Origin of the sequence: Pseudoduganella flava, assembly GCF_007830495.1 — a bacterium.
Lineage (GTDB): Bacteria > Pseudomonadota > Gammaproteobacteria > Burkholderiales > Burkholderiaceae_D > Rugamonas > Rugamonas flava.
This window is the reverse complement of the sequence record NZ_VLKW01000002.1, coordinates 146,270-203,940: the sequence shown is the minus strand read 5'-3', so window position 1 is coordinate 203,940 and position 57,671 is coordinate 146,270. Positions and strand designations below refer to the sequence as shown.

43 protein-coding genes and 1 tRNA gene (1 of these 44 cut by a window edge) are annotated in these 57,671 nt (G+C 67.7%); 18 read left to right on the top strand and 26 right to left on the bottom strand.

The features are described 5' to 3' along the window. From IP92_RS30375 to IP92_RS05240, 3 genes are all read left to right on the top strand, one after another. A protein-coding gene (locus IP92_RS30375) for a matrixin family metalloprotease (protein ID WP_145873491.1) crosses the window boundary here: on the top strand, positions 1-125 show its final stretch. It extends 916 nt beyond the left edge of the window; the window shows 125 of its 1,041 coding nt (coding positions 917-1,041); its start codon lies beyond the left edge, outside the window; it ends in the stop codon at positions 123-125. A gap of 116 nt (positions 126-241) precedes the next feature. Further along, positions 242-700, top strand: a complete 459-nt coding sequence (locus tag IP92_RS05245; RefSeq protein WP_145873490.1) for a response regulator — start codon at positions 242-244, stop codon at positions 698-700. 102 nt (positions 701-802) lie between these two features. Next, entirely contained in the window at positions 803-1,897 is a 1,095-nt protein-coding gene (locus IP92_RS05240; RefSeq protein WP_145873489.1) for a DUF4214 domain-containing protein, read from the top strand. 15 nt (positions 1,898-1,912) lie between these two features. On the opposite strand, the gene IP92_RS05235 is transcribed toward IP92_RS05240, so the two are convergent. The 9 genes from IP92_RS05235 to IP92_RS05195 form a co-directional block, all read right to left on the bottom strand. Beyond that, positions 1,913-2,677, bottom strand: coding sequence for a ThuA domain-containing protein (locus IP92_RS05235; RefSeq protein WP_145873488.1), 765 nt, complete (start codon positions 2,675-2,677; stop codon positions 1,913-1,915). A gap of 234 nt (positions 2,678-2,911) precedes the next feature. Beyond that, the gene (locus IP92_RS05230) at positions 2,912-5,071 is read right to left on the bottom strand and encodes a beta-glucosidase family protein (RefSeq protein ID WP_145873487.1); all 2,160 of its coding nucleotides are present in this window, start codon (positions 5,069-5,071) and stop codon (positions 2,912-2,914) included. Positions 5,072-5,079: 8 nt separating this feature from the next. After that, a complete protein-coding gene (locus IP92_RS05225; RefSeq protein ID WP_229418638.1) occupies positions 5,080-7,968 on the bottom strand; it encodes a glycoside hydrolase family 31 protein in 2,889 nt (962 codons plus the stop codon). Continuing rightward, positions 7,965-9,605, bottom strand: coding sequence for a GH35 family beta-galactosidase (locus IP92_RS05220; protein ID WP_145873486.1), 1,641 nt, complete (start codon positions 9,603-9,605; stop codon positions 7,965-7,967). Before IP92_RS05220 ends, IP92_RS05225 begins: the two co-directional genes overlap by 4 nt. Before the next feature lie 2 nt (positions 9,606-9,607). Then, positions 9,608-12,619 carry a TonB-dependent receptor gene (locus IP92_RS05215; RefSeq protein WP_145873485.1) on the bottom strand — a complete coding sequence of 1,004 codons (3,012 nt, stop codon included), beginning with the start codon at positions 12,617-12,619 and terminating at the stop codon, positions 9,608-9,610. Between the two features lie 78 nt (positions 12,620-12,697). After that, complete coding sequence (locus IP92_RS05210) at positions 12,698-15,067, bottom strand: glycoside hydrolase family 95 protein (protein WP_145873484.1); 2,370 nt, start codon at positions 15,065-15,067, stop codon at positions 12,698-12,700. After that, entirely contained in the window at positions 15,064-18,405 is a 3,342-nt protein-coding gene (locus tag IP92_RS05205; protein WP_145873483.1) for a GDSL-type esterase/lipase family protein, read from the bottom strand. The genes IP92_RS05210 and IP92_RS05205 overlap by 4 nt, the downstream gene beginning before the upstream one ends. 90 nt (positions 18,406-18,495) lie before the next feature. Continuing rightward, positions 18,496-19,545 (bottom strand): aldose epimerase family protein, encoded by a 1,050-nt coding sequence (locus tag IP92_RS05200; RefSeq protein WP_145873482.1) that lies wholly within the window; start codon positions 19,543-19,545, stop codon positions 18,496-18,498. Continuing rightward, positions 19,542-20,738, bottom strand: a complete 1,197-nt coding sequence (locus tag IP92_RS05195; RefSeq protein ID WP_145873481.1) for a XylR family transcriptional regulator — start codon at positions 20,736-20,738, stop codon at positions 19,542-19,544. The genes IP92_RS05200 and IP92_RS05195 overlap by 4 nt, the downstream gene beginning before the upstream one ends. Positions 20,739-20,975: 237 nt before the next feature. Between IP92_RS05195 and IP92_RS05190 the strand changes: the two genes are divergently transcribed. Both IP92_RS05190 and arfB read left to right on the top strand, forming a co-directional pair. Next, positions 20,976-21,959, top strand: coding sequence for an alpha/beta hydrolase (locus IP92_RS05190; protein ID WP_145873480.1), 984 nt, complete (start codon positions 20,976-20,978; stop codon positions 21,957-21,959). Continuing rightward, positions 21,950-22,348, top strand: coding sequence for an alternative ribosome rescue aminoacyl-tRNA hydrolase ArfB (gene arfB, locus IP92_RS05185; protein ID WP_145873479.1), 399 nt, complete (start codon positions 21,950-21,952; stop codon positions 22,346-22,348). Before IP92_RS05190 ends, arfB begins: the two co-directional genes overlap by 10 nt. 9 nt (positions 22,349-22,357) lie before the next feature. On the opposite strand, the gene hisN is transcribed toward arfB, so the two are convergent. Beyond that, the gene (hisN, locus tag IP92_RS05180) at positions 22,358-23,134 is read right to left on the bottom strand and encodes a histidinol-phosphatase (RefSeq protein WP_145873478.1); all 777 of its coding nucleotides are present in this window, start codon (positions 23,132-23,134) and stop codon (positions 22,358-22,360) included. 150 nt (positions 23,135-23,284) lie between these two features. Here hisN and IP92_RS05175 point away from each other — a divergent pair, with 150 nt between their 5' ends. The 3 genes from IP92_RS05175 to IP92_RS05165 all read left to right on the top strand — a co-directional run bounded on the left by IP92_RS05175 (position 23,285) and on the right by IP92_RS05165 (position 26,170). Next, positions 23,285-24,688 (top strand): glycoside hydrolase family 28 protein, encoded by a 1,404-nt coding sequence (locus IP92_RS05175; protein WP_229418637.1) that lies wholly within the window; start codon positions 23,285-23,287, stop codon positions 24,686-24,688. Between the two features lie 73 nt (positions 24,689-24,761). After that, positions 24,762-25,313 carry an NADPH-dependent FMN reductase gene (locus tag IP92_RS05170; protein WP_145873476.1) on the top strand — a complete coding sequence of 184 codons (552 nt, stop codon included), beginning with the start codon at positions 24,762-24,764 and terminating at the stop codon, positions 25,311-25,313. After that, positions 25,310-26,170 (top strand): arylamine N-acetyltransferase family protein, encoded by an 861-nt coding sequence (locus IP92_RS05165; protein ID WP_145873475.1) that lies wholly within the window; start codon positions 25,310-25,312, stop codon positions 26,168-26,170. The genes IP92_RS05170 and IP92_RS05165 overlap by 4 nt, the downstream gene beginning before the upstream one ends. Before the next feature lie 357 nt (positions 26,171-26,527). Here the strand turns inward: IP92_RS05165 and IP92_RS05160 are convergent, their stop codons facing one another. Next, positions 26,528-29,521, bottom strand: a complete 2,994-nt coding sequence (locus tag IP92_RS05160; RefSeq protein ID WP_158206692.1) for a TonB-dependent receptor — start codon at positions 29,519-29,521, stop codon at positions 26,528-26,530. Positions 29,522-29,786: 265 nt separating this feature from the next. Between IP92_RS05160 and IP92_RS05155 the strand changes: the two genes are divergently transcribed. Then, positions 29,787-31,058: an SGNH/GDSL hydrolase family protein gene (locus IP92_RS05155; RefSeq protein ID WP_229418636.1), complete on the top strand. Its 1,272-nt coding sequence runs from the start codon at positions 29,787-29,789 to the stop codon at positions 31,056-31,058. A gap of 16 nt (positions 31,059-31,074) precedes the next feature. On the opposite strand, the gene IP92_RS05150 is transcribed toward IP92_RS05155, so the two are convergent. From IP92_RS05150 to IP92_RS05135, 4 genes are all read right to left on the bottom strand, one after another. After that, positions 31,075-31,263, bottom strand: coding sequence for a hypothetical protein (locus tag IP92_RS05150; RefSeq protein WP_145873472.1), 189 nt, complete (start codon positions 31,261-31,263; stop codon positions 31,075-31,077). Between the two features lie 144 nt (positions 31,264-31,407). Next, a complete protein-coding gene (dmeF, locus tag IP92_RS05145; RefSeq protein WP_145873471.1) occupies positions 31,408-32,376 on the bottom strand; it encodes a CDF family Co(II)/Ni(II) efflux transporter DmeF in 969 nt (322 codons plus the stop codon). A 71-nt stretch (positions 32,377-32,447) separates the two neighbouring features. Beyond that, positions 32,448-32,723, bottom strand: a complete 276-nt coding sequence (locus IP92_RS05140; protein ID WP_145873470.1) for a metal/formaldehyde-sensitive transcriptional repressor — start codon at positions 32,721-32,723, stop codon at positions 32,448-32,450. Positions 32,724-32,954: 231 nt separating this feature from the next. Next, positions 32,955-33,731 (bottom strand): nuclear transport factor 2 family protein, encoded by a 777-nt coding sequence (locus IP92_RS05135; protein ID WP_158206693.1) that lies wholly within the window; start codon positions 33,729-33,731, stop codon positions 32,955-32,957. Positions 33,732-33,900: 169 nt separating this feature from the next. Here IP92_RS05135 and arsH point away from each other — a divergent pair, with 169 nt between their 5' ends. After that, a complete protein-coding gene (arsH, locus tag IP92_RS05130; protein ID WP_145873468.1) occupies positions 33,901-34,617 on the top strand; it encodes an arsenical resistance protein ArsH in 717 nt (238 codons plus the stop codon). A 13-nt stretch (positions 34,618-34,630) separates the two neighbouring features. Here arsH and IP92_RS05125 read toward each other — a convergent pair whose 3' ends face one another. The 3 genes from IP92_RS05125 to IP92_RS05115 all read right to left on the bottom strand — a co-directional run bounded on the left by IP92_RS05125 (position 34,631) and on the right by IP92_RS05115 (position 41,514). Then, a complete protein-coding gene (locus IP92_RS05125) occupies positions 34,631-38,395 on the bottom strand; it encodes a beta-galactosidase (RefSeq protein ID WP_145873467.1) in 3,765 nt (1,254 codons plus the stop codon). A gap of 102 nt (positions 38,396-38,497) precedes the next feature. After that, positions 38,498-39,139: a glutathione S-transferase family protein gene (locus IP92_RS05120; protein ID WP_229418635.1), complete on the bottom strand. Its 642-nt coding sequence runs from the start codon at positions 39,137-39,139 to the stop codon at positions 38,498-38,500. 38 nt (positions 39,140-39,177) lie between these two features. Further along, positions 39,178-41,514 (bottom strand): pectinesterase family protein, encoded by a 2,337-nt coding sequence (locus IP92_RS05115; RefSeq protein WP_145873465.1) that lies wholly within the window; start codon positions 41,512-41,514, stop codon positions 39,178-39,180. A 216-nt stretch (positions 41,515-41,730) separates the two neighbouring features. On the opposite strand from IP92_RS05115, the gene IP92_RS05110 reads away from it, so the two are divergent. The 4 genes from IP92_RS05110 to IP92_RS30120 are packed head-to-tail and all read left to right on the top strand — an operon-like array spanning position 41,731 to position 48,134. Further along, entirely contained in the window at positions 41,731-44,538 is a 2,808-nt protein-coding gene (locus IP92_RS05110) for a TonB-dependent receptor domain-containing protein (protein WP_145873464.1), read from the top strand. Positions 44,539-44,545: 7 nt separating this feature from the next. Continuing rightward, positions 44,546-46,150 (top strand): glycoside hydrolase family 43 protein, encoded by a 1,605-nt coding sequence (locus IP92_RS05105; RefSeq protein WP_145873463.1) that lies wholly within the window; start codon positions 44,546-44,548, stop codon positions 46,148-46,150. Next, complete coding sequence (locus IP92_RS05100) at positions 46,147-47,655, top strand: GDSL-type esterase/lipase family protein (protein WP_199271907.1); 1,509 nt, start codon at positions 46,147-46,149, stop codon at positions 47,653-47,655. The genes IP92_RS05105 and IP92_RS05100 overlap by 4 nt, the downstream gene beginning before the upstream one ends. Then, on the top strand, positions 47,652-48,134 hold the full coding sequence (locus IP92_RS30120; protein WP_199750453.1) for a hypothetical protein: 483 nt from the start codon (positions 47,652-47,654) through the stop codon (positions 48,132-48,134). The genes IP92_RS05100 and IP92_RS30120 overlap by 4 nt, the downstream gene beginning before the upstream one ends. A 3-nt stretch (positions 48,135-48,137) precedes the next feature. On the opposite strand, the gene IP92_RS05095 is transcribed toward IP92_RS30120, so the two are convergent. Further along, positions 48,138-50,804 (bottom strand): glycoside hydrolase family 3 C-terminal domain-containing protein, encoded by a 2,667-nt coding sequence (locus IP92_RS05095; protein WP_145873462.1) that lies wholly within the window; start codon positions 50,802-50,804, stop codon positions 48,138-48,140. A 165-nt stretch (positions 50,805-50,969) separates the two neighbouring features. Between IP92_RS05095 and IP92_RS05090 the strand changes: the two genes are divergently transcribed. After that, the gene (locus IP92_RS05090) at positions 50,970-51,671 is read left to right on the top strand and encodes a hypothetical protein (RefSeq protein ID WP_145873461.1); all 702 of its coding nucleotides are present in this window, start codon (positions 50,970-50,972) and stop codon (positions 51,669-51,671) included. Positions 51,672-51,684: 13 nt separating this feature from the next. On the opposite strand, the gene IP92_RS05085 is transcribed toward IP92_RS05090, so the two are convergent. The 5 genes from IP92_RS05085 to IP92_RS05065 all read right to left on the bottom strand — a co-directional run bounded on the left by IP92_RS05085 (position 51,685) and on the right by IP92_RS05065 (position 54,616). Then, positions 51,685-51,954, bottom strand: a complete 270-nt coding sequence (locus tag IP92_RS05085) for a DUF5985 family protein (RefSeq protein WP_229418634.1) — start codon at positions 51,952-51,954, stop codon at positions 51,685-51,687. Beyond that, on the bottom strand, positions 51,951-52,208 hold the full coding sequence (locus IP92_RS05080) for a DUF5985 family protein (RefSeq protein WP_145873460.1): 258 nt from the start codon (positions 52,206-52,208) through the stop codon (positions 51,951-51,953). Before IP92_RS05080 ends, IP92_RS05085 begins: the two co-directional genes overlap by 4 nt. Further along, a complete protein-coding gene (locus IP92_RS05075) occupies positions 52,209-52,583 on the bottom strand; it encodes an IclR family transcriptional regulator (RefSeq protein ID WP_145873459.1) in 375 nt (124 codons plus the stop codon). It lies immediately after the preceding gene. Between the two features lie 42 nt (positions 52,584-52,625). After that, the gene (locus tag IP92_RS05070) at positions 52,626-53,942 is read right to left on the bottom strand and encodes a chloride channel protein (protein WP_145873458.1); all 1,317 of its coding nucleotides are present in this window, start codon (positions 53,940-53,942) and stop codon (positions 52,626-52,628) included. Positions 53,943-54,070: 128 nt separating this feature from the next. Then, positions 54,071-54,616, bottom strand: a complete 546-nt coding sequence (locus tag IP92_RS05065; protein ID WP_145873457.1) for a DUF4256 domain-containing protein — start codon at positions 54,614-54,616, stop codon at positions 54,071-54,073. Positions 54,617-54,821: 205 nt separating this feature from the next. On the opposite strand from IP92_RS05065, the gene IP92_RS05060 reads away from it, so the two are divergent. Both IP92_RS05060 and IP92_RS05055 read left to right on the top strand, forming a co-directional pair. Continuing rightward, positions 54,822-55,160 carry a YciI family protein gene (locus tag IP92_RS05060; RefSeq protein ID WP_145873456.1) on the top strand — a complete coding sequence of 113 codons (339 nt, stop codon included), beginning with the start codon at positions 54,822-54,824 and terminating at the stop codon, positions 55,158-55,160. Between the two features lie 72 nt (positions 55,161-55,232). Beyond that, on the top strand, positions 55,233-56,450 hold the full coding sequence (locus tag IP92_RS05055; RefSeq protein ID WP_145873455.1) for a YeeE/YedE family protein: 1,218 nt from the start codon (positions 55,233-55,235) through the stop codon (positions 56,448-56,450). Positions 56,451-56,468: 18 nt separating this feature from the next. Here IP92_RS05055 and IP92_RS05050 read toward each other — a convergent pair whose 3' ends face one another. Further along, positions 56,469-56,720, bottom strand: a complete 252-nt coding sequence (locus IP92_RS05050; protein ID WP_145873454.1) for a hypothetical protein — start codon at positions 56,718-56,720, stop codon at positions 56,469-56,471. Between the two features lie 220 nt (positions 56,721-56,940). Between IP92_RS05050 and IP92_RS05045 the strand changes: the two genes are divergently transcribed. Continuing rightward, the gene (locus tag IP92_RS05045; protein ID WP_145873453.1) at positions 56,941-57,498 is read left to right on the top strand and encodes a PEP-CTERM sorting domain-containing protein; all 558 of its coding nucleotides are present in this window, start codon (positions 56,941-56,943) and stop codon (positions 57,496-57,498) included. 97 nt (positions 57,499-57,595) lie between these two features. On the opposite strand, the gene IP92_RS05040 is transcribed toward IP92_RS05045, so the two are convergent. Beyond that, positions 57,596-57,671: transfer RNA gene (locus IP92_RS05040), tRNA-Gly, on the bottom strand.

Below are 57,671 nucleotides of genomic sequence, written 5' to 3'. Positions count from 1 at the left end.
TGCTGCGCTTTGCCGACACGACGCTGACGCTGGCCACTTCCGCGCCCCAGTCTCAATACCTGGCGGTGGCGCACGACGACATGCACGTGCGCCTGATCGGCCAGGCGCACGCGGAATTCGCCTGACGGCCGGCGACGGGGATGACTTGTTGTATGAAAGCGTCACCCCCGTTAGGCCGGGCCGTATGGATGACCTATAATCCGCGGCCCAGCCCTCGCCCCGCCTCCCCGGCGCCATGTCGATGTTGAAACCCATCCTGCTTGTCGAAGACAACCCCTACGACCAGGAGCTGGCCCTGGTCGCCCTCGAGCGCGCGCAGCTCGCGAACGAAACGATTGTCGTCGACGACGGTGTCGCGGCACTCGACTACCTGCTGCGCCGCGGCCAGTACGCCGGTCGGACGCCCGGCAATCCGGCCTGCGTGCTGCTCGACATGAAGCTGCCGAAGCTCGACGGGGCCGACGTGCTGAAAACGATCCGCACCACGCCCGCCATCGCCCAGGTGCCGGTCGTGATGCTGACCGGCTCGCGCGAGGAGCAGGACGTCGCGCGCAGCTATGCCCTCGGCGTGAACGCCTACATCGTGAAGCCGATGGAATTCTCTGAACTCGTCAAGGCGGTGGCGGACATCGGCGCGTTCTGGGCCATCCTCAACGTGCCGCCGCCCGGCTCCATCCGCTGCCTTACGCCGGCTGTCTGACGGCGCCATTGCAACAAAGTGTAATCGGCACCGCACGCGCCCGTCCCGCCGGATTAAGCTGTCGCAAACAACCCCGGATACATCAACACGAGGACTTGCGCGATGGCTTACTACGAGACGCTTCCCTACCTGCCGCTGCTGGACTACGCCGACATGGATGACGCGGCGCACCTGACATTCCGGCCCCGCTTTGCCGGCGACGCCTACGAGAACCAGGCGGGCTACGCCAGCAGCGATCCGGCCGCCGGCAACCACCCCGTGTTCAGCTTTACCGCCGTTGCCGGCGCGCTGTACACGGTCACGTCCGACAGCTATGACGATCCGTACAACCTGGTGCTGTACGACGATGACGGCTACCCGATCGCCGAGGACGACGGCTGGGGTGCGATCGGCCAGGACGGCCTCGCCTTCATCGCGCCGTATTCAGGTACCTACTACGTGGACGCGTCGTGGCACCAGGGCGGCTGGGCGCCGTACAGCGACGTGAGCCTGGACATTCTGGAAGACCTCGACACGATCGGCGTGCAGGTGGGCGCCGGCACGGCCGCGGCGGACGCGATCACGGGCACGTCCGCGCATGACGCGCTGTACGGCTACGGCGGCGACGACCTGCTGTACGGCGGCGGCGGCGACGACATGCTCGACGGCGGCAGCGGCGTCGACACGGTGCAGTACGACGGCAAACTGGCCGACTACGACGTGGACGTGTTCGGCCACCGCCTCACCGTTACCGACTACGTGGGACTGGACGGCGTCGACACGCTGGTCGACGTCGAGCGCGTGGAGTTTGCCGACCTCGGCGTCGCTTTCGATACCGAGGGCGCCGCCGGCCAGGCGTACCGGCTGTACCAAGCCGCATTCGACCGTGCGCCCGACCTGCCGGGCCTGGGCTTGTGGATCGCGCAGCTGGATCGCGGCATGAGCCTTGGCACCGTCGCCAACTACTTCGTCGCCTCGCCGGAATTCCAGGCGCTGTACGGCACGCGCATCGATTACGCCACCTTTGTCACGGGGCTGTACGAGAACGTGCTGCATCGCGCGCCGGACGCCGCCGGCTTCGCGCACTGGATGGACAGGCTGACCTCGGGCAGCGATACGCCGGCCGCCGTGCTGGTCGGCTTCTCCGAGAGCGCCGAGAACTACGCGCAGCTGATCGGCACGATGGAGCATGGAATGGTGTATCAGCCGCTGGTCTGATACGCCATCACGCGCTCAGCGCGCCTTGAAGCCCCGCCCCGTCGCGGTCCACCAGATGCCGCCATACAGGTGGTGGCGGAAGGCGGGATCCGTCCACGTGGCGGGCAGGTGGCCGAGCGCCGTGTAGAACGCGCGCCCACCGTCGTACTGCTGGTACCAGCTGACCGGGTGGAAGGCACCCATGCCCTTGCCTTCCTTGTCGGCCCACTTGGTCGCAGGCGCGTAAGTGGATTCGTCGACGGACAGCAGGTAGTGCAGCTTCGGTTGGTCCACTTCGGCCGGGCCGAACTCGTACCACTCCTCCGTCACAAGGTCGCGCGGCGCGAAGCGCTCCATGCCGGGGAAGTTCGCGTCCTCGACCTTCAGCACGGCGCTCTGCACGGCCGGGTGCACGTGGAACATGCGGCCGACGAGCTGGCGGTACCACGGCCAGCCGTACTCGGTATCGGACGCGCTGTGCACGCCGACAAACCCGCCGCCCGCGCGGATATAGCGCTCGAACGCCAGCTGCTGGTCCGCATCGAGCACGTTACCCGTCGTCGACAGGAAAACGACGGCCTGGTACTTGGCCAGTTCACGGTCATTGAAGACGCGCGCCGCATCCTCGGTCCAGAACACAGTGAAGTCATGCAGCCGCCCCAGCTCGCGCAGCGCCGTCACGCCCTCATGGATCGACTCGTGATGCCAGCCGGCCGTCTTTGAAAACACGAGCACATTGAACTGCGCCGCCCACAGTGGCGCCGCCACGACACACCCCGCCGCAAACAGGATCGCTTTCATCAAAAACCCAACAAGAAAAGTTGCCCAAATCCGGGGACTGTCCCTCAATCCCGGAAACATTTCCCCTCGCGCACCATGCTAGCCTTATCGGCTCCGCATCGATATCAGCATTTCGGCGATTTGGCGAATAAAGGCATGCTCCGCAGCCAGATAATTTCCAAAATCGAGGGACAGTCCCCGAATTTTGGAAATGTTTCTCAAAATCGGGGTCAGACCCCGATTTTGAGAAATGTTTTAGTTGGGTAGCGCGAGGGTCGTGCGGGCCGTGATTGCGTCGGAGGCGCCGCCGAGGGTGAACTCGTAGTCGCCGGCGGTGCGGCGCCAGCCGCGGGTTTGCGGGTCCCAGATCGACAGCACGCGCGGGTCGACCGTCACGCTGACGGTCTTGCGCTCGCCCGGCTGCAGTGCGACCTTGTCCCAGCCGGCCAGGCGGCGCGGGGCTTCCCAGCCGCCCGCTTTGGGGCTCACGTACACCTGCGACACGGCCTGGCCGGGGCGCTTGCCGGTGTTGGCCACCGTGAACGACACCGTCACCTTGCCGCCTTCATGCCGCGCCTTCAGGTCGCGGTACTCGTACGTGGTGTACGACAGCCCGTGGCCGAACGCGAACAGCGGCTTGATGCCCCGCTTGTCGAACCACTTGTAGCCGACGGCCGCGCCTTCGATGTTGTAGTCGGTCGTGAAACGGCCGTCGCGGCTCGTCGGGTCGCCGTCGATCTTCGGGCGCGGCAGCTGGGCTTCCGATGCGGGGAACGTCGCGGCCAGGCGGCCCGACGGGTTAACCTCGCCCGCCAGCACGCGCGCGATCGCCTCGCCGCCCGCCGAGCCGGGGAACCATGCGGCCAGCACGGCGTTCACGTTGCCCAGCCACGGCATCGTGACCGGGCCGCCCGTTTCCAGCACGACGACGGTGCGCTTGTTCGCGCCGGCGACAGCGGCGATCAGCGCATCCTGGTTGTCCGGCAGAGATAACGATGGCGCATCCAGGCTCTCAGCCATCCACTGCGTCGCGAAGACGATCGCGACGTCGGCCGCGGCGGCGGCTTTCGCGGCGGCTGCCGGGTCCTTGCCGTCGTGGTACGTCACGCGGGCCTGCGTGCGCGCCGCCAGCGACTTCAACGGCGACGACGGCAGGTAGATGATCGGCCCCGGGAAGTGCTTCGGCCCTTCACCCTTGACGGGACTGCCGCCGACGGGATGCACCTGCGCCGCGCCGCCGCCGGAGATCACGCCCTTGTCCGCATGCCCGCCGATGACGGCGATCGTCTTCACGCCGTTCAGCGCGAGCGGCAGCACGCCGTCGTTCTTCAGCAGCACCATGCCCTCTTCCGCCGCGCGCTGCGTCACCTTCGCGTGCGCCGCGAAATCGATCTTGTCCGGTTCCACCTTGGCCGGCGGCGCATCCATCACGCCGGCCGCGTACATCGCGCGCACGATGCGCCGCGCCATGTCGTCCAGCCGCGCCGGGGGTACGTGGCCATTGTCGACGGCCTCCTTCAGCGCCGGGCCGAAGTACATCGACTTGTCGAACGGCCAGCCGGACTGCTGGTCCAGTCCCGCGTTCGCGGCGGCCACCGTCGAATGCGTGGCGCCCCAGTCGGACATCACGAAGCCCTTGTAGCCCCAGTCCTTCTTCAGCACCTGGTTGAGCAGCCAGTCGCTCTCGCACGCGTAGACACCGTTGACGAGGTTGTACGAGCACATCACCGAGCCCGGGTCGCCCCGCTCGATCGCGATCTGCAGCGCCAGCAGGTCGGACATGCGCCCGGCCGCCTCGTCGATCTTCACATCGATCGTGTTGCGGTTCGTTTCCTGGTCGTTGAACGCGAAATGCTTGACGGTGGCGACGATATGGTTCGACTGGTTGCCGCGAATCTGCTCGCCGGTGATGACGCCGGCCAGCAGCGGGTCCTCGCCCGCGTACTCGAAGTTGCGGCCGTTGCGCGGCTCGCGCATCAGGTTCACGGCGCCGCCCAGGATCACGTTGTGTCCGGACAGCCGGGCCTCGCGGCCGATCATCGCGCCCGCATCGAACGCCAGCTGCGTGTTCCAGCTGGACGCCGTGGCGAGGCCCGACGGCAGCGCGGTGCGCTCGCGCGGCTGCGGCGAAGGCTGCGTCGCCACGCCCAGGCCCGCATCCGTCTGCCATTGCGGCGGCACGTTCAGCCGCGGCACGCCGGGGATGTAGCCGGCCGTGTACGGAATCGCATCCTTCGGCGGCTTCACGCCGGCAAACTCCGCGCCGAAGTAGCCGAACACGAGGCTGAGCTTTTCCGCCTGCGTCATCCGCGCCACCGTATCCTGGGCGCGCCGGTCCGCATCCGGCGCGGCCGTCGCATGCGCCACCACCATCATCGCCCCCAATACGGCGGCCGCCACCATCGTCTTTCTCATCGGTCCTCTCACAGTTTCACCGTCACGGCCTTGCCGTCATACGTCACTTCCTTGTCCGCCGCATCGAACGTGTCGGCCGACGATACCCCGGGCTTGACGAACTGCACACGGAACGTACGCTTGCCCACCATGCCGCGATAGCCCTTGCCTTCGCGCGCGCCGATCGTCAGCGTGCCGGTGCGCTCGTTCCACGCCAGCGGAATGCGCGAGTAGGCACCACGCTGGTAGTCCTCGCTGACACCATCGTCCTCGTACAGCCCGAACGTGCCATCCGCGCCCGTGTACACCTTCAAGGTCAGCGGCGCATCGGGCTTCTCGTCCACGTACTGCGTCACGGGGCCCATCGGCACGATCGCACCGGCCTTCACGTACAGCGGCATGCGCTGTTCCGGTGCCTGCGCCGTCACCTTGCGGCCACCCTGCAGGCGCTCTCCCGTGTAGTAGTCGTACCACTGCGCGCCGGCCGGCAGATACACGCCACGCTCGCGCGCGCCATACTCGTGCACCGGCGCCACCAGGAACGCATGGCCGAACAGGTACTGGTCGCGCACGTCCTTCGCACCCGGGTCGTTCGGGAAGTCCATCACGAGGCCGCGCATGATGGAACCCGCATCGAAGTACGTGCTCGACGCCGTCGCGTAAATGTACGGCATCAGGCGGTAGCGCAGCTTCAGGTACCACACCATCGAGTCGCGCATCGGCGAGTTCTCCGGCGCCAGCATGTGGATCTCGCGCTTGACGACTTCGCCGTGCGAGCGGAACAGCGGCGTGAACGCGCCGAACTGCCACCAGCGCAGGTTCAGCTCACGCCATTCCTTCAGGTCTTCCGCCTTCACCTGCGCGTTGCCCAGGCCGCGGTTTTCCTGCGCCGAACCCAGCTCGCCGCTCTGGAAGCGGGTCTCCTGCGCATAGCCGCCGATATCGTGCGTCCAGTTCGGAATGCCGGACATCGAGGCCGACACGCCCGCCGAGATCTGGTCGTACAGGTTGTTCCAGCGCCCCACCGTGTCGCCGCTCCAGATCGCCGCGTAGTTGCGCTGGATGCCGGGGAAGCCGGAGCGGGACAGCAGGAACTGCCGCTTGTTCGGCTGGTCGCGTTTCAGGCCGTCGTACACGGCCTGCGTCTGCAGCAGGCTGTACGAGTTGAACGTGATCTCGCCGGGGCCGTAGATCGTCGGGCCGATCAGCTGCTTGAAGTCCGCCAGCCGCGTGTTGGACAGCACGTCCGGCTCCGTGTTGTCGAGCCACCAGGCGTCGAAGCCCAGGTCGACGAGCTTCGTCTTCATCTGGCGGTAGTAGATGTCGCGCGCTTCCGCCGCGTACGGCGAATAGTGGCTGTTCTTGTAGCCGGGGCCGACCCAGTCCAACGCGCCATCCTCGACGTTCTTCGTCCACATATGGCCCTTCGCCGCCAGCTCCTTGTAGTTGTCCGTGTTCGCGTAGAACTTGCCCCATACGGACAGCATGATCTTCGCGTTCAGCCGGTGTACCTCGTCCACCATGCCTTTCGGATCGGGGAAGCGGGCCTTGTCCCAGTCGTGCGAACCCCAGCCGTTCTCCGGCCAGTAGAACCAGTCCTGCACGATGTTATCCAGCGGCCAGCCGTTCTTGCGGTAGGTGCGCACCGTATCGAGCAACTGCTCCTGCGTCTCGTAGCGCTGGCGCGATTGCCAGAAGCCGTACGCCCACTTCGGCATCAGCGGCTGCGCGCCCGTCAACAGACGGTAGCCGCCGATCACGTTGTCGATCGACGTGCCGCGCACCACGTAGTAGTTCAGACCTTCGGCGATCTCGGACGACAGTTGCAGCGAATGCCGCTCCGGCTGCGGCAGCGGGTCGTTGTGCGCCACGTAGACCATGCCGCCTTCCGGCTTCCATTCCAGCTTGAAGTCGACCGGCTTGCCCGGTGCGAACGAGACCTCGAAGTTGTGATACCACGGGTTCCAGCCCTGGCGCCACACGTCCATCACCTGCTTGCCGTTCACTGTCAAGGTCGCATAGTCGGACGAATACAGCTTCATCTTGTGCACGCCCGGCTTGTCGCTGGCAAGCTTGCCTTCCCAGACGACCTTCACGTCCTTCAGTTCCTTCAGGGGTTTCAGCTCCTTCGGCCAGAACTCCGCCACGTCCTTCAGGTACTGGTAGTTGATGCGTTCTTCGCGGCGCGTCAGCGCCAGCTTGCCGCCGATGTAGTAGCGGGCCGTCAGCGCGCCAGGCTTGCCGTCCGCATCCGTCAGCTTCAGGTCGCGGTCGATCGGGCCGTATGGGCGGGCGTCCCCGAAGCGGCTGATGCCGTTGTTATCCCACAGGATGCCGTAGTTCTTGTCGGAGACCACGAACGGGATCGCGATGTCCATATTGTGCTGCAGCAGGTCGACGTCTTCGCCGTTCAGGTTCATCTGGCCGTTCTGGTGCTGGCCGGTGCCGTAGAACGCATCCTTCGTGCCGTGGTTGAAGCCCTGCTTGACGGCCAGGTAAGGCTTGCCGCCCACGGTCACGGGCTGGATGTCTTCCGCGTCCTGCTTCAGGAACACGGCACCGCCCTTGTCGGCGAATTGCACGCGGCCGTCCTTCAGCGACACCGTGGCCACCATCCGCGCCGTCGTCAACGCCACCGCGTCGCCGCTCCTCTTCACGTCAAAACGGCAGGCGCACGGTTTCGCGATCGTCATCAGCGAAGGCGTCAGCTGCTTGCCCGCCTGGTCCACCTTGACGACGTGGACGATGTTGTCCGCCATGACTTCCAGCCGCACTTCTTTTGCGGCGCCAGTGTCGGGAGCCACCGTGATACCGCTGGCCGTTTGCTGGTACGTTCCCGCCAAGGCAAGGGTGGGCAACGTCGCGCCGGTCAGCAGCAGGCAGGCGATATTAATTGCCCTGATTTTCATCTCGATCATTTGTAGGTTCCGATTTTCACTTTGAGCACCGTCGGCTGCGCGCCGAAATTGAGGCCGTAGTCCGTCTGGTCGCCGTTCCACACGCGCTCCATCACCCAGTTGCCTTTGCCGTCGTAGCGTCCTTCTTCCACGCGCGCATACAGCATCGGCTTGCCGGCATTGCGGCCGGACGTGTCGAACTTGATGCGGGCCCGCTGGCCGACGACGACGAATTCGTTGTCCGCCACCTGGGCAATCGCCAGGCCACCATTGGGCTTGTCCGTCCCCTCCATCGGGTCCTTCGCTGCCTGGTCGGCGAACTGGCGCTCGCGGTACGACACCGTCGCGCTCCAGTCCTTCATGGCAATCTTCTGCGCCGCGCGGTCGTCCCCTTCGAACACGCCGTAGGTGCGGCCTTCGAAGGCCCACTTCGCCCACTCGCGCATCATCGGGCGGAATGCGCCGTACACCTGGGCGAACGGCTCGACCATCGTCTTGTCGGTGGCCTTCGCGCCCAGCGGGTAGTTCGAGAACGGGAAATAATCGAGGCCGAACGGCGCGAAGCCGATGCCACCGCGGCCGAACACGGCGTACGCCACGCGGGCGAAGTCCGCCGAGTTGCCGATCTCCGGCACGAACAGCGCGTTGTCGCGGCTCTGGAACTGCTCCAGCGTCTTCTGCACCTTGTTCGATTCGTGCAGGTAGATGTCCGGCGCCGCCACGTCGATGTGCGGCGCGGCCGCCTTGTAGATGCCGATCACGTCATAGGTCGGGCCGCCGCTGGCGAAGTTGCTCCGCCATGGCGCCAGCGGTTCGACCGGGTCGCGCAGCGAATTGTTGACGTACATCGGCAGGTCGTACACTGCCCTTCCCGCCTTGGCGATCTCCTCGATGTAACGGGCCACGGCCCACGTATGGAAGTACTGCTCCGCGTAAGGGCCGTACACTTCCTGCCACGTGCCGCTGCTTTTTCCTGCAACGGGAGCCTTCTGCTTCGCCAGCACGGCGGCCGGCACCGGGCCGTTGAACGCCTTCTGTGCGGCGCTGCCGTAGTCGCGCACGAGGCCATAGGTACCGACCTCGTTCTCGACCTGCACCATGATGACAGTCTGCTTGTCGCCGTCGATGCGCTTGATGTGCTTCATCAGTTCAACGAACGCGCGGCGGTCGGCGTCCAGCGTCTCTTCGCCGAACGGCGTGTGGCAGTAGCTGTCCTTGCCCTTCTCGTCGACCATGCGCGGGAAGCGCTTGTTGTCGAACTTGACCCACTCGGGCAGGTAGCCCGGCCCGGTATTCTTCCACGTGCCGAACCACAGCAGCACGAGGCGCACGTTCCGCTCGCGCGCCTCGTTGACGAGTGTATCGACGAAGCTGAAGTCGAACTTGCCTTCGACAGGTTCGACCTGCTCCCAGGCGACGGGAATCTCCAGCGTATTGGCCTGCGCATCCGCGACGGCGGCCCACACCTGCGCCAGCGCCTTCGGGTAGTTGCTGGAGTTGTGGGCCTGCGCGCCGAGCATCAGGTACGGCGCGCCGTCGACGATCAGCGCATGACGGCCATCCTTGGCCACGATGCGCGGCAGGTCGGCGGCGGAGGTGGACGCCACCACCGCCGCGCACGCGCACGCCAGCAAGGTTTGTTGGAGGAGTGCGCGCATGGTCAGAACGCGTAGCGCAGCTGGGCCGAGTAACGGCGGCCGGACACGAACCACGCGCGGCCCATCAGGCCGATCCCCTGCTGCATCAGCTGCTTGTACTTCGCGTCCGTCAGGTTCTGGCCGTCGACGACGACCTGCATCTTGTCGGTGACCTGGTACGAGACGGAAGCGTCCAGTTGGCCGTACGCGTCCGCCCACGTCGGCAATGCCCAGCCGACGTTGGTCGCACCCTTGTCCGGGCTGTTCGGGTTCGTGTTGGTACCGTCGCTGCCGCGCGTACCGTTCACGTTGATGCCCTGCAGGTTCTTCGAACGCCAGCTCCATGCCGCGCGAGCCGACCACTTGCCGTAGTCGTACAACAGCGCGAGGTTATACGAATTCTTCGACAGGTATTGCAGCGGCAGGTTGCCGAACGAGCGGCCATCCGTATCGCAGCCGTTCTGGTTCAGGTTGATGTTGTCCGGACCCGTGCCGCCGCTGCAGTACGTGGTGAACGCATCCTTGTACAGCTTCGTGCTGCTGTCAACGTACGTGTAGTTGGCCTGCACGCCGAGGCCGGACAACGCGCCCGGCAGCTTGTCGAAGTACTGCTGGTAGGCGATCTCGATACCGGTGGCACGGCCCTTGGCGCCGTTGACGGGGCCCGTCACGCTGAAGTTGTACATGGTGCCGTTGACGTCCGCCAGCGGGTAGTTGTACGTCTGGTTGACGATCACGTCCTTCAGGCGCTTGTGGAACAGCGCCACCGTCAGCGAGCTGGAACGGCCGAAGTACCATTCGCCCGTCAGGTCGAACTGGTCCGACTGGATCGGTTTCAGCAGCGGGTTGCCCTTCGCTTCGCCATTCTGCGTCAGGCTGTTGACGATGTGCGTCTGCGTGCCGTGGTTCGTCGTCACGTCGGCATCCTGCGTTACCGTCGCATAGCCTTGCAGGTCCTTGAAGTCGGGCCGCGAGATCGCGCGCGCCGCCGCGAAGCGGAATTGCAGGTTGTCGCGTGCCTTCATCCGCAGGTTCAGGCTGGGCAGCACGTTGTGGTACGAATTCTCGTAGTCCTGCGCGGAGTTGGATGCCGGGATGTTCGGAATGGCCGGGCCGACCACCGTGTAACCCGGCACCAGCGTCGGCGCCTTGTTGTTGAACACCGTGTAGCCATGCGCTTCCATGTCCGTCTTCACGTAGCGCACGCCCACGTTGCCGTCGATCGGGTACTTCACGTCGTCCCAGCCGAAGCGCAGCTGCGTGTAGAACGCACCCGTCTTCTCGGACTGCTCGTTGATGCCGGCCGGGTCGCCGCCGAACTTGGCGGGGGTCCACGCCGCGCAGTTGGCCGGTTGGCCCTTCGCCGCGTAGTACTCGGCGCACAGGATGTCGTGGTACTTGTGCAGCGCTTCATACGACGCCGGATAGCCCTCGGCCAGCGACACGTTCGGGAACACGACGGACGGCACGCTCTGCTTGCCGTTGAAGAAGTTGTTGAACGTGCCCAGGTGGGTATTGCCGGCGAAGCGCGGGTCGGACAGGTAAGCCAGGTGGCTGATGTCGCCCATCCACGTGGCCGTGATCGCGGACCAGTTGTAGTCCGGGTTCGACAGCTCGTTGGTGGAGTCGCGCTTCGTGAAGCGCAGGCCGAAGCGCAGGTCGCGCAGCACCGGATGGTCGAACGTGTACTTGGCGTCGCCCTTCCACGCCTTCGACTCGGCGACGGAGCGGTCCATGTGCTCCATCGTGAAGTTCCAGTAGTAGTGGGCCGGGTCGGCGATGTAGGCGCGCTGCGCGTCGTTGAAGATCAGGCGCGGCAGGCTGCCCGTCAGGTCCAGCTGCTGCTCGGGCAGCTGCACGCCGGTGGCCACGGTGGAGTCGAGGCTGTGCGTCTTGGCCTTGATGCGCTGCAGGTCGGACGTGAACGTCCAGCGGTCGTTGGCGCGCCATTCGATGTTCCAGGCGATGTCCGTCGTATCGGACTTGCGGTTGGAGATGCGGGTGTCGTCGCCGAAGTTGATGCCGCCGTCCGATGGCGACGTCAGCGTGCCGGTCAGGAAGCGTCCGTCCGGACCGTAGGTGGCGTCCGGGCTCACGCGGATGTTGTAAGGGCTCGATGACGCGAAGATCGCCTGTTCGTCCCACTGCATCTCGTACTTCGACTTGAAGTACGTGACGTGCGAACGCAGGTTCGCATCCTTCTTCCATTGCAGCGCGCCATAGAAGCCTTCGCGCTCGCGGTTGAAGTTCAGCGTGCGCCACTGCGCGCCCTTCGGCACCCACACGGTCTTGCCGTTGACGATGTCGCTGCGCGGGTAGTACGGCTCGACCTGGAACGCGTCCGTGCGCGTGCCGGATTCCGCGTGAGCGATGTCGATCAGCGCGCCGATCTCGCCGATGCCCGTCTTCCAGCGATTCGACGCGAGGATCGAGCCGGCCGGCGACCACTTGCCCTTCTTCAGTTCCGAATACGTCGACGCGATCGATGCCGACACCTTCGCGCCCTTGAAGTCGAACGGCAGCGCGGTACGCAGGTTGACCAGGCCGCCGATGGCGCCTTCGATCTGCTCGGCGGACGGGTTCTTGTAGATGTCCACGCCGGCCATCAGCTCGGGGGGCACGTCCTCGAAGTTCAGCGAGCGGCCGCCGTTGGCGGAGAACGAGTCGCGGCCGTTCAGTTCCGAACGTACGTAGGACAGGCCCCGGATCGACACGCCGGAACCCTCGACGGAATAGTGCTCCGGGTCGCCACGCGACATCGTGCGGTCGATCGTCACGCCGACGACGCGCTGCAGCACCTCGGTCACCGATTTATCGGGCAGCTTACCGATGTCCTCGGCGACAATCGAATCGACGATCTCGTCGGCGTTCTGCTTGATCTTCTGCGCGTTTTCCAGCGAAGCGCGCTGCCCCGTCACGACGACGGTCGCGGTGGCCGTGTCGTTGCCCTGGGCCGTCTGCGCATTGGCGGCGCCCGCCATGAACGCGATCTGCGCGGCAGCCAGCGCAATCGCGGTGAGTTTGAATTGGTTCAAATCTCGTCTCCTTTTAAGTGTGATTCCTGATCCCCGCACCGGCCCCCAGCTGGACCGGCGTTTTTCTTGACTACGTCGTCAGCGCAGGTCGGCAGCCGACAGGCTTGCCTGCCCCCGCACCAGTTTTACCGCCACTGTCTTCTCCCCCGCACGCACGCGCACCGTGCCGGCGCCGCTGCCCGGTTGCGCCGTCACACGCGCGGCCGTCACCTGCCCGTCGCGCCACGTCACGTCCACTGCATAGCCGCCCCGCGCCCGCAGCCCGGAGACGGAACCGTCGCGCCAGGCCGCAGGCAACGCCGGCAGCAGGTGCAGCACGCCGTCGTGCGATTGCAGCAGCATTTCGCAGATCGCGGCCGTGATGCCGAAATTGCCGTCGATCTGGAATGGCGGATGCGCGTCCAGCAGGTTCGGGTACATGCCGCCCGCGTTGTTTTCCTCGCTGCCCGGCTGTTTGCCCGCGGCCCGTGCGCCCGGCGTGGCCACCACGCCGCGCAGCATCGTATGGGCCTGGTCGCCATCGCGCAAGCGCGCCCAGAACGCCGCCTTCCATGCCATCGACCAGCCCGTGCCCGCATCGCCCCGCGCCGCCAGCGACTTGCGTGCCGCCGCGGCCAGCGCGGGCGTGCGTTCCGGCGTGATCTGCCGGCCCGGGAACACGGCGAACAGGTGCGACACGTGGCGGTGCGTGTCGTGCGGCGTATCGAGCACCGGGTCGTGCTTCTCTTCCATCCATTCGAGCAGCTGGGCCCAGCTGCCGACCTTGGGCGCGGCCAGCCGGTCGCGCGCCGCCGCCACCTGGCGGGCGAACGCCGCATCGGTGCCCAGCTCGCGCGCCGCGTCGATGGTGTTCTGGAACAGGTCCCACACCAGCTGCTGGTCGTACGCCACGCCATCCTCGACGGGGCCGTGCTCCGGCGACCAGCCGTTCGGCGCCACCAGCAAACCCTCGGGCGTGACCTTCAGGTAGTCGAGCCAGAACTGGCTCACTTCCTTCAGCAGCGGGTACGCGACGTTCTTCAGGTAGACCTTGTCGCGCGTGAACGCGTAGTGTTCCCAGAAGTGCTGGGCGTACCACGCGTTGGCCGTCTTGTTCCACTTCCACTGCATGTAGCCGAACGGGTTGGTTTCCGTGCGCACGGTCCAGCCCCGCACCGGCTTGCCGTCGGCGCGGCGGAACGTTTCGACCACCTGGCCATCCTGCCGATCTTGCTGACCGCGCGAAGGATGCGCCGCGCTGTCGGCAACGAGCCGGCGGTACGACGGCACCATCGCCTGCACGAAGCCCAAGAGCGGCGCGGTCAGCTCGGACAGGTTGGACGGTTCGGCCGGCCAGTAATTCATCTGGATGTTGATGTTGGTGTGGTAGTCCGCATTCCACGGCGGCGTGAGGCTGTTGTTCCACAGGCCTTGCAGGTTGGCGGGCAATGGGCCGCGCGAACTGGCGATCAGCAGGTAGCGGCCATACTGGAACACCTGCGCTTCCAGCTCGGGATCGTTGCCGCTGCGCGTGTAGGCGGCCAGGCGGCGGTCCGTCGTCAGGCGTGCGCGGTCGCTCGAGGCCGTACCCAGGTCGAGTCGGACCCGTCCCATCAACGCCGCGAAATCGTTTTCTTGCTCGGCCTGCAAAGCGGCCCACGGCCGTGCGGCGGCGCGCGTCACTTGTTCGGTCACGCGCGCCAGAGGATGCGGGCCCTGGAAGTTGGCGGCGCCGTCGCGCACATAACTCGTGCCGGCACCGAGCACCAGGGTCAGCGCATCGCAGTTCGCGAAGCGCACCGTGTCGCCTTCCATCGTCACCGTGCCACCCTCGTTCACCACCTGCACCTGGCTGGCGTAATCCAACTGGTTGGCGCTCAACGGCTGGTGCGCCGGCGTCCACTGGTTGCCCCGTTCGCGCGGCACGACGAAGCCGGCCAGCGAGCCGGTGGCGCGGATGCGGTTGGCGTACGCGCTGACGTGCGCGCCATGCTGGTCCGTCAGGCTGACGACGCCCGTGTAGGCGCCCGGCCGGTCGGCCGTCAGGCGCACGACGATCACGTCGGCCGGATGGCTGGCAATGACTTCGCGGCGGTAGCGCACGCCGTCATGCTCGTAGTCGACGACGTGCAGGCCGCGCGCCAGGTCCAGCCGGCGCGAGTAGCGCTGTGCGTCCCCATGGCCGGGCAGCTCCACGTACAGGTCGCCGAACGGCTGGAACGCGCCCATCGATTGCGCATCGCCGGTCCACAGAGTGATGTCGTTGAATTGCAGGTGCTCGCGGCCGGGCTGGCCGAACACCATCGCGCCGATGCGCCCATTCCCGACCGGCAGCGCCTCGCGTTCCCAGCCTTCCGCCGTGTCGGTGGCAGGCCGGTCGTAGCGCAGGCTGAGATCCGGCGCGGCATGCACCGCCACAGCCACCAGCATCAGCGCGAGGGGGAACACCAACGCCAGCGCGCGGATCATTCGGCCGGCTCCCCGTACACGATGCCGCGGCCTGCGGTGCTCATGTACACGCGGCCGAACACGTTCATGTCGCCGACGATGAAGCGGCCGTCGCCGGGGCCGCCGTACTGGTGGGCGTCGTCGTTCACGCGCAGCCAGCTGCGGCCTTCGTCGGTCGAGCGCCAGATGCCGCGCAGGCCGTCGACCGTGCCCCAGATGTAGATGGCCGGGTAGGCAGCGTCGCCGGCCGCCTTGCCGAAGCCGACGGCGCCGCAATAGCCGACGTCCCGCAGCGGCGCAAAGGTCGTGCCGCCATCCGTGCTGCGCGCCAGGCCGCCATCCTTCAGCGCCACCCACACGTCGCCGGACTTGCCGGGCGCCGCGCGCACGACGTCGGACCCGCCCTTCGCCAGCTGGGCGCGCGGTACAAAGCTGCGGCCGCCGTCCGTGCTGACGAGGAAGGCGCCGTCCTGGTAGGCGTAGAAACGGTTCGGGTCTACGGCATCGGCCACCGGGCGCGCACCGGCGATGCCGGCCGCCGGTGCCCAGCTGTCGCCGTCGTCGGTGGAGCGGTACGTCACCTGTGATTTTTCAGGGCTGTGCAGCAGCACCTTGCCGTCGGCGGACAGCGCGAGCTGCCCCTTGATGCCGTTGATGCGGCCGGCCTTGCGCCACGTGGTGCCGCCATCGCGCGTGACGTAGATCGCCTTGCCGGCGCGCGCCATCACCTGCGGCTGCAAACCCGCTGCATCGAGGCCGAACGTCGTGCCCATCTGCGGGTCGTGGATACGGCCGTAGCGCCGCGGGTCCACGTGCACGAAGCCGTCGATATCGCCGAGCGACGACACGAGCGGCGCGCCGGCGCGGCTGACGAGGCCCAGCGGCACCGTCTCTTCCAGGCCCCGCACGTCGAAGCGCCACGTGGTCGGCGTCGTATCGAGGTTCGTCGTGTGGAACACGCCGTTGCCGGACGTGACCCAGGCCGCATGGCTGTCGAACGGATCGAACACGATCGTGCTGGCCCAGTGGATGCCGTGGCCGTGCACCCATGGCACGCCCGCCACATCCTTCGCGAAGCCGCGCTGGACCAGGTCCGTCCACGTGGCGCCGCCGTCAAGCGACAGGAACAGCCGGTCACCCTTGGCATCGCCCTGTTGCGCATAGAAGCTGATCGTGGAAGCCAGCACGCGGCGCGGATCGTTGCGGTCGACGCTGATGCCGGAGTACGCGGCCGGCATGCCGAGCAGCGGCGTCACGTCCTGGCCTGCGCCGGTCGCCAGCGTGTACTTGCGCACGGCGCCGCGGTCCATCTTCTCGTCGCCGCGCGGGTGCGGGCCGGGGCCGTTGGCGAACGTCACGTACAGGTGGCCGGCGCCATCGAGCGCGGCGCGGTGCGGCATCAGGCCGTCCGGCGTCGCATCGAATGGCGTGAACGTCGCGCCGCCATCCTCGCTGCGGTAGATGTTGGTGCCGGGGCGCGACACACCCACAAAAATGCGCTGCGCCGTGCCATCCTTCACGCTTGCCGGATCGGGCAGCACGAAGGCAATGCCGGTGCCGTTCGGCGTGGCCGTCACCGGCAGGCCGGGCACGCGTTGCCACGTGGCGCCCGCATCGACGCTCCTGAACAGCCCATGCGCGCGGGTACCCACGTACAGCACGTTGCCGTTGCCGGGATCGACGGCCAGGCGCTCGCCGTTGCCGCGGCCCATGCCGTTGCCGTGCGTGGTGAACTGGCTCGTCACGTCGGTGACGTCGAACGTTTTGCCGTAGTCGCGCGAACGCAGGATCGCGCTGCGCCCGCCGTTCAGGTAGGCGATGCCGGCCAGCAGATACACCTTCGATGCGTCGCGCGGATCGACGGCGAGCGAGTCGATCCCCAATAGACCGGTCTGGTCCTCGTCGAGCCAGTCCAGCAGCGGCACCCAACGGTCGCCGTCGCGGCGGTAGGCGCCGCCGACGTCCGTGCGCGCGTACACGACGCCCTTCTCTGCCGTGGGAATCACTGCCGACACGAAGCCGCCTCCGCCGATCGCCACGCTGTCCCACCGGTAGCCCGTCAGCAGCGGCTGCAGGATCGGGTCCATCGCCTTGCCCCAGATCGCGTAGCCGCGCGCATTCGGGTGCAGCAGGTCGGGCATGATGTCCTTCGACAGCACGCCGTGCCCATCGAGGAAGGCGCTGCCGATATCGGCGTAGAACACCCGCTTGCCATCGGCAAAGCGGGCAATGCGCTCGTTGATCGCCGTGTTGATGCGGCGCGACTGGCTGGTTGCCTCGTCGCGCGGGAAGACGCCCAGCAGCAGGACCTTCGCGCGCGGCAGCCGCTGCTGCAACGCGTCGATCACGCGGCGCAGGCCCGCGGCTGTCGTGGCGGGATTCTCCTGCCGGCTGCCCGTGTTGTTGGTGCCGGCCATCAGCACGACGACCTTCGGGTCCAGGCCATCGACTTCGCCGTGCTCGATGCGCCACAGGATGTTCTCGGTGCGGTCGCCCCCGAAGCCCAGGTTGATCGGGTGATAGCGGCCGTAGCGGCGTGCGAATTCTTCCTTGCCGTCCTTGGCCCAACCCTCGGTGATCGAATCGCCGATGAACACGAGCTGCGGCAACGTGCCGTTGGCGCGGCGCTCGGCATTGTCCTTCAGCTTCTGCTCGTGGCGCGGCATCCACCAGTCGAGCGCCCACGATTCGTTCAGCGGCTCGGGTGTGACGGACTGCGTGCGGTAATCGGGGCAGGCGGTGTTCGGTGTGCCCGTCTTCTCGATGCGCAGGTTCGCGATTGCCACTTCGCCCTTGCCCGTCGCATCGACTGAAAACGGTTTCATGACCGTTTCAAAAATATCGCCGTCGCGATAAAAACATTTCAAAGCGATCGACACGGGGCGCCAGCCCTGGCCCGCCGCGGCGCGCGCCGGCAGTACGTACGGCACCTTGCGCTCGCACTCCGTCGTGTCATGCGCGCCGCAGCGCAGCTTGAAGTCGATGCCGCCGTTGGCCAGCTCGCGCACGTTCAGGTCGAAGGCGACGACGCCGTGTTCCAGGTAAGGCCGCAGGTCGCGCGCCGGCGTCTCGAAGCGCAGGCTGGCGTACCAAGTCTTGTCCCAGTTCAGCGTGGCGGCGCGCTTGCCGGCCACCGTGCCCACCGTGCCGCGCACAACGGCATTCGGCTGCTTGACGCTTGTCGGCACGACGGCCGATTGGACGACGGCGACAGCGTTCTCCGGGTCCGCCACGATGACCTGCACGCCGGGCGCGGGGCGGCCGGCAAACAGCGTCAATCGATCGGGTGTGGCCGCGCCGGCCGCCGCCGCGTGTGCGGAAGCAGCCGCCAGCAACAACAGCGGGAGGGTCTTGCGCATGGCGTCTCGTATTTATGGTTCTGCCCAGCATTCTGGACAGGACGATTGCATACATCAATTGCGAAATTCACCAGAACGCCAAACGAAATTTCAGCATTGTAGCGAGACGCGATAGATCGTCGTTTGCCGATACACCTGGCCGGGGCGCAGGATTGCCGCATCGGCATAGCGGCCATTGACCTGGTCGGGAAAGGCGCCCGCCTCCAGCGTGAAGCCGTCGTGCCGCGCATACGGCACGGCGGCGCGGCCGCGCAGGCCGCCCAACGCATTCCCACTGTAGAACTGCAGGCCCGCCTCGGTGGTGGCGACCTGCAGCTGGCGCCCCGAGCCGGGATCGACGACCCTGGCCACGGTACGCAAGCGCGTGCCGCGCGCCCGCGCACGCGGGTCGTCGTTCAGGCAGTAGCAGTGGTCGAAGCCGCCCGCCACGCGGATCTGCGGATCGGGCCAGCGCAGCCGCGGGCCGATCGCCGCGGCCTGGCGAAAATCGAACGGCGTGCCGGCGACGGGCGCGCGGCCGACGGGAATGCCGGCGGGGTCGGTGGCCAGGTAGTAATCGGCATCGATCTGCAGCATGTGGTCGCCCACGTCGCCGCTGCCGCCGTTCAGGTTGAAGTACGGGTGCGACGTCAGGTTGATCGGCGTCGGCGCATCGGACCTGGCTTGGTACTCGATCGTCAGGCAGCCGTCGTCGTCCAGCTGGTAGAACACCTGGACGGTCACGTTGCCGGGGAAGCCGCCCTGCCCGTCCGGCGACACATAGGACAACGTCAGGCCGCCGTGCGCCAGCTCGCCGTGCCAGTGCGCCGAGTGAAAGCCGGACTCGCCGCCGTGCAGGTGGTTGCCGCGGTCGTTGACGTCCGCCTGCACGACGCGGCCATCGAGTTCGAAGCGGCCGCGCGCGATGCGGTTGGCCCAGCGGCCGATCACGGCGCCGAAGTACCAGTGATCGCGGTCGACCGGCTCGTCGTACGGGTAGCCGATCAGGATGTCGGCCGTGCGGCCGTAGCGGTCCGGCGCATGCCACGACACGAGGGCGGCGCCGCGCTCGCTGATCGTCACGCGCATGCCATACGCGTTCGCCAGCGTGAACACCCGGGCCGGCGCCGCGAACGGCGCGTACAGCGGGAGCGGCATCATGACGGCAGGCCCGCGGCGGCCGCGGCACTCTTCTGGCGTTCCTGCCAGGCGCGCGGCGTGCACCCCAGCTCGCGCTTGAACACGGAATGCATGTACTGGCTGGACGTGAAGCCGCAGCGGATCGCCACGTCCGCCAGGTTGCATTCGCCGCGCGCGAGGAAGCCGGTGGCCGCTTCCAGCCGCAGGCGCAGGATCTCGTCGTGCACGCTGCGGCCCAGCTCCTGGCGGAAGTGCGCCTCCAGCGACGAGCGCGAGATGCCCACGTAGGCGGCCACCTGATCCGTCTTGATGCCCTGGCAGGCGTACTGGCGGATGAAGTGGCGCGCCCGCATCACGTGCGGGTGCTTGCCGCTTTCGTGGCGGCTCGACGCCAGCACGTTGATGCCGGCCGGCGGCACGAGGATGCGCGTATCGGTCAGGCGCACGCCGTGCAGCATCTGGTCCAGCAGGTGGGCGGCGGTGCGGCCCATCTCCTGCGCACCCTGGATCACGGAACTCATCGGAATGCGCGTCAGCATGCGCGCCAGCGGGTCGTTGTCGATGCCGATCAGCGCCACCTGCTCCGGCACCTCGATGCCGGCCAGCGCGCAGGCCTGCATCAGCTGGCGCGCCCGCGCATCCGTGACGGCGATGATGCCGACGGGTTTCGGAAGACTGTGCAGCCAGGCGATCTGCTGTTCGACGGCCTCGTTCCAGTGTTGCGCACTGGTCGAATGGCCGCGGTAGACCTCGGGCTCGAGCTTGTCGCGCAACATCAGCTTGCAGAACGCCTTCTCGCGCTCCTGCGCCCAGCGGTTCTTCTGCGCTTCCGGCAGGCTGAATAACGCGAGATGCCGCAGGCCCGCCTCGATCAGGTGGTCGTAGGCGAGCTTGATCAGCTTGAAGTTATCGGTGGCCACGTACGGCACGCCGCCCGGATAGTCGGCCGCGTTCTCGTACGAGCCGCCGACGGCGACCAGCGGCACGCGCGTGGCGGCCAGCGCGTGCGCGACGGCGGGATCGTCGAAGTCGGCGATGATGCCGTCGCCCTGCCACTGCTCGATGCCGGACAGGCGCAGCCGGAAGTCCTCCTCCAGGAACAGGTCCCACGCGGTGCGGGTGCTGGCCAGGTAGTTGGCGATGCCGGTGATGACTTCGCGGTCGAAGATTTTATTGGCGTTGAAAAGCAGCGCAATGCGGTGCGTTCTCAGCATGCTCGTGTCTCCCCCATGCTTGTTTTCGGGGCGGATCATAGCATTTTGACCACACGCTTGTCCGGCCGCAATTCTGAGTTGGGTCAGTATTGCGGGGTTTGACAACGTTTGCAAGCCCATCTCACCCGAAACATTTCCTGAAAAATGGTGACAGGCTCCATTTTTGAGGAAATGTTTCGCTACTGCATCGACGCTCCGCGTGGACGGGCTGGCTGGGCGGCGCATACAATCGCGGCCATGACTACCCTCCCTCTGGACGCTGCGATGCTCGACGAAGCGCGCCGCTTCAACCGCAAGCTCGCCCTGGCGCCCCGTTTCGGCATCCGCCACCGCTGGGCGGCACAGGCCGTGCAAGGCTTGCTCGCGCTGGCGCAACTGGGTGCGGACCGCAAGCTGGCGCTGGCCGGCATCGCCGTCCGGCAGGCCGTGGCGCAGGCGGACGGGCTGCGCGTGCCGGTGCGCGTGCTGCGCCCATCCGCCGGGCCGGCGCGCGCCGTCGTGCTGGAGATTCACGGCGGCGGCTGGGTGATCGGCAATGCGCGGATGGACGATGGGCTCAATGCCGCCCTCGTCCACGCATGTGGCGTCGCCGTCGTCGCCGTCGACTACCGCCTGTTGCCGGGCGTGCCGATGCAGGCCGCGATGGACGACTGCCTCGCCGCGGCGCGCTGGTTGCTGGACGGCGGCTTGCCCGACCTGGCGGGCCTGCCTGTCGTGCTGCTCGGCGAATCCGCGGGCGGGCACCTGGCCGCGGCGACGCTGCTGCGCCTGCAAGCATGGCCGGCGCTGCTGGCGCGCGTGGCGGGCGCCGTGCTGTATTACGGCGTGTACGACCTGACCGGCACACCCAGCGTGCGCGCGGCCACGCGAGAGACGCTGGTGCTGGACGGCCCCGGCATCGTGAACGGACTACGCCACCTGACGCCGGAAGTGAGCGATGCCGCCCGCGCCGCGCCGCCGTTCTCGCCGCTGCACGGTGACCTGGCCGGCATGCCGCCGGCGCTGATGCTGGCCGGCGCACTGGACCCGCTGCGCGACGATACGCTGCTGATGGCGCGCCGCTGGGCCGCCTGCGCGCCGGTGGAATGCCACCTGCTGCCGGAGGCGCCGCACGGTTTCATACGCTTCCCGACGCAAATGGCGCGCGTGGCGCAGGCACGTGTCCACGCGTGGATCGACGAACGCATCGCAGCGGTCGAGTCGGAGGCGGCATGGGCCTGACGATCGATCCGGCCGACGTGGAGTTCACCGCGATCCGCGCGCAGGGGCCCGGCGGGCAGAACGTCAACAAGGTGTCCTGCGCCGTGCATGCGCGATTCGACGTGCGCGCATCGTCGCTGCCGGAAGCGGTGAAGGCGCGCCTGCTCGCGCTGCGCGACAGCCGCGTGACGGAGGATGGCGTGATCGTGCTGAAGGCGCAGCAGTCGCGCAGCCTGGAGCAGAACAAGGCCGATGCGCTGCGGCGGCTGCAGGCGCTGGTCGATGCCGCGGCCGTCGTGGCGCCGCCGCGCCGGCCGACGCGCCCCACGCTGGGTTCGCAGCGCCGGCGGCTCGAATCGAAGACCAAGAGCGGCGCGGTGAAGGCGTTACGGCGCAAGGTGGTCGATTAACGGGGTCAGTTAGGCCGCGTGCTGCAACCGCTCCACCAGCCGCGCATGCAGTACCGGGTCGCCACAGGCCACGACGGCACCGCCATGCTGCGCGTCGCCGCCATCCCAACTCGTGACGACACCGCCCGCGCCCTCGATGATGGGGATCAGCGCCTGGATGTCGAACGGTTGCATGCCCGCCTCGATCACCACGTCGACGTGGCCTGCCGCGAGCATGCAGTAGGCATAGCAGTCGGCGCCGAAGCGCACCAGTTGCGCCTCGGCGGCCAGCGCGTCGTAGGCGGCGCGCTGGGCCGGCACGCGGAAGATGTCGGGGGTGATCGTCATCAGCCGGGCCGCATGCAGTCCCGGACAGGCACGCGTGCGCAGCGGCGCGCCGTTCAGCCATGCGCCATCGGGCGTGCCCGCGTAGAACTCGCCCGTGAACGGCTGGTACATCGCGCCGACAATGGGCCGTGTGCCGTCGTTCAGCGCGATCAGCGTGCCCCACAGCGGCAGGCCGCAGATGAAGGCGCGCGTGCCGTCGATCGGATCGAGCACCCAGTGATACGGGCTGCTGCCCTGGTGAACGCCCTCCTCCTCGCCGACGATGCCGTGCTCCGGCCAGCGCGCCCGGATCAGTGCGCGCATCGCCTGCTCGGCCGCCTTGTCCGCCGCGGTCACGGGATCGAAGGCGGCCGGGTCCTTGTTGTCGACGGGTGTGCCGGTGCGGAAGTAAGGCATCGCGGCCCGGCCGGCCGCGTCGGCCAGCTCGCGGGCGAAGGTCAGGTAGTCGTTGGTGTTCATCGTGGTGTCCCATGATCGGCAGGCCGACAGTATCGCAGATGCGTGCATGTCCCGCCGGCCGATCAACATGCTGAGCAAATGCATTGCCGGACGCTCGGCCGGCATGCCGCCGGCGTACCATCGCGCTCAAACATTCCTGGAGAAGCGCACGTGCCGTCCCCTTCCAACTACCGCCGCAAGCTGATATTAGCCGGCTGCGTCGTCCCGCTGCTGCCCGCCTGCGCCGCCATCCGCCCCGCCCGCGCCTACGAAGAAGTGCACGTGGCGGCGCCGTTCGCGATGCCACCGATCCGCATCCCCGACTTCGCCGGCGCGCCGCGCTTTCCGATCACGGACTTCGGCGCCGACCAGCGCGACCAGGCCCGTACGTCGGCCGCGATCGCCCGCGCGATCGATGCGGCTCATGCCGCAGGCGGCGGCATCGTCGTGGTGCCGGCCGGCGTGTGGCCGACGGCGAAGATCCACCTGAAGAGCCACGTCAACCTGCACGTGGCGGCCGGCGCGACCTTGCTGTTTTCCGCGCAACCGACCGACTACCTGCCGGCCGTGCACACGACGTGGGAAGGTCTCGAGTGCTACAACTATTCGCCGCTCGTCTATGCCTACGAATGCGAGAACGTGGCGCTGACGGGCACGGGCACGCTGCGCGCGCAGCTGGACGTGTGGCGCGTGTGGTATGCGCGGCCGAAGGCGCACATGGATGCGCTGGTGCGGCTGTACGACATGTCCGCCAAGGGCACGCCGCTTCCCGTGCAGCAGCGCGACATGACGGTGGGCGACGCCAACCTGCGCCCGCAGTTCGTGCAGTTCAACCGCTGCCGCCACGTGCTGGTGGAAGACGTGACGATCGAGGACAGCCCGTTCTGGGTGCTGCACCCTTACCTGTCGCGGGACGTCGTGATCCGCCGCGTGAAGATCACCGCGCATGGGCACAACAACGACGGCGTCGATCCGGAGATGAGCCAGAACGTGCTGATCGAGGATTGCGTGTTCGACCAGGGCGACGATGCGATCTCCGTCAAGTCCGGCCGCGACCGCGACGCGTGGCGCCTGGATACCCCGTCACGCAATATCGTGATGCGCAACTGCCGCATCAAGAACGGCCACCAGCTGTGCGCGATCGGCAGCGAACTGTCGGGCGGCATCGAGAACGTCTTCGTCGACAACTGCCACTTCGACCACACGGGGTCGAACGTGCCCAGCACGATCAACAACATCCTGTACGTGAAGACCAACGAGCGGCGCGGCGGGTACGTGCGCAACATCCACCTGTCGAACGTGACGGCGACCAGCGTCAAGGGCGGCGTGCTGGCCGTCGAGACGGATGTGCTGTACCAGTGGAAGACCTTGCTGCCCACGTACGAGCGGCGCCTTACCGCCATCGAAGGCCTGCACGTCAGTAACGTGACGGTGCAGGACGCGGGATTCGTCTGCCTGATCAAGGGCGAGGCCGAGCAGCCCGTGCGGGACGTGTCGCTGCGCGGCGTGCGCGTGGCCAGGATCGGCGGTACGGCCGTCACGAACGTCAATGTGCAGGGCTTCGTGCAGACCTGATGCAATTTGCACTTGACCTTAACTTAACTTGAGGTTTTACACTGTGCGCATACTCATCACCGGGAGGTGCGCAATGCAGGACAGGATTCATGTGGCCGTCGTGTACGGCAGTGTGCGCGATGGGCGCTTGTGCGACCGCGTGGGCGGCTGGGTGCTGGCCCAGCTGGATGCCCGTTCGGACGTCAGCGTATCCGTGCTCGACCCGCGCGAGCAGCGCGCCAACGGCTATGCGGCGCTGAAGGGCCAGCTGGAACGGGCCGACGCGTTCATCGTCGTCACGCCCGAATACAACCACGGCTACCCGGCCGCGCTGAAGGAGCTGCTCGACGCGGCCTATACGGAATGGCATGGCAAGGTGGCGGGCTTCGTCTCGTATGGGGCTCACTCGGGCGGCATCCGCGCCGTCGAGCAGCTGCGCCAGGTGTTCGCCGAGCTGCACGTGGCGACGGTGCGCGGCGGCGTGGCGCTCGTCGACGTGTGGGACCGCTTCGATGCGCATGGCGCGCTGACGGAACCGGAGGCGGCGCAGCGCGCGTTCGGCACGATGCTGACGCAACTGACGTGGTGGGCACGCGCGCTGCGCGCAGGCCGTCGCATCGCACCGTATGCGGAGCTGGCGTCATGAGCGACCTGGCACGCTACTTCGACGTGACGGGCTGCCGCCCGGATGGCGCACCATCGGCCGATGCGCTGGCGCGGCTGCAGCTGGCACATATGCTGGCGTTCCCGTTCGAGAACCTGAACCCGCTGTCCGGCAACCGCGTCCTGCTCGACCTGCCGGCGCTGGTGGACAAGTTCACGGCGCGGCGCGGCGGCTACTGTTTCGAGCAGAACCTGCTGTACCGGCAAGCGCTGCAATCGCTGGGCTTCCGAACGACACCGTTGCTGGCGCGGGTGCGCGCCAACGTGCCGGAGGACGTCGTCACGCCGCGCACGCACATGCTGCTGCTGGTGGACGTCGACGGCGAGCGGCTGATCTCCGACACGGGCTTCGGCAAGATGACGCCAACCGCGCCGCTGCGGCTCGTGCCCGACGTGGTGCAGCAGACGCCGCACGGCCGCTACCGGCTCGTGCAGGTCGGCGACATGGGCGCGCCGGCCCAGTGGGGTGCGCCATCGGGCGAGTACCGGCTGGAGGCGGAAATCGACGGGACGTGGGCCGCGCTGTACCAGTTCGATCTGCGGCCGCACTGGCAGCCGGACTTCGAGATGTCGAACTGGTACGTATCGACGCACCCCGCGTCCCACTTCACGCGCGACCTGATCGCCGTGCGCACCGTCGCCACCGGCCGCCACGTGCTACACAACACGCGCTACTCGTTGTACGGCCCGGACACGATCTTCGAACGGCGCGAACTGACGTCCGGCCCGGAACTGATGCAACTGCTCGAAAGCACGTTCGACCTGGCCGCGGAACGCGTCCCCGGCCTCGCCGCGAAGCTGGACGCGATCGCAGCCCGCGATCCCGCAAGCGCCTCCTGACCCGCGAAGTCTCTCCGAATCGGGCGGTCCGCCGACGGGGTCAGCCCACGATCTGAAGAAACATTTCCAGAATTCGGGGACTGTCCCTCGAAACAGGAAATATTTCCAAAATCGAGGGACAGTCCCTCGTGGTTGTGGCGCCACACATCGCTGCCCTGTGGCATGTCGCCACGGGCTACGAGCGATTCGCGGGCTTCGAAAACGTTGCAAATGCAGGGAGGGACTGTCCCTCGTTTCAGGAAATGTTTCCTGTTTCGAGGGACAGTCCCCATCGGAGTTTTAGCGGATTTTGTCGGGTGGATGCCACAAAAAAAACCGCGCCCCAGGCCAGGGGGCGCGGCGAACTCCTACTACCTGTCAAAACTTGTACGAGAGGCCCAGCACGGCCGAGCGGCCGGAGTGGACGTACAGCAGCGTGTCGTTGCGCTGCGTGTCGCGGCCGTAGCGCAGCGGTTCGTCGGTCAGGTTCTGGCCTTCGAGCGTGATGCGCAGGTTCGGCGTCAGCTGGTACGACACGGAGAGGTCGTAGTTCGTCGATGCGTCGACGATCGTGTAGTCGTGGCCCTGCACGTCGCCCAGCACGTTGCGGTAGTAGCTGGAACGGTGGGCGCGCGACACGCGGGCGCTGAATTTCGCATCCTCGTAGAACAAGGTCAGGTTGTGCGCGCGCGGCGACAGGCCCGTGAAGTTCGACACGCGCGTCAGTTCCTCGTTCGCTTCCGTGCGCGGGTTGTCGACACGCGTGATGTACTTGATCTTCGACTTCACGTACGTGTAGTTGGCCAGCATGCCGAAGTTCTTCCACACGCCCGGCAGGAACGTGAACGGCGCCTGCAGGCTGAACTCCGCGCCGTTCAGCGGCCCGCCCTCCGTGTTGACCTTGCGGTTGACGACGACCATCGTGTCCGGCAACGTCGCGCAGGCCGGCGTGCCGCCCGTGATCGAGCAGCCGCCGCCCAGCAGCAGCTCGTTCGGCAGCCCGAGCGACGAGTACACGGCGCGTTCCGACACGCCCTGGATGAACGAATTGATCTCCTTGCGGAACAGGCCCAGCGACACCATCGCATTCTTCTCGTAGTACCACTCGGCCTGCAGGTCGTACGTGCGGGCGCGGATCGGGTCGAGGTTCGGATTGCCGATCGAGACGGTCTGCGATTGCGACGTCAGCGACACCGATGGCGTCAGGTCCACGTACTCGGGCCGCGACAGCGTCTTGCCGGCCGAGAAGCGCAGGAACACGTCACGCGGCAAGGTGGCCGTCAGGTTGAACGCGGGCAGCCAGTCGCGGTACTTCTTCGTGCCCACGTTCGGCTGCAGCTGGCCGTTCACGTTGATCAGCGCCGTCGACGTGACCTTCGTCTCCGCGCCGCGCACGCCCACGTTGCCGCGCACGCCCACGCCCGCCACGTCGTAGTTGAAGTCGACCATCGCGAACAGCGCGTTGATCTTTTCCTCGACGCTGCGATTGGCCTGCCCCGGCAAGTTGTATTCGGAGCCCGGCACGGCGGCGCAATGGCATTCGATGTCCCACACGGCGCGGAATTTGTCGAGGTCCACCGCCGTCCACGACGTCGGCGTGCCGGTGCCGTCCAGGCCCTTGCCGAAGCCCGTGATCTGCTGCGTCAGGCTGCCCAGCGACGTCCCGGCCGGCAGTGCCAGGCCGGAACCGCCGGAGCCCACTTCGAAGTTCGACCAGCGGTTCTTGCGCGCGGACAGGCCTGTCTTCAGGGTCAAGTGGTCGTTGATCTCCCACTCGGTATCGGCCTGCGTCGTCTGCAGCCGGTTGCGCGTGTCGAGGTAGCGGCCGACGAACTGGCCGTGCAGCGTGCCGTCCGCGTCCTGCGGGCCGAACGTGAAGTTGTTCGGGTTCGCCACGTCGATACCGAAGTTCAAGGTCGGCACGTTGCGGTTCTGGCGGAAGTCGAACGAGAAGCCGTCGATGTTCGGCGCGTCGAACTGCACCGTCGCGCGCATCGGTTCATTGAGCTTCGAATCGGACACGCCGTGCATCAGGTTCATCCGGAATCGGTCGTTGAAACGGTGCGAGCCGGACAGCACGTGCTGCGTAAACTTCGTCGTGTACACGTCCAACAGGCCCTCGGTGCGGATGTCCACGTCGTTGAACTTGCCGTAGTCCCAGCTGCCGTTCTCGTTGAAGTGCGCATCGACGATCGACGTCTGCGGCTTGCCGTTCGCCTGCGCCATCGTGCGGCCGAACGAGATCGCCTCGATGTAGTTGTCGTAGCGCTTGTTGTCGAACTTGCCGTACATGAGGTCCAGGTTGACGTCCGTATCGGCGGACGGCTTCCATTGCAGCGCGCCCGTGATACCGGTGCGCTCGTAGTCCGTCATCGAGCGGCGGTAGCGCGGGATACGGGGGTGGAACGCGCCCGAGCCGGCAGCCGGGTTGGCGACCGTGCCGCCGTAATCGTCGCGCCGGCTCATCACGTCGTTGTACGCCGTCGCATCGGAGATCCGGCTGGTGCCGAACCCGCACGACGTGGCCGTGATGCCCTTGACGGCATCGTTTGCCGGATTCTGCGGCGTCACGCCCAGCGGCGAGCAGAAGCCGCCGTCCGTGCTGGCCGACAGCAGTTCGACGGCCTCGTAGCCTTCCTCGATCGTGCGCCGTTTCGAGTACGCGCCCGAGACCAGCGCGCCGAAGCGGCCGTACGGCGTCTCCCAGCGATCCGACAGCAGCGCCGTCACGCGCGGCTGGGTTTTCTTCGTCAGTTCGCCGTACGACTCCTGAAGGCCCAGGCTGATCGTGCGGCCCTTGAAGTCGAACGGGCGGCCCGTGCGCAGGTCGACGGTGGCGCCCAGCGAGCCTTCCTCGACGGCCGCCTCGGACGTCTTGCGCACCGCGAGGCTGTTGAACAGTTCGGACGCGAACACGGAAAAGTCGAAGCCGCGGCCGCGGTTCGTGCTGCCGTTGATGTCGGAAGCGCCCGTCGCCGCCACGCCTTCGATGCCGTTGATGCGCACCCGCGTGAAGCCGGCGTTCAGGCCGCGCACGGTGATCTGCTTGCCTTCGCCGCCGTCGCCGCGCTCCAGTGCCACGCCGGGCACGCGCTGCAGCGATTCGGCCAGGTTCGCATCGGGGAACTTGGCGATGTCCTCGGCCTTGATCACGTCGACGATGCCGTCCGAATTCTTCTTCGTGTTCAGCGCGCTGTTCAAGCTGGCCCGAAAGCCCGTCACGACGACGACGTTCGGGTCCTGCCCGTTCTGCGCCACCTGGCCCGCTTGGCCCTGCGCCTGTTGCGCATGCGCCTGTGCCGCCAGCGCCGCCGTCGCCAGCGCGATCAGCGTCGGCCGCAGGCGTGGCCCCATCTGCTGTCTGGATTCCATCTCTCGTCCTTTATTGTTGTGAACCTCCGTCTCCCGGAGCGGTTCGATCTTAGGACGAGTTCTCGCGCGATGGGGCGTGTGCGGCGAATCACTCAAAGAGTTGAGCCGTTGGGTGCCCGTTCGGGCACGATTCGCACATCCACGCGTCTGTGCTGTGTGCTGCCAACAACGGCGCGCGCACATTGCGGGCACTTGCCTGCGCGCGCGCCGATGCTTACAGTGTCGCTGACCGCCCCGCCGGGGCATCGATAACCAGGAGACGAGATTGAAGACAGGCTTTCCCCTTGCGCCCGCGCGGCGCCGGCTGCTGGCGGCCGCATTGTGCATTGCGGTATCCATCGGCCTGACGACCGGTGCGGCGGCCAATGCGTCCGAGGACCAATGGGTCGGCACGTGGGGCGCCGCACCGGCCGACGCGGCACCGGCGCGCATGCAGACGTTCGACGACCAGACCGTGCGCCTGATCGTGCACACGAGCGTCAAGGGTAGCCAGGTGCGCATCCGCCTGTCCAATGAACTGGGCACGACTCCACTGAAGATCGGCGCGGCCCACGTGGCGCTGCGCGCGGCCGGTGCCGACGTTGTGCCGGGCACGGACCGCCCGCTGACGTTCGGCGGCCGCACCGCCGTCGTCATCCCGCCCGGCGCGCCGATGCTGTCCGACCCTATCACCCTGGCGGTGCCGGCGCAATCGGATCTTGCGGTCAGCCTGTACCTGCCGGCCCAGACGGCGGCGGCGACGATGCATGCGGCGGCGTTCGAGACGAACTACGTCTCCAAGGCCGGCAACTTCACCGGCGCGGCCCCGTTCCCCGTGCAAAGCACGATGACGTCGTGGCCATTCCTGACGGAGGTGGAAGTGGTGGCGCCAGGCGCCGTGGCGATCGTCGCGCTGGGCGACTCGATCACCGATGGCTCGACGACGACGGCCGGCGCGAACCGCCGCTGGCCGGATGCGCTGGCGCGCCGCCTGCAGGCGCAAGGCAATCCGCAGGTGGGCATCGTCAACCGCGGCATCGGCGGCAACCGGCTGCTGCGCGATCCCGGCGAATGGCCGCCGTTCGGCCGCAGCGTGCTGGCGCGCTTCGACCGCGACGTGCTGGGCACGGCCGGCGTGCGCCACGTGGTGCTGCTGATCGGGATCAACGACATCGGCCACCCCGGCACCGGGTCGATGCCGGCGGCCGATGGCCCGAGCGCGGACGACCTGATCGCCGGCTACCGCCAGGTGTTGGCGCGCGCGCGGGCGAAAGGCATCCGGGTGCATGGCGCCACGTTGACGCCGTTCGAAGGGACCGTATTCCCCGGTTATTACACGCCGGCCAAGGAGGCCGTGCGGCAGGCCGTGAACCGGTGGATCCGCGACAGTGGCGAGTTCGATACGGTGATCGATTTCGACCGCGTGACGCGCGATCCGGAGCGCCCCACCCGCCTGCAGGCGCGCTACGACAGCGGCGACCACCTGCACCCGAACGACGCCGGCATGCAGGCGATGGCGGACGCGATACCGCTCGAGCTGTTCCGGCAGCAGCCCTGACGCGGCAGGAGAAGAATCAGCCGAACGGCCGCAGCTCGGTCAGCGCTGCATGGCGCTCGCCCGTGCCGCCTTCCGGCGCGACCGCCGGCTCATCTTCGTCGAGCGCGGCGTCGACGCCGTCCCATGCGTGCACGAGCGCGGCCCAGCAGGCCAGCCCCGGATCGGCACGCACGTGGCCGGGAATGGCGCGAATCTCTTCGCGCATCCCGCCACTAGCCTCGTCGTTAACCTTTACATAACCTGGTGCGTCCATGCATCCTCCCGTGTTCAAGGGCAGCTTGAACGCATCGGCGGGCGCCATCCGTTAGCTCACGCACCTAAGAACCAAGTCGGGCCAGTTCAGGCCGGGTCACGCCACGCGGTGGTGCACCTCGATCGTCGAGTGGACGATTTCCTCGTGGATGGCGAGCTGGTCGCGCAGGCCGGCCGGCGTGACGGTCGTGTCGGACGTGACGACGGCCAGCGCGCACGCGTACGATTGCCGGCCCACGCGCCACACGTGCAGGTCGGCCAGTACCACGCGCTCGCTTTCGATCGCTTCGCGGATCTCGGCCACGACAGGTGCATCCATCTCACGGTCGAGCAGCACCTTGCCGGTGTCGCGGATCAGCCGCTTGGCCCAGACAGCGACCAGCACCGCGCCGGCGCAGCCCATCACGGGGTCGAGCCAGTCCCACCCGTACAACCAGCCGCCGTACAGCGCCGCGATCGCCAGCACGGACGTGGCCGCGTCGGCGATCACGTGCACATAGGCCGCCTTCAGATTCAGGTCGTGGTGGTGGTGGCCATGGTCGTGATCGTGGTGATGAGCGTGCCCGTGATGATGACCATGATCGTGCCCATGGTCGTGGTGATGATGCGCGCCGCCCAGGATGATGGCGCAGACGACGTTGACGACCAGCCCGACGGCGGCGATGACGATCGCCTCGCGGTAGTGGATCGGTTCCGGTGCGAACAGCCGCTCGACGGAGCCGAACGCCATCAACAGCGCGATCCCCAGCAGCAGCACGGCACTGGTGTAACCGGCCAGTACCTCGATCTTCCACGTGCCGAACGCGAAACGCGGGTCACGGGCGTACTTGCGGGCGGCGCCGTATGCGAATGCCGACAGGCCGATCGCCAGCGCGTGGGAACTCATGTGCCAGCCGTCGGCCAGCAGCGCCATCGAGTTGTACAGCCAGCCGGCCGCGATCTCGACGATCATCGTGGCGGCCGTGATCCACATCACGAGCCTGGTGCGGCGCTCGGCCGCCTGGCTGGATTGGTCGAAGACGTGCTCGTGGCGCCACGACGCGGCGTCCTGTTCGGTGATGCTCATGTGTTCCTCGGGTGTCGGTACTTGGGTGTGCTTGTTTCAGCTTGTTTCAGCTTATTTGAGCTTGTTTGAGCTTATTTGAGGTAGGTGCGGATGACCTGCACCAGTTCGTCCGCCGCCTGCGCGCGCTCGTCGTGCGCCAGGCCCGGCGCGGCCACGTGGGCGCGCACGTGCTCCTCGGCGATCTCGCCCATCAGGCCATTCATCGCACCGCGCGTGGCGGCCACCAGCTGCAGCACCTCGGCGCAGCCCTGCTCGGCCTCGAGCGCCCGCTCGATCGCCTCGACCTGGCCGCGGATGCGTCTGACGCGCGCCAGTAATTTCGTCTTCTGCTGGATCGTGTGACCCATATTGCTCCTGTTTCGGGTTGTTGCGGTTTCGGTTACCGATACTATAGGGGGGTATGGTAGGCGAAGAATAACCGCAGGCGCCGCATGTGTCCAGCGTGGGAGCAGTTGCGGGAAAAATGGGCGGGATGGCGCCGCGCAGTCAGTATGGCGCGGCGCGATGAGGAAGAGGTCCGCGGCCTTTGCCAGGCGAACGGAAGACCGTCGGCGTGCCGGCACGCCGACGTGTGGAGGTCACAGGCGCTTGCCCTCGTCCACCTGCCTGCCGTTCTCGCGCACGACGAAGCCGCTCGACTTGCCGTCCGCGGCCGGCTTGAACTCCACTTCGATGTCGCGCTCCTTCAGGAAGAAGGTGGTGGGGCTCTTCGGGTACAACGTGACGGGCCGGCCGCCGACGTCGACCGACAGCGCCCCTTCGATGCGCTTGAAGACGAACACCGGCTGCATCTTCGCGGCGTAGCTGCCGGTATAGCTGTCCAGCTGTGCGTCGGACAGCGTGATCGCCTGGCTCGTGTTGGCCTGCGCCAGGGCCTGGTGGTCGTAGCTCATCACGCGTTCCATCTGCCAGCGGTTGTCCTTGCGCAGCCACAGCGTGGTGAAGCGCGCTTCGCCCATCTTCGCGGCCGGTGCGCCGCTCCGCGCGTGCGTGAACTCGTGGCGGCCCGTCACCAGCACGCCGTACAGCTGCGCACCGCGGCGCAGCGGGAACATGCGTACTTCCTTGTCGGCCGCCACACGGCGGATGGCGAGATTCGGATCGCCGCAGATGTTCTTGCGCACCGAGGCCGTTAGCGCCGCCCGGCCATTCGTCACGCCGCCGATGTCGTGATAGAACTCCACGTCCTCCGCCGTCAACGCATCCAGCGCCGCGAAGTCGCAGCTGTTGTACGCCTTCCAGTAAGCCTCGTCGGCCGCCTTGGCCTCGGCCAGCAGTGCCTCGTCGCTTTGGGCGAACGCATACAGCGGTGCCGCTAGCAGGAAGATAGCTGAACTTTGTCGCAAGTTGAACATGGTATTCCTGAAGTTCGTTGATGGAATTTGCAGTCTAGCCATACTTGCCCGGGCCGTGGCGTCAATCTCGTGAGCGCCCGCTGAGCGGAGCTGATCGAATTCGTTTCGACATTTATTGAAATGTCGTACGAACGGAGTTATGATGCGCCATCGAACCACGGAGCCCACGATGACCTCCCTTCCCGACCTGCCGAACATCCGCCCCGAACTGCTCGACATCCCGACCGCCGCGAAGCTGGCGCCGTCGCCCGAGCCGGACCATCCGCCGCGCATCCTGCTGCTGTACGGTTCCTTGCGCGAGCGCTCGTTCAGCCGCTTTCTCACGTACGAGGCGGCGCGCATCCTCGAGCACTTCGGCGCCGAGGTGAAGATCTTCGATCCGATGGAGCTGCCGATGGTGGGCAGCGTGCCGGAAGATCACCCGAAGGTCGCCGAACTGCGCGCACTGTGCCTGTGGTCCGAAGGCCAGGTATGGTGCAGTCCCGAGCGGCATGGCGCGATCACGGCCGTGATGAAGAACCAGATCGACTGGATCCCGCTGGAACAGGGCGCGGTGCGCCCCAGCCAGGGCCGCACGCTGGCCGTGATGCAGGTCTGCGGCGGCTCGCAGTCGTTCAACGTCGTCAACACGCTGCGCCTGCTGGGCCGCTGGATGCGCATGTTCACGATCCCGAACCAGTCGTCGGTGCCGATGGCGTACAAGGAGTTCGACGACGCCGGCCGCATGCGCCCTTCGGCCTACTACGACCGCGTGGTGGATGTGATGGAAGAGCTGTTCAAGTTCACGTTGCTGATGCGTGGCCGCACCGACTACCTGACGGACCGCTACAGCGAACGCAACGAGCGGGCGAAGAAGGCGATCGACCGGCAGATCGCCCAGCTGTAACAGTCGGCGCGGCTCAGCGCGGGGCTGCCACCAGTTCCAGCGGCACGCCGCCGCGCGCCGTCCGCAGGTTCACGAGCCGCACCGGCTCGAGCGCATTCGCCTTCGCGCCGTCCGTCGTGACGGCCAGCGCGATCGTGTTGCTGCCGTTCGGGTTCAGGATCCCCGGCGGAATGACGAACGTGCGCTGCGGCCCCACGTGGGCGATGAACTGCCCCATGTTCCAGCCGTTCACGAAGATCAGTGCGCGGTTCTCGCGCGCCGAGCGCACCTGCTTCGTGTCCCCGAACGCGAGCCCCAGTTGCACGTCGTGGCCTTGCGGCAGATCCAGGTCAAACGTCGTCTTCAGCCAGTAGGTGCCCGGCGCGGGCGGCGCATCCGTCGACTTCGCGCGGGTCCAGCCGGCGCCCGCCTGCCCCGGCAGGTGCCAGCCTTCCCGCTCGCCATGCAGCCCGCCGTTGTTGAGCGGGCCGCGCGCCACGTCGCGCGACCGCTCGCCGCCGAGGCGCCCCTGGATGCGCCACGCGATCGGCACGGCGAAACGCTTCCCGCCCTTCGCCGTCAGCGATGCCGAGATCAGGCCGCGCGCTTCGCGATGGTAGTCGTCCGCCATCAGGTTCCAGTTGTGCGAGTTGTTGCGCACCATGACGGCGATCACGTGCTCGCCCGGCGTCAAAGCGCCCAGCGCCAGCTTGACGCTGTCCGTCGTTTCGGGGAACGAACGCCCCGTGTCCAGCTCGTGCTGGCCGACGAAGCGGCCGTCGACCCACACCTGGATCATGCCGGCGCCGCCCGCGCCATAGAACAGCTCCAGCTGGTTGGTGGCCGGATCCGTGATCGTCGCGCGGCCGCGGTACCACACGTCGCCGTGATGAAAACCGTAGTCGCTCATCGCCAGCGTGGGCTGGCCCCGCTCCGGCCCCGTCCACGTCTGCGCGGCGGACGGCCGATTGTCCACCTTCTGCCACGTGCTGTCATCGAAGCCGGGCCGTGCCTCGGGGCTGTCCATCCGGCGCAGCCACGGCAGCGCAGCGAGATCGGGCAGCTTCACGGTGGCCGGGCCGGGGATGTCGCCCGCGCGCACGCTGCCGTCGGGCTGCGGTGCCAGCGCCAGCGGCGTGCCGTTGAATGTGGCGGCCGCGAACGGCGGCCCCCAGATCTCGATGACGCTCGCCTGGCTCGTGTCGCCCGTCAGCGTCAGCGTGGTGCCGGCCAGTGTCGCGCTGCGCACCAGCGCGGGCGTGCGTTGCAGCACCTGGCCGGCCGAGGTCTTCTGCGTCCAGAACTGCAGGCTCGCCGCTTCGTCGGCCAGCAGCAGCAACAGCGGCGCGCGGCCGCCGCCTTCGACGCGCACGCGCGCCAGGCCATCGTGCACGTACGACAGCTTCAGGTCCCCGCGTGCCGCGTCGTAGCGCACGTCGACCTGGCCGGCGATCACCTCCACCTTGGGCGCCGCGCTGTAGCGCAGCACGGTCTCGCCCCGCTCGCCGGTGCGGCCATGCAGCAGCGCGATGTCGCGTGCGCCGTTGTTGAAATGCGTCTGCACCTCGGACGTCGAATACACCAGGTGCTGGCGTTCCAAGGGGTAGCTGGCCAGCAGCATCTTCGCATCCTGGCCATTGAGCCGCAGCGGCAAGGTGTAGCTGCCGTCCCGCGTGGCGAGATCGAACGTGAAGCTGTCGTCCGTCGTCAGGTCGGACGGGTTGTGCACGGCCAGCAGCGCGTGCGCGCCCAGCGCCGGGTTGACGTTGTGGTACACCTTCACCCTGGACGACGACGGTTCGATGGGCGGCCCCTTGTCCATCTGCGCCAGCGCCGCTTCGGCGGCCTGCACGAACATGCCCTGCTGCTTCAGCGCCAGCGCCTTCGGCCGCAATGCGCGGTCCTCGGCGATCGGCGCGCCGTAATCGTAGGACGTGTAGACGACGGGCCCCGCCAGCCAGCCCCACGAGGTACCGCCGAACGTCATGTAGATGTTGTGGATCGTGATCCGGTTGATCAGGTTGGTGCCGTAGAACACGCGCTGGTAGCCCTTGCCCTGGCGCTCGGCCGTGCACGCATAGGTGCCGTTCGAACCCCAGTAGTCGAACCAGCCGCCGCCCAGTTCCGCCGCGAAGCCGGGCGTGCGGGGCGATGTCAGCGCGCCCGCCTTCGGGCCCGGCTGCGCATAGATGCCCCAGTCGGGCGCCCGGTTCGGGCCGGACGGATCGGCGAACACATTGCAGCTGCCACCCGGATAGCCGTCGAAGCCATACAGGTCGGTCGGCCCCCGATTCGCCCACGGGGCGCTCGATTGCGGCGGCGCCCAGTCGGGTAGCCGGCCCGCCGCGTTGTGGAAGAACGGTACCGTGATGCCGTCCGCGCGGGCTTTCTTCGCCAGGTGCTCCATCTGCCGCACGTGCTTCGGTTCCACCTTGCCCAGTTCGTTCTCGAGCTGGTAGGCGATCACGTTGCCGCCGCCCGTCGTGATCTGGTGGCGCGCGATGATCGCGTTAATCTGGGTCATCCATTCATCGGCCGCCTTCAGGTAGGCAGGATCGTCGGTACGCGCTTCGGCGCGGTTGCGGAACATCCAGCCCGGATACCCGCCGCCTGTCAGCTCCGCGTTCACGTAAGGGCCGGTGCGGGCGATGATGTACATGCCCTCTTCCTCGGCGATCTCGATGGCCCGCTCGACGTTGCGCACGCCGGCGAAGTCGTACACGCCGGGGGCCGGCGAGTGATAGCCCCAGTCGAAGTAGAACGCCACGCCGTTGAAGCCGACGGCCTTCATCTTCTGGATCACGTCGCGCCACAGCGATGGGCTGGGCAGCCGGAACGGGTGCACTTCGCCGGACCAGACGACGATGCGCTTGCCGTCGACCAGCAGCGAATGCTCGTCCCACGTGACAGGTTTGGGCTTGCCGCGCGGCGCGGTCGCCTGCGCATAGGCCTTGCGCTCGTCGGTCAGCACGGACAGCGCGCCGACGACGCCGGACACGCCGCCCAGCTCCGCCTTTGCCGACCACGTGCGCAGGTCGCGGCTGTCCACATGCCACAAGCGGCCCTCGGCCTCATCGCGCAGATACACGCGCCATGTGCCGTCGGTCAGTCGCACGACGGATGGGCTGCCGGCCTTGCCCCAGCCGGCCCAATCTCCCTGCCGCGTGACAGTCCACGGGCCTTGCAGCGCGGCGGCTTGCGCCAGTTCGACGAAGCCTGTCGTTGGATTAGGCACGAACGCCACGTAGCCATCGTCCGTGGCGGCGATCGCCGCGCCGGCGCCCAGGCCGGCCAGCGGCTGTGCGGCGCCATCGGCGAGCAGATGCGGGCGGCCGGCGATCGTCACGACCAGCCGCAGCTCGCCCTCGCGCGTGCGCACCCATTGCGGGTCGCTGGCGTTACCGGTATGCGCCGCGGGCAGCGCTTCCCAGTGCTTCAGGTCCGCCGAACGGGCCAGGCCAATGCCGCCGTCCCGCGCATACGCGAGCCGGTACTCGCTGCCCTGCCGCGCGATGACGGGCTCGCGCAGCGCGCCGGGCGCCCAGGCTTCGGAGGCGAGCGACGTGAACGTGATGCCGTCGGTGGACGAGAACAGGCTGACACGATTGTCGGCGGCCAGCGGCACGCCCGCCATCACGAACACCTGGGTGCCGGCGGCTGCCGCTTGCGCCGTCACCTGCTGCGTGCCGGAAGCCTGCGGTATGCCCAGCTCCTGCGCGCCCGCCTGCAGGGCCAGGGCGGCAAGAGCGTAAGGGAGAATGCAGGGCAGGAGACGAAACGGGGCGGGTGCTGGAGGCATCGGGCTGGTCGGAATGATCGTGGTGACAGATCATAAGGCCTATCCAGCCGCCCCGCACCCGCCCCGCGAGTCAACAAATTGAGCGTTTTACCGCTCGCCGGCTCACCACTTCGGCGCGGTCTGCGTGCCTGGCATCGCCTCGTAGGGATTGGCCCAGCCGGGAACGCCTTTCAGCCGCTCGATCCATGCGCCGATGTGCGGCCAGCGCTGCGCGATGTCGATGCCGCTTTCGTCCTGCGGATAGAACATGTAGCCGGACAGCGAGAAGTCGGCGATCGTCGGGCCGTCGCCCACCATCCAGTCGCGCGTGGCCAGGTGCTTGTCGACGATGGCGAACGCCCCTTCGGCGCGCCCCAGCAGGAATTTCATCACGACGGGATCGGGCTCGGTGGCACCGAACGACTTCATGAAGCGGTAGGTGGCGAAGTAGCTCGTGAACTTGTGGTTGTCGAACAGGATCCAGCGCAGCACTTCCAGCTTCTCGCGCTCCGTCGCGCCACCGAAGCGGCCATGCTTGTTCGCCAGGTAGGTGAGGATCGCGCCCGATTGGGTCAGGTGCAGGTCGCCATCTTCGAGGACCGGCGCCTCGCCCATCTCGTTGTGCTCCTCCCGCCAGGCCGGATCGCGCGTGATGCCGTTGAAGAAGTCGACCTGGACGGCCTCGAACGGCTCGCCCAGCGCGCGCAGCATGAAGACGGTCTTGAAGGCGTTGCCCGATTGGCCGAAGCAGTGCAGACGGTACATTGGTTTCTCCATTGTTGATTGTTCCATCATCATAAACCCTATGGCTGCGGGTTCCATCCGCGGCCGCCGCCGAAGCCGGCAAAGAACGCGGCCCGCCCGCCGTACGCCGCCCGGGCCTCATCAAGACTGAGCACGCGGCCGTGCAAGCGGTGCGACAGGTCGAGCGGACGGCCTTGCAGATCGCGCGTGCCGTATTCGCGCCAGCCGCCCGCGGCACCGGCCTGCGCCGGATTCGGCATCGGCTGCTTCACGTTCGGCCCGGCCCAGCCGGCGGGGGCGATGTGCGGGCCCATGCGGCAATCGATGAAGGCGATGTGGTCCCACACGAAATCGTAGCCGGAGCTGCGCGCCAGGAACGTGGTGCCAGGCGGCACGTCGCTCCCCTTTGGGCCCGGGCCGTGCGTTAGGCGGCTGTTCACGAACAGGAAGCCCTTGTCGCCAGGCGCCACGGTGCGCGCCTGCAGCAGGTAGCCGCCGCTGTCGGGCCGGCCGCTGTCGCCCACCGTGCGCAACTCGCTCTCCTCGAACAGCGCCGCGTGGTTGTTCCCCCAGATGAAGTCCACGTTGCCGGCGATAAGCGTGCGCCAGAACCATGCATAGCCGCGCACCTGCACCGTATCCTGCTCGCTGAAGAAGCTGGCGTTCTTCGCCACCAGCCTGCCTTCGCTGTTGAAGAACAGCGCCTCGGCCTGGCCGCCGTTGGGCCGCAACGTGCTGTTCCGGATCGTCAGCGTGTCCAGCGTGACGAGATCCGCATCCTCGATCAGGAAGATCGCCCGGCCGCCCGTGATGCCGGGCGAGTGCGCGTCCTGGCTGGTGCCGGAACCGGGATTCAGGCCGTCGTTGTTGACGGCATCGATGACGACCCCGTCGCGGCTTTCGCCACGCAGGGTCACGTTGTCCTTGCCGCGCAGGTACAGCTGCTCCTGGTAGCGTCCGTTGCGGATCGCAAGCAGGACGGGCGTGCCACGCGCCACATGCGCCATCGTGTAATTGAGCGCGCCCTGCACGGTGCGAAAGTCCGCCGGGCCGTCGTCGTCGACGGTGAACGTCGTGCCGCGCGGGGCGCTGGCGCGGGTGCGGAAGGTCCAGCCCTGCTCCGCCGCGACGCCGCCGAACGGCTGGCCGCCCAGCGTGCCATTCAACACGCCGGCGTCGATCGTCACCGTATATTCCTCGCCCGGCCGCAACCGGTCGCTGTGCGGGTGGACGATCACGTTGCGGCCTTCCAGCGCGATCGGCTGCAGGCGCACCGCGCGCCGCAGCGGCTGGCCTTCATGGCCCAGCAGGTCGTATTCGCCATCCGCGCGGATCGTGTCGACCAGCGCGCCGTCACGCTTGCGGTGGATGCGGATCGCGCCGCCGGACTTGCCGAGTATCGGGGGCGCGTCGAAGCGCAGGCGCAGCGGCGTATCCCACGGCACGTCGCGCGCGCCGGGCTCCGGCACCACCGCGCCGGCCAGCCGGTAGCCGGGGCTGGGCGCGGGATTGGCCGGGGCGACCTGCACGTCGATGACGGTGCTTACGTTGGCATCCATGTCGCTGGTCAGCATCACCGTCGTGCTGCCGGCGGCAAGGGGAGCCAGCAGCACGTGGCCGTCCGCCGTATCCACCTTCAGCAGCGCCGGGTCGGCCGCTTGCGCGGTGAAGGGGAACGGCCGCGCGCCCAGTGCGGCCGGGTCCAGCGCGGTACCGGTCGTGATGAAGTTCGGGCCGCCGGGCGGTTGCGGCACGGCGTCACCCGCGGGCACGTAACGGTATGGACCGAGCGCGCTGACGGGCAGGCGCAGCGGCGCGTCGCCGACCGAGAGCTGCACGCGTTGCGGTGCGCGTGCCAGCGCCAGGCGCGCCGGTTTCAATGCCGGGTCGCCCGTCACGGGCACGCTGGCTTCGAACGGCGCATCCGGCGCCACGACGCCATAGCGGCCGGCACGCGGCGGTTGCGGGTCCGTTACGTTCGTGATGCGCTCGCCGTTCAGGTAGACGGCCAGCGCCTGCCCCGCCATCTCCAGCCGCACGGTCTGGAAGCGGCTATCGGGCGGCGCGGCACGGCCGAACTGCTTCAGGCGTGTCAGTTCGCCGCCCTGCATGCGCACCAGTTCCACCTGCATCCGCCCGGTGCCGGCCACGTAGTTCACGCCGGCGCCGACCCAGTTGCGCTCATCCTGCCAGCGGCCGACGACGTAGACTCGACCCGCACCAGCGAGAGGCCGCACACGGGCTTCGACATAGGTATCGGCCGGTGCCTCGTCCACGGTGCGCACTGGCGCCCCGGCCTCGATCCGTTGCGGCGCAGGTGCGGTGGCCAGCGCGGGCGCCAGTGCCATCACCAGGCACGTTACCGCGGCAGCCGCGCCCCTCTTCCAATACAGCATTCCTCGTCTCCTTATCCTGCAGAGCACGCTGATTGCGCTACCAACCCGCACTTCGGCGCACCGTTGGCGGAGCCGCCACGCTCTGCGGAAAATTTGTTTGCGTAATCATGAATTTTACGCCATTCTAAAAAAAGCCGGTCAGGCCAAATGATCATCGGCCTGACCAGATGATCGCACTGATCAGGCCGCATATCAAACAATAAGCCAGGAGACCGCATGACACCCACCCCAGCGAGGATCGCCATGACGGCGATCGCCGTTGCCGTCTGCACGCTCGCGCAGACGGCTAGCGCCCAACAGAACGACCAGAACGTCGCCCGCGTCGAGATCACCGGCTCTTCCATCCGCCGCGTGGCCGCCGAGAACGCGCTGCCGCTGACGACCATCAAGGCCGAGGAGCTGACGGCACGTGGCCTGACGACGATGTCCGAAGTCGCCACGTCGCTCACTGTCGGCGCCACCAATGAGCCGGTGGGCGGCGGCGGTTCCGGTACGATGATCAATATGCGCGGCCTGAACACGAACCGCACCTTGGTGTTGTTGAACGGCCGCCGGCTGCCGAACGAGGCGATCGGCGACAGCTCGATCAACGTCGACGTGATTCCGATGAGCGCCGTCGAACGCGTGGAGGTGCTGCGCGACGGTGCCTCGTCGATCTACGGCACCGATGCGATCGCCGGCGTCGTCAACTTCATCACGAAGCGCACGCACACCGGCATCTCGGCGATGGGCGGCTGGGTGCAGCCGGAGCGCCATGGCGGCGGCGACCAGCGCCGCTTCTCCATCATCGGCGGCTGGGGCAACCTCGAGGAACAGGGCTGGAACGCGTATGCGGCGTTCGATGTGCAGAAGCGCACGTCGCTGCTGCAGAAGGACCGGCCGAACATCAGCGATCCCGCACTGATCGCGCAGCTGGGCGGCAATCCATTCACGTCCGACGTGGCCGGCTCGTCGGCCGCGCCGGCCAACTTTACCGCGTACCAGAACGGCAAGGCGACCGGCCTGACGGGCAACCCTTACTTCGCCGGCGGGTGCGCGGCGCCCTACGGCGCGCAGTACACAATCCCGTCGACCAAGGCTTCCGGCGCCGGCAAGGGCACGTGCATCCTGGACCCGAACCTGTATCCGCAACTGCTGCCGGACAATATGCAGGCGACCCTGTTCGCGCGCGGCTCGCTGCGCCACGGCGGCGACAAGCTGCTGTCCGTCGAACTGCTGACGACCGAGTCGTACATCGATGCGCAGAACCCGCCGCAGGTGTTCGGCGCGCAGACCGACTACGACAAGTACAACCCCGGCGTGAGGAAGCCGCTGTTCATCACCCGCACCAGCAAGTGGTATCCGGGCGGCGCCGGCGGCGTGCCCGCCGTGCCAGGGATCACGGGCCAGGACCTGGCGCTGACGTGGAGCATGGATGAAGCGGGGCCGGCGACGACGGACGACCGCCAGAACACCCACCGGCTCACGGTCGCCGACGAAGGCATGGTGATGGGCTGGGATTACCGCGTGGGCCTGGTGGCCGCGCGCAGCAAGCGCGCCGTCAAGTGGAAAAGCGGATTCTTTTCCACCCCCGGCATCTACCAGGGCATCGCCGACGGTACGCTCAATCCCTTCGGCCCGCAGGACGCGGCAGGTAGCGCCTACCTCGACAGCATCAGCCGCGACGGCATCACGTACCGCACGGCGCGCGTCAGCTACTATGGCCCGGACTTCAACATCAGCCGGCCATTGCTGGACCTGGCGGGCGGCCCGCTCGCGCTGGCGATCGGCGGCGACTGGCACCGCGAGACCTATCGCGATGCGACCGACCCGATCGCCAACGACGTCGTGTACAAGGTATCCGGCACGCCGAACTCGTACCCGAGCGGCGAGCGCACCGTGTCCGGCCTGTACCTGGAAGCGGATGCGCCGGTAACAAAAGCGCTGACGATCACGGGGGCCGTGCGCGCCGACCACTTCAGCGATTTCGGCAACACCGTCAATCCGAAGCTCAGCGTGCGCTGGCAGCCGATCGAGCACGTGATGGTACGTGGCACGGCCAGCACGGGCTTCCGCGCGCCCACCCTGCCGGAGCTGTACGGCACGCCGCAGACGCGCACGCCGTCCACCGGCAAGTGGGACGATCCGCTGCTGTGCCCCAGCGCGACGCCGTCCGTGCCCGGCACGGGCAGCCTGACGACCGATCCGCGCTACGCGGGCCTGAACCTGGACCCGGCGCGCGTCTGCAACACAACCCTCGTCACGCTGACTGGAGCGAACCCCGCGCTCGAGCCGGAAAAGGCGAAGACCGTCACGGCGGGCATCGTGCTGTCGCCCGTGAAGAACCTGGTGGTGTCGTTCGACTGGTGGTCGATCCGCATGCGCAAAACAATCGCGCAGATCACCGAGGACACGATCTTCGCCGACGTGGACCGTTACGCGAACCTGTTCGTGCGCAATCCGGACGGCACGCTGGACTACATCGTGAAGACGCGCCTGAACATGGGCGGCCTGCGCACGCGCGGCATCGACACGAGCTTCAGCTACACGTTCCCGACGACGGACTGGGGCAAGTTCGGCGCCAGCCTGGACGGCACGTATGTCGACCGCTACGAAGGCCAGAACGACGAAGGCGGCGAATGGGTCGACAGCGTCGGCAGGCCGGGGGCGCTGGCCACCGGGTCGACGTCCGCGAATACCTACGTCTATCGCTGGAAGCACAACCTGCGCGTGTCGTGGAATTACAAGCAGCTCGGGCTGCAGCTGACGCAGGCCTACACGGCGCACTACGAGGACACCAACGCGCAGCCGAACCAGAAGCCGGGCCAGCCCTACTTCAACGAGATCGACCACTACACGCTGTACAACCTGACGGCCAACTGGGCGTTCTCGAAGGAGCTCAAGCTCACGCTCGGCATCAACAACCTGCTCGACGAGGATCCGCCGCTGTCGAACCAGCGCATCGGCTCGCGCGTGGTGTTCGCGCAGAACGTCTCGAAACCGATCGGCCGCGCCTACAACGTGCGCGTCAACTACACTTTCTGACATGACGATGAAAAACGCAATCGCCCTTCCTCTTCTCCTCACTGCCTTCGCTGCCCTGGCTGCCCATGCCGAGGTGCCTTGGTCCCCCGATCTCGGCAACGGCCAGTACCGCAACCCCGTGCTGAACGCCGACTATTCCGACCCGGATGCGATCCGCGTCGGCGACACGTACTACATGACGTCGTCGAGCTTCAACAGCGTGCCCGGCCTGCCGCTGCTGCAATCGAAGGACATGGTGAACTGGGAGCTGGTCGGGCACGCACTGCCCAAGCTGGTGCCGGCCGAGCACTTCGCGCTGCCCCGCCACGGCGGCGGCGTGTGGGCGCCATGCCTGCGCTACCACGACGGCAAGTTCTGGATCTTCTATCCCGACCCGGACCATGGCGTGTATGTGACGACGGCCGAGCGCTTCGCCGGCCCGTGGAGCGAACCGCGCCTGCTGCTGCCGGGGAAAGGCATCATCGACCCCACGCCGCTGTGGGACGACGACGGCAAGGCCTACATGCTGCATGCGTGGGCCAAGAGCCGCTCCGGCATCAACAACATGCTGACGTTGCGGGCGATGGCGCCCGATGCCAGCCGGCTGCTGGACCAGGAAGGCAAGGTGGTCATCGACGGCAACAAGCTGCCGGGCTACCGCACGCTGGAAGGACCGAAGTTCTACAAGCACGAAGGCTGGTACTACGTGTTCGCGCCGGCCGGCGGCGTGGAGCACGGCTGGCAGTCCGTGTTCCGCTCGCGGCAGATCGAAGGGCCGTACGAGGACAGCATCGTGATGGAACAGGGCGACACGCCCGTCAACGGACCGCACCAGGGCGCATGGGTGCGCGCGCAGGACGGCAAGGACTGGTTCCTGCACTTCCAGGACCGCAAGGCCTATGGCCGCGTCGTGCACCTGCAACCGATGACGTGGCAGGACGGCTGGCCCGTGATCGGCCAGCCCGGCGCGAAGCCCGGCGTGGGCAATCCGGTGCCGACGTACGCGAAACCGGTGGCCGGCCAGCCGGCCGCGGTGCCGGCCACGAGCGACGAATTCGCAAGCAGGACGCTGGGCCTGCAATGGCAATGGAACGCCAATCCGCAGCCGGGCTGGTACTCGCTGACGGCGCGCCCCGGCCACCTGCGCCTGCCCGTGCTGGCAGTCCCGGACAGCCGCAACTTCCTGCGCGCGGCACCGAACATCCTCGCACAAAAGCTGCCGGCGGCGACGTTCACCGCCGAGACGAAGATCGCGCTGCACGGCGGCGCGGACGGCGACCGGGCCGGCCTGATCCTGCATGGCATGAGCTATGCGGCGCTGGGCCTGCGCAAGCAAGGCGACGCCCTGCAGCTCGTGTACACGACGTGCACGCCGTTCGCGCCCCGCTGCACGGAAAGCGACACGGTGCTGCTGCAAAAAGCCCCCGCCACCTTGACCTTGCGGATGACGATGGCCGAGGATGCGCAGGCACGGTTCGCCTACAGCACCGACGGCAAGCGCTTCATCGACGCCGGCCCCGTGTTCGCGGCAACGAAGGGCCACTGGGTGGGCGCGCAGATGGGCTTGTACAGCGTGGGCACGCAGTCCTCCGGCGCCTACGTCGACGTCGACTACTTCCGCGTCGTCCGATGAAGGCCCGCCTGCTCGCCTGCGCGGCCCTGTTGTGCGCACTGCGGCCGGCATGGACCGCCGACCTGCGCTTCGAATTCGCGGGCAAGGACGCTGTGCCGTGCCACGCCCGCTACAGCGACGCCACCGGCCACGGCTTCGTCGACAGCACCGTGGCGCTGCCGCCCCGCCCCGTGCACACGGCCGGCATCCGCACTGGCGGCGCAGGTTGCGAGATCACCGAAAGTGCCGTCGATCCGAACGCCGGCACCGATCACTACAACAACCACGGCATGGCGTTCCGCATCAAGGCGCCACCGGGCGCCTACGCGGTGCAGGTGCGCACGACGTCCGATGCGGCGGACACGATCGTGTCGATATCCGGCATGCAGACGAGCCGCCTGCTCGCGCCGGTGTTCTGGGACGCGGCGAGCCTGCTGCCGAACCGCACGCGCATGCAGGCGCAGGGACGCGAGTGGGAATACCGCTACGTGAACGGTCGCGGCGTCATCGACATCGAGATCGAGCCGAAGCGGGCCGGCACGCCGGTCGGCATCGCCGCGATCACATTGACGCCGCTCGCGCCGCAACCCCGCGCGGCCGGCGAATTGCCGACGCTGTTCACGCTGGGCGATTCGACGGTGAAGTCGTACACGTTCGACGAGGCGCCGATGAGCGGCTGGGGCCAGGTGTTCGACCGCCTGTTCGACCCTGCCCGGGTGCGCGTGCTGAACTACTCGATGGGCGGCCGGTCGTTTCGCAATGCCTATGCGGAAGGCCGGCTGAACGACCTGCTGCTGGCGGGCAGGATCGGCGACGTGGTGATGATCCAGTTCGGCCACAACGACGAAAGCACGGACGAGACGAAGCGCTACGGCCGCGGCGCCACCGAGGCGATGTACGCGGAGATGATCCGCGCCGTGTACGTGCCGGCGATCCGGGCGCGCGGCATGGTGCCGGTATTCGTCACGCCGATGTCGCGCGTGAACGGTGCGCAGCCGGCGGGCGAACCCTACACGAACTCGTTCACGAAGCGCCGCTTCCCGGAGCTGATGAAGCAGCTGGGCGCGGAACTGGGCGTGCCGGTCGTCGACCTCAATGCGCGCAGTGTCGAGTACTACAACGCGGCCGGGCGTGAGGCCGTGACGGCGATGGTGATGTCGATCGAAGCGGGCGAAACGCCGGGCAAGACGAACGACGGCAGCTACGCCAACGGCCACCCGGCCAACAAGATCGACGGCACGCATTTCAAGGAAGCGCTGGCGAAGCAGTATGCGCGCCTCGTCGCGACGGAACTGGCACGGCTGGCGGCACAAGGCGACAAGGTGGCAGCAGGCATCATCGCCCAGCTCAAGCCCGCGGTGCGCAATGCGTTGGCGGCCAACGACTGGTCCCCACTCCAGCCGGAGATCGCGGCCGACATCGTGCGCGGCGACGGCGCCTACTACCGCAACCAGATCGAGAAGCTGCTGCAGCTGGGCGTGCTGCGCAAGGATGTGGACGGCAACTTCCGCCCCATGAGCCGATGAACAGCGGCGAGTTCGCGGCCGCGCTGGCAAAGGCGATGGGGGCGCCGGCACCATCCTCGCAGGCCGCTGCGCCGCTGACGCGCGAGGCGATGGCCGTGCTGCTGCACGACGCGTATCGCGCGAAATTCGCCGCCAAGCCAGCCTACATGACGGATTACAACGGCAAGACGATCCTGCCCGGCATGCCGGGCTACGACCCGAACCTGGATGCCGGCACGCGCGGTGCGATGTACTACCCGCTGGTGGGCTGGGCGCAGCTGGAGGATACGCAGGCCGTCACGCCCGCCAACCTGGCCAAGGTGCGCGAGGCCTACGAGCTGGGCCTGATCCGTTCCGAGGCAGGCATCGCGCGCGGCCGCATGGTCAACGGCCGCGTGCTGGAACCGCGGGCCCTGGTCACGCGCGCCAAGGCGGCCAAGGCGCTGTACTTCATGTGGGTGCTGGCGCAGCCGCCGAAGGACGAGAACGACCGCTTGTAACCGCTACCTGGGCAGCGCGAACTCGCCGTCGATCGCGAGCTTCGCCTGCCCCGCCTTGACGTAGCGCGGCTGACCGCCGCCCGCATACACGACATAGTCGCCGGCGCGCACCTTGCGATTGCCGGCATCGTCCACCTGCGACAGCGTGCGGGCGTCGAGCTCCAGCGTGACCGTGCGCGCCGCCCCGGCTTTTACATGCACGCGTGTGAAACCGGCCAGTACGGGGTTCGCACGATCGCCCGGCTTCGCCAGGTACAGTTGCACGACCTCGTCGCTGTCGCGTTTCCCCGTATTGCGCACGGTGACCGTTGCCAGCACCGGCTCGCCCGCCTTGATGCGCGCGGCGGACAGCACCGGCGCATCGTAACGGAAGCTCGTGTAGGTCAGGCCCTGGCCGAACGGATGCAGCACCGGCCCGTTGAAGTAGCGGTAGGTGCGGCCACGCATCGTGTAGTCGTCGAACGGCGGCAGATCGTCCGCGCTGCGGTGGATCGTGTACGGCAGGCGGCCGGCCGGGCTGACGTCGCCCTTCAGGATGCGCGCCAACGCCGCGCCGCCGGCTTCTCCGGGATACGCGGCGTGCACGATCGCGTCCGCATTCGCCTCGACCCACGGGTCCGAGATCGGCCCGCCCGTCAGGTACACGACGACCAGCGGCTTGCCGGTGCGCTTCACGGCTTCCAGCATGCGCCGCTGCGCGTCCGGCAGCGCCAGCGCGGTGCGGTCGCCGGCGCGAAAGCCCGGGTAGTCGACCTTCATCTCCTCGCCTTCCAGGTCCGGCGACAGGCCGGCAAACGCCACCACCACATCGCTGTTGCGCGCCGCGGCAACGGCGTCGTCGATCAGCGCATCTCGCGGCGGCACCCATTCGAATGCGCTGGCCCGGTCGTTCTCGGTGCGCACATAGTCGATGCGCACGCGGCGTGGGCGCGTATCGGCGAATGCCAGCTCGATGCGGTTCATCTTCTGCTGGCAGTTGCCGGCCACGCAGACGGCCGTGTTGCCGACGCCGATGCCGGCACGCTCGGGCGTGACGACCAGCTCGTCATCGATCCACACCTTGATATTGGGCAGCGGCCGGTCGCGCGGCACGATCATCCGAAAGCCGATTTCATACGTACCGGGCCGCGGCGGCACCAGCACGCCCGTCCAGCGCACCGAGAAGCCGCGCGGCGTGAAGCCAGCCGGCGCATTGTGCTCGAAGTTGAAGTTGATGACGGGGTCCGTGCGCGTCAGCTGCGGCGTGCCCGCGAAGTCGAGGTTGGCGAAGTACTCGCCCTTCAGGCCCTGCTCGATGCTGCCGGCGGCCACCCGCAGGTAGCTTGCCGGCACCGGCAGGCGCATGCCGTCGATCAGCGGCGCACCGGCGGCATACGCGACGCGTGCCGCGCCGAAGGCCTGGCGCAGCGCGTCCACCGGCAGCACCGGGTGCACCATCGAACCGTGGTAATTCCCTTCCAGGCTTTGCAGCAGCGCGGCATTCGGCCCGATGACGGCGATGCGCTTGCCTGGGCCCAGCGGCAGCACGGCGCGCTCGTTCTTCAGCAGCACCACGGACTCCTCGGCCGCCCGCAGCGCCAGCGCGCGGTGCGCCGCGCTGTTGATCGCGTCATATGGCACCCGGTCCCATGCGCTGCCGTCCAGAAGTCCCATGCGGATGCGCGCCGCCATCAGGCGCGTCAGCGACGTGTCGATCTCGCGCTCCGTGATCAGGCCGTGCGCCACCGCGTCCGGCAGGCCCAGGTAGCTGTTGCCGCAGACAAGGTCCGTGCCCGCCTTGACGGCCGTCGCGGCCGCATGGGCGATGTCCGGCGCCGTCTTGTGGCCCGTGACGAGGTCGCGCACCGAGTCGCAGTCGGACACGATGAAGCCGTTGAAGCCCCAGTCGCGCCGCACCAGGTTCTCGAGCAGCGGGTGCGCGCACATCGGCGTGCCGTCGACGGCGTTGTAGGCGCACATCAGCGAATACGCATGCGCGTCGACGATCGCGTTGCGGAACGCCGGCAGGTAGGTGTCTTCCAGGTCGAACGGCGCCACGTCCACGTTGAAGCTGTGGCGCGCCGGCTCCGGGTCGGAATGCACGGCGAAGTGCTTCGGCGTGGCGACGCCCTTGTACGGCATCGTCTCCGTGCCCTGGATGCCGCGGATGAAGGCCATGCCGATGCGGCCCGTCAGGTGCGGGTCTTCGCCATATGTTTCCTGGCCGCGGCCCCAGCGGGGATCGCGGTAGATGTTGATGTTCGGCGTCCAGTAATTGACGCCGAAGTAGCGCCGCGTGCCGCCCGCGTCGCGCCGCAGCGCCGCGTTGAAGTTGGCCCGGCCCTCGACGGCGATGGCGTCCGCCACCTGCTCCACCAGCGCCGTGTTCCACGTTGCCGCCAGGCCGATCGCCTGCGGGAACACGGTCGCATGGCCCGCGCGGGCCACGCCGTGCAGCACCTCGTTCCACCAGTCGTAGCCCTTCAGCCCGAGGCGTTCGAGCGGCGGCGCGCCGTTCTGCATCTGGGCGGCCTTTTCGGGCAACGTCATGCGCGCGACAAGATCCTGCGCACGCTGTTCCGGCGTCAGCGACGTGTCGCGCCAAGGGGCTTGCGGTGCGGCGCAGGCGGTGGCGCAGGCCAGCGCCAGTGCGGCATGAACGAGGGGTGTTACGGTTGCGAGGGCGCGCATGGGTCTCCTTTTTTTGTGCGAGTGTGCCCTGCCCCGCTCAAGCCGTCAACGCGCTTGTTGTCGCAACATGAAAGCGTCACCCGGGCGCCTCCGATCCGGGGCCGGGAGTAGACTTTTCATTTCGCAGGCGCCCCTTGGCGCCCAAAAAAAGACGGAGAGAACAATATGCACGCGGCCGAACACCATTACATCGTGTCGTACCTGACCCTGCGGAAGCTGATCGGCTGGCTCGGCCTGCTGATGCCCCTCGTGGTGCGCGGCGGCGGCCTGCTGTTCGAGGGCATCCGCACCACCGATTCGCTGAGCGCCTACTACTACACCAGCATGCGCGACGTATTCGTGTCGACCACCGTGCTGTCCGGCGCGCTGCTGGCCTGCTACCGCACGCCGCACCTGCGCGACAACGTTGTCGCAACGATCGCCGGCATTGCCGCGATGGGCCTGGCGCTGTTCCCGATGGACCCGACCTACGCGGCCGAGCTGCTGGCGCGCTATCCGGACCTGGGCAAGGACAACCATTATTCGAACCACGGCATCCTCGGCTTTCACCTGATGTTCGCCATCACGTTTGCCGCCCTGTCGTTCTACATGGTGTACTTCCGCTTCGGCGCCACCACGCCGCCGCGCAGCGTGCAGCGCCGCAAGCGCCAGCGCATGTACAAGATCTGCGGCGCCGTGATGCTGCTGTCGTACGTGGCGATCGCCGTGCTGGCGCTGACGACGCGGGGCGCGTCGTTCTTCTGGCCGGAGACGTGCGCGGTGGCGGCGTTCGCCGTCGCGTGGCTCGTCAACGGCGAGACGGTGCTGAAGGATCCGCCGCGCCGTGCCGCCCTGCTGACGCGGCCGGCGCCGGTGGCCGGAGCGTGAAGCCGCGGTAGATTCAGGCCGGCGGCTTGCGGTTCTTGTCGATGATGGCGCCGAGGATCAGCGCATACGACGCGAGCCGGATCAGGTAGTACAGCGGCGCATCCGGATCGGCCAGCGGCGCCAGCGCCCACAGCAGCCGGTGCACGGCCTCGAGCGCGAACGCGGCGGCGAAGCACAGGAAGAAGCGGTCGCGCGTCTGGCGCCAGAAGCGCAGGAAGAACAGCGCGATCGTCAGGGTCGCCATCACGATCGCGCCGCTCAACAGGCCGTTCACTTCCATCATTCGTCCTCCGCCACCAGGCCGTACAGCAGCGGCATCAGCGCCAGCAGCGCCGCCACGAGGCGCCACGTGCGCAGGTCCTGCTCCGGCAGGACCACGCGGTCGACCACCAGCAGCACGTTGTTGACGACCATTCCCCCGAAACACAGGCCGCTCCACAGCAGCAGCTTGACGCGCGTCTTGCGGTAGCTGCGCAGCAGCAGCACCGCACACGCGGCCGCGGTGGCGGCGCACAGCAGATAGATGACGCTTGCCATTTACGACTCCTTGTTACGCCAGACGAAGGCCTCGGCAAACGCCTGCGCCTTGCGGTTGCTTTTCCGATGGATCAGGGTACTGACTTCCACGAGGTGGCGCCGGTACACGTCGGCCAGTTCATCGACGCGCGCGGCCAGCTCCGGCGCGCGCGGCGCGTAGCCGTGCCCCTGCCCATCCCGCTGCGCGGCAAGCCCGGCGCTGGTCAGTTCCGCCAGCAGGCGTTCGGCCGTCGCGGCATCGAGATAGAGGCGCTGCGCCAGCGCCGCCGCGTCCCATGCCTGGTGCGGGTTCTCGCGCAGCAGCAACAGCGCCTCGAGAAACGGCACGGAAGGAATGCACTGGACGATGAAACGCCGGATATCGTCAGGGATCATGGCATGCGCGGGTTGAACGGAAGCGCAATGATACAGGCCGCGCTAGCGGCTGGCCACACGCTCGAGCTGCAACTGCGCCAGCGCCCCATACAACGGCGGGCTGAGGACCCGCGAAATCGTGCTGGCGACGACGGCGCACGCCATCAGGCTGAGGACCATCGCATGGCCGTCGACCATCTCCATCACGATGATGAACGCGGTCAGCGGCGCCTGCGTGGCGGCGGCGAGGAAGCCGGCCATGCCGAGAGCGATCAGCGCGGGCACGTGCGGGTAGGCGGTGAGGACGCCGATGTCGTGCCCCAGCGCCGCGCCGATCGCCAGCGACGGCGCGAAGATGCCGGCCGGCGCACCGCTCCACACGGTCAGCCAGGTGGCGGCGAGCTTGTGCAGCGCGAAGCCGGCCACCGGCGACGCGCCGCCGTCCAGCATCGCCTTGGTGGCCTCGTTGCCGCTGCCGACGGCCGCGCCGTGCGTCAGCAGGCCGATGCCCGCGACGGCGAGGCCGCAGCCGGCCGCGAACAGTACCGGGCGGCGCGCGCGCCAGCGGCTGAAGCGGTCCGGCGAGCGGCCACCCAGGCTGGCCAGCAGCAGGCGGGCGAACAGGCCGCCGGCGACGCCGACGATGAGCGCCGTCAGCAGGCCCGGCCCCAGCAAGCCCCACCCGATCGGGCCCGGGTGGATGACGCCGAAGTGCGTGGCATTGCCGTGCGCGGACACGGCGATCAGGCCGGCCAGCACGATGCCGGCGACGATCAAGCCGCTGTTGCGCTGCTCCGGCCGGCCCGACAGCTCCTCGATCGCGAACATCACGCCGGCCAGCGGCGTGTTGAACGCGGCGGCGATGCCGGCCGCGCCGCCGGCAACGAGCAGCGCATGGGTGGAGACGAGCGCCCGGCGCGGCAGCAGCGGCCGCACCGCATGCATGACGCCCGCGGCGATCTGCACGGACGGCCCTTCCCGGCCCAGCGACAACCCGCCCAGCAGGCCGGCCGCCGTCAGCCCGATCTTCGCGGCGCTCAGCTTCAGCGACACGAACAGGCCGCGCTGCGCATCGCCGACCTCCGGCTCCAGGCTTGCCATCACCTGCGGTATGCCGGAGCCGCCGGCGCCGGCCGCGTAACGCCGCGTGAGCCAGACGATGAAGGCCGTCAGCACCGGTGTCCACAGCAGCGGCAACCACCATGCGCCGCCGGCCAGCCGCAGGAATGCCCCATGCGCCGTTTCGGCCAGCCACGTGAAGGCGACGACGGTAAGGCCGGCCAGCGCGGCCGCCCCCATGACGAGTGCGCGCGTCCACCACAGGCCGGGGGTGGCGAATTCACGGCGGAAGGCGGTGGGAATGTGGTGCCGGCTGTGCATGGCTGCTGGAATGCGGGTGGACGGCGCATCGGCCTGTCGGCCAATGCCATTATATTTGCGCAAATGAATATCGCATTCTACCGCAGGATCGGCGCGCACGGTTGCGTGCGCGGCCACGCCGTTGGCCGTCAGACGGTCACGCTGCCCCGCAAGCCGCGCGCCGCGTAGTACGACTCGGCGCCGTTGTGATAGACGAACACCCGCCCGTAACGCCGGTCGCCGAACAGCGCCCCGCCCTGCTGGCGCACACTGTCCGGCGTGTGCAGCCAGCTGGACGTCTTGCGGTCGAATTCGCCCAGCGTCTGCAGGTGCCGGTACTGCTCCTCGGAGAGCAGCGTCATGCCGATTTCGCCGGCCAGCACGACGGCACTGCCGGCCGGCTTGTTCTCCTTGCGGGCGGCCAGCGCAGCAGCGTCGTAGCACAGGCTGCGGCGGCCCGCGGGGCTTTCGGCGGAACAGTCGCAGAACACGATGGCGCCGCTGGTCTCGTCAAGCGCGACGACGTCCGGCTCGCCGCCGGTGCGCTCCATCTCGCGCAGCGTGCGCAGCGCGTCCGGGTGCGCATCGAGGCGGGCCTGGACGGAAGCCCAGTCGATGCCGGCGTGGCGCTCGGGGTGGCTGGCGAAGCGCGCCTGCAATGTGGCGATCAGGTTGTTGTCGGATGGGGCGGTCATCGTGTCGTCTCCTTGTCTGGTCGTGGTTGCCCTACTGTCGCCATGCTAACAGCGCGGACGGCGGCGCGGGCCGTGCCGCAGGCCCGACGACAGCGGCCGCGCCAGGCCGAAGTTTTTTCCGCCCGTTTTGTCGATCCCGCGGCATGCGGGCCGTCGTCGGTATGAGCGCGGGGCAATCGGCCCCGCCCGATTCAAGGAGAAGACCATGCCCCGCTTTCTGGTAGCGATTCACCACCCCGACGATTTCGACCCCGCCACGGAAGACGACGCGACGATCCGCGCCATCCACCAGCTCAACGAAGAGATGATCGCCGCTGGCGTGCGCACGTTCGTCGGCGGCCTGCACGGCGCGCCGCGCGCCAAGTCGATCCGCCGGCAGGCCGACGGCCGCGTGCTCGTCACGGACGGCCCTTACCTGGAAACCAAGGAGCACATCGGCGGCTTCTGGGTGCTGGAGCTGGCGAGCATGGACGAGGCGCTGGCATGGGGAAGCAAGGCGGCCGTTGCCTGCCGCACGGGCGTCGAGGTGCGCGAGTTCCACTGAGCGGCGTGCAGCCTGCAGAAAACGGCGAAACGCGCGAAAATGGCGGGTTCCGCACTACCTTATTTCCGCATCATGTCCTCAACCGCTTCCCCTTCCCTTCCCGTCCGCACGGCCGTCAATGCCCAGCCGATGGGCATTGCGCTGCTCCTCATCGCGCTCGGCGCCTGGTACCTCGCGCAGGCCGTCGGTCCCAAGCAGGCGGCCCTGTACATCGTCGGCGCCCTGCTGGGCGTGGCCCTGTATCACGCCGCATTCGGCTTCACGTCCGCGTGGCGCGTGTTCATCGCGGACGGCCGCGGCGCCGGCCTGCGCGCGCAGATGCTGATGCTGGCCGTCGGCGTGGCGCTGTTCTTCCCCGCCCTGTCCGCGGGCACGCTGTTCGGCAATCCCGTCACGGGCCTCGTCTCGCCGGCCGGCACGTCGGTGGTCGTCGGCGCGTTCATCTTCGGCATCGGCATGCAGCTGGGCGGCGGTTGCGCGTCCGGCACGCTGTACACGGTGGGCGGCGGCAGCACGCGGATGGTCGTGACCTTGATCGCATTCATTACGGGCTCGGTGATCGCGACGGCGCACATGCCGTTCTGGACGTCGCTGCCGCAGCTCGCGCCGATCTCCGTCGTCAAGACGTTGGGCCTGGCCCCGGCGCTGGCATTGAACTGGATCGTGTTCGCGCTGATCGCGGCGGTCACCGTCGCCGTCGAGAAGCGCCGCCATGGCCGCCTCGTGGCAGCGCACACGCAGCCGCGGCATGCATCGCCATGGCTGCATGGCCCATGGCCACTGGTGGCTGGCGCCCTTGCGCTGGTCGTGCTCAATTTCGCCACGCTGGCACTGTCCGGACGGCCATGGGGCGTCACGTCCGCATTCGCGCTATGGGGTGCGAAGGCGGCATCGCTGCTGGGCATCGACGTCGCCAGCTGGACGTACTGGTCCAGCGCGAAGAACGCCGCCGCACTGGCCGCACCGATCACGCAGGACGTCACGTCCGTGATGGACATCGGCATCGTGCTGGGCGCGATGCTGGCCGCCGCGCTGGCCGGGCGGTATGCGCCCGTGTGGAAGGTGCCGATGCGTTCGCTGATCGCCGCCGTCGTCGGCGGCCTGCTGCTGGGCTACGGCGCGCGGCTGGCGTATGGCTGCAATATCGGCGCTTACTTCAGCGGAATCATCTCGGGCAGCCTGCACGGCTGGCTGTGGCTCGTTGCCGCATTCGTCGGCAACGTGGTAGGGACGCGGCTGCGCCCCGTGTTCGGGCTGGAGGTCGAGCGGGTCAGGCCGACCGCTTGCTGATGCCCGCGGCGCGGCCGGTCAGATGAACGGCCAGCTCAGGACGCGCTTCACGTGCAGCACGGTGCGCGTCGCTACATAGCCGATCGCGAAGCCGAAGGCCAGCACCGCGCGCCCATCCGCCATCGCCGTCAGCCATACGCCGCCGACCGTGGCGGCGGCCACCAGCAGCATCAGCCACAGCTCGATACTGAGGAAAAACGGCAGCGCCTGGCGCCACGCGCGCAGCACGAGCGCGACGGCGTCGCGGATGGTTTTGACTTCGGTGTTCATGGTGTGGTTTCTTGGATGACGGCGGCCGGCAGGTCCGGCGGTCTGCCAGCTTAGCATAATGTCGAGGTCCGCATCCGGCCAGGAGGCGATCGCCAGCCGGGCCCATGCTGACTATCTCGGCAACGCCGCCTGATATGTTTCGACAAGTGCGGCGCTTCGGTCACCAATGCGCGTTAAGACCATGTTAAGGTCAAAATCCTTTCAACGAAGGAGGTGCGCGATGACCATTCGAACTACCGCTGCGTTGGTACTGGCGCTTGGAGCCGCGTCCCCTTCAACGGCGGCACGCTACGACTTCTCTTACAGCGGGTTTTACTTCGACTCCGGCTGGAACGATGCGCTCGACGGCTTCGACACCAGCCGTTACCTGGGCGGCTTTTTCGTCGCCGACGACCTGAACGGAAACGGCTCGTTCGAGTTGGCTGAGCTGACCAACTTTGCCTATACGCTCGCGTCGAACCTTCCCGACGCGTACATGACGCATTTGGTGGGGCCGCAGGTTCCCGACTACTGCCTGCGCTGCGAGGTGCAGAGCTTTGCCTATACGCCGGGCGGCACGCTGGCTTTCCACGCCGTGAGCCAGGGTGTCCGGCTCGACGAGACGATCACCAATACGTATTTTTATACCGTTTTCTATGACTCATACTGGTCGCAGACCGTGACGCCGCAAACGGTGATCAGCGTGACGCCGGTTCCGGAGCCGGGGGCTGCGTTGATGTTCACGGCGGGGTTGGCTGGGTTGGCGTGCATGCGGAAGTGGAAGGCTGCGCGCACCTAGGGCCAAGTAATCAATCGCGCGGCAAGATCGCAAAAAGGGCGTCGCGCGTTGGACAAAACAAAAAGGGCAGCCACCTCGGCTGCCCTTTTCTTGAAACTGGAGCGGGAGAAGAGTCTCGAACTCTCGACCTCAACCTTGGCAAGGTTGCGCTCTACCAACTGAGCTACTCCCGC

Bases quoted from the DNA above. Each gene is read 5' to 3' on its own strand.
- IP92_RS05060 (WP_145873456.1), top strand. From the start codon at position 54,822: ATGCCCCGCTTTCTGGTAGCGATTCACCACCCCGACGATTTCGACCCC.
- IP92_RS05085 (WP_229418634.1), bottom strand. From the start codon at position 51,954: ATGATGGAAGTGAACGGCCTGTTGAGCGGCGCGATCGTGATGGCGACC.
- IP92_RS30120 (WP_199750453.1), top strand. From the start codon at position 47,652: ATGAACAGCGGCGAGTTCGCGGCCGCGCTGGCAAAGGCGATGGGGGCG.
- IP92_RS05125 (WP_145873467.1), bottom strand. From the start codon at position 38,395: ATGCCTCCAGCACCCGCCCCGTTTCGTCTCCTGCCCTGCATTCTCCCT.
- IP92_RS05110 (WP_145873464.1), top strand. From the start codon at position 41,731: ATGACACCCACCCCAGCGAGGATCGCCATGACGGCGATCGCCGTTGCC.
- IP92_RS05080 (WP_145873460.1), bottom strand. From the start codon at position 52,208: ATGGCAAGCGTCATCTATCTGCTGTGCGCCGCCACCGCGGCCGCGTGT.
- IP92_RS05205 (WP_145873483.1), bottom strand. From the start codon at position 18,405: ATGCGCAAGACCCTCCCGCTGTTGTTGCTGGCGGCTGCTTCCGCACAC.
- IP92_RS05210 (WP_145873484.1), bottom strand. From the start codon at position 15,067: ATGATCCGCGCGCTGGCGTTGGTGTTCCCCCTCGCGCTGATGCTGGTG.
- hisN (WP_145873478.1), bottom strand. From the start codon at position 23,134: ATGAACACCAACGACTACCTGACCTTCGCCCGCGAGCTGGCCGACGCG.
- IP92_RS05235 (WP_145873488.1), bottom strand. From the start codon at position 2,677: ATGAAAGCGATCCTGTTTGCGGCGGGGTGTGTCGTGGCGGCGCCACTG.
- IP92_RS05095 (WP_145873462.1), bottom strand. From the start codon at position 50,804: ATGCGCGCCCTCGCAACCGTAACACCCCTCGTTCATGCCGCACTGGCG.
- IP92_RS05200 (WP_145873482.1), bottom strand. From the start codon at position 19,545: ATGATGCCGCTCCCGCTGTACGCGCCGTTCGCGGCGCCGGCCCGGGTG.
- IP92_RS05050 (WP_145873454.1), bottom strand. From the start codon at position 56,720: ATGAACACCGAAGTCAAAACCATCCGCGACGCCGTCGCGCTCGTGCTG.
- IP92_RS05090 (WP_145873461.1), top strand. From the start codon at position 50,970: ATGCACGCGGCCGAACACCATTACATCGTGTCGTACCTGACCCTGCGG.
- IP92_RS05195 (WP_145873481.1), bottom strand. From the start codon at position 20,738: ATGCTGAGAACGCACCGCATTGCGCTGCTTTTCAACGCCAATAAAATC.
- IP92_RS05055 (WP_145873455.1), top strand. From the start codon at position 55,233: ATGTCCTCAACCGCTTCCCCTTCCCTTCCCGTCCGCACGGCCGTCAAT.
- IP92_RS05115 (WP_145873465.1), bottom strand. From the start codon at position 41,514: ATGCTGTATTGGAAGAGGGGCGCGGCTGCCGCGGTAACGTGCCTGGTG.
- IP92_RS05170 (WP_145873476.1), top strand. From the start codon at position 24,762: ATGCAGGACAGGATTCATGTGGCCGTCGTGTACGGCAGTGTGCGCGAT.
- IP92_RS05140 (WP_145873470.1), bottom strand. From the start codon at position 32,723: ATGGGTCACACGATCCAGCAGAAGACGAAATTACTGGCGCGCGTCAGA.
- arfB (WP_145873479.1), top strand. From the start codon at position 21,950: ATGGGCCTGACGATCGATCCGGCCGACGTGGAGTTCACCGCGATCCGC.
- IP92_RS05230 (WP_145873487.1), bottom strand. From the start codon at position 5,071: ATGAGAAAGACGATGGTGGCGGCCGCCGTATTGGGGGCGATGATGGTG.
- IP92_RS05165 (WP_145873475.1), top strand. From the start codon at position 25,310: ATGAGCGACCTGGCACGCTACTTCGACGTGACGGGCTGCCGCCCGGAT.
- IP92_RS05245 (WP_145873490.1), top strand. From the start codon at position 242: ATGTTGAAACCCATCCTGCTTGTCGAAGACAACCCCTACGACCAGGAG.
- IP92_RS05120 (WP_229418635.1), bottom strand. From the start codon at position 39,139: ATGTACCGTCTGCACTGCTTCGGCCAATCGGGCAACGCCTTCAAGACC.
- IP92_RS05190 (WP_145873480.1), top strand. From the start codon at position 20,976: ATGACTACCCTCCCTCTGGACGCTGCGATGCTCGACGAAGCGCGCCGC.
- IP92_RS05160 (WP_158206692.1), bottom strand. From the start codon at position 29,521: ATGGAATCCAGACAGCAGATGGGGCCACGCCTGCGGCCGACGCTGATC.
- IP92_RS05070 (WP_145873458.1), bottom strand. From the start codon at position 53,942: ATGCACAGCCGGCACCACATTCCCACCGCCTTCCGCCGTGAATTCGCC.
- IP92_RS05135 (WP_158206693.1), bottom strand. From the start codon at position 33,731: ATGTTCAACTTGCGACAAAGTTCAGCTATCTTCCTGCTAGCGGCACCG.
- arsH (WP_145873468.1), top strand. From the start codon at position 33,901: ATGACCTCCCTTCCCGACCTGCCGAACATCCGCCCCGAACTGCTCGAC.
- dmeF (WP_145873471.1), bottom strand. From the start codon at position 32,376: ATGAGCATCACCGAACAGGACGCCGCGTCGTGGCGCCACGAGCACGTC.
- IP92_RS05240 (WP_145873489.1), top strand. From the start codon at position 803: ATGGCTTACTACGAGACGCTTCCCTACCTGCCGCTGCTGGACTACGCC.
- IP92_RS05105 (WP_145873463.1), top strand. From the start codon at position 44,546: ATGAAAAACGCAATCGCCCTTCCTCTTCTCCTCACTGCCTTCGCTGCC.
- IP92_RS05075 (WP_145873459.1), bottom strand. From the start codon at position 52,583: ATGATCCCTGACGATATCCGGCGTTTCATCGTCCAGTGCATTCCTTCC.
- IP92_RS05100 (WP_199271907.1), top strand. From the start codon at position 46,147: ATGAAGGCCCGCCTGCTCGCCTGCGCGGCCCTGTTGTGCGCACTGCGG.
- IP92_RS05220 (WP_145873486.1), bottom strand. From the start codon at position 9,605: ATGCGCGCACTCCTCCAACAAACCTTGCTGGCGTGCGCGTGCGCGGCG.
- IP92_RS05065 (WP_145873457.1), bottom strand. From the start codon at position 54,616: ATGACCGCCCCATCCGACAACAACCTGATCGCCACATTGCAGGCGCGC.
- IP92_RS05225 (WP_229418638.1), bottom strand. From the start codon at position 7,968: ATGATCGAGATGAAAATCAGGGCAATTAATATCGCCTGCCTGCTGCTG.
- IP92_RS05045 (WP_145873453.1), top strand. From the start codon at position 56,941: ATGACCATTCGAACTACCGCTGCGTTGGTACTGGCGCTTGGAGCCGCG.
- IP92_RS05150 (WP_145873472.1), bottom strand. From the start codon at position 31,263: ATGCGCGAAGAGATTCGCGCCATTCCCGGCCACGTGCGTGCCGATCCG.